General features: G+C 71.6%; 51 protein-coding genes, 1 other RNA gene and 1 pseudogene. 29 read left to right on the top strand and 24 right to left on the bottom strand.

The window, feature by feature from the left end; translation table 11 throughout:
• Both ABZT12_RS03820 and ABZT12_RS03825 read left to right on the top strand, forming a co-directional pair.
• On the top strand, positions 1 to 941 hold a 941-nt coding region (locus ABZT12_RS03820), incomplete at its 5' end, for a TolB-like translocation protein (protein ID WP_356376762.1).
• A gap of 118 nt (positions 942 to 1,059) precedes the next feature.
• Entirely contained in the window at positions 1,060 to 1,653 is a 594-nt protein-coding gene (locus ABZT12_RS03825) for a DUF4760 domain-containing protein (RefSeq protein ID WP_356376765.1), read from the top strand.
• A gap of 27 nt (positions 1,654 to 1,680) precedes the next feature.
• On the opposite strand, the gene ABZT12_RS03830 is transcribed toward ABZT12_RS03825, so the two are convergent.
• Both ABZT12_RS03830 and glnA read right to left on the bottom strand, forming a co-directional pair.
• A complete protein-coding gene (locus tag ABZT12_RS03830; RefSeq protein ID WP_356376768.1) occupies positions 1,681 to 2,247 on the bottom strand; it encodes a GNAT family N-acetyltransferase in 567 nt (188 codons plus the stop codon).
• Between the two features lie 44 nt (positions 2,248 to 2,291).
• Positions 2,292 to 3,653 (bottom strand): type I glutamate--ammonia ligase, encoded by a 1,362-nt coding sequence (glnA, locus tag ABZT12_RS03835; protein ID WP_356376771.1) that lies wholly within the window; start codon positions 3,651 to 3,653, stop codon positions 2,292 to 2,294.
• A 318-nt stretch (positions 3,654 to 3,971) separates the two neighbouring features.
• On the opposite strand from glnA, the gene ABZT12_RS03840 reads away from it, so the two are divergent.
• The gene (locus ABZT12_RS03840) at positions 3,972 to 5,165 is read left to right on the top strand and encodes a globin domain-containing protein (protein ID WP_356376774.1); all 1,194 of its coding nucleotides are present in this window, start codon (positions 3,972 to 3,974) and stop codon (positions 5,163 to 5,165) included.
• Here ABZT12_RS03840 and ABZT12_RS03845 read toward each other — a convergent pair.
• Positions 5,162 to 5,596: an Rrf2 family transcriptional regulator gene (locus tag ABZT12_RS03845; protein WP_356376777.1), complete on the bottom strand. Its 435-nt coding sequence runs from the start codon at positions 5,594 to 5,596 to the stop codon at positions 5,162 to 5,164. The genes ABZT12_RS03840 and ABZT12_RS03845 overlap by 4 nt on opposite strands.
• A gap of 223 nt (positions 5,597 to 5,819) precedes the next feature.
• Here ABZT12_RS03845 and ABZT12_RS03850 point away from each other — a divergent pair, with 223 nt between their 5' ends.
• From ABZT12_RS03850 to ABZT12_RS03865, 4 genes are all read left to right on the top strand, one after another.
• Positions 5,820 to 6,485: a DUF3105 domain-containing protein gene (locus ABZT12_RS03850; protein ID WP_356376780.1), complete on the top strand. Its 666-nt coding sequence runs from the start codon at positions 5,820 to 5,822 to the stop codon at positions 6,483 to 6,485.
• Between the two features lies 1 nt (position 6,486).
• Positions 6,487 to 7,116, top strand: coding sequence for a DUF305 domain-containing protein (locus tag ABZT12_RS03855; protein ID WP_356376783.1), 630 nt, complete (start codon positions 6,487 to 6,489; stop codon positions 7,114 to 7,116).
• A 205-nt stretch (positions 7,117 to 7,321) separates the two neighbouring features.
• The gene (locus tag ABZT12_RS03860; RefSeq protein ID WP_356376787.1) at positions 7,322 to 9,262 is read left to right on the top strand and encodes a S53 family peptidase; all 1,941 of its coding nucleotides are present in this window, start codon (positions 7,322 to 7,324) and stop codon (positions 9,260 to 9,262) included.
• A 97-nt stretch (positions 9,263 to 9,359) separates the two neighbouring features.
• On the top strand, positions 9,360 to 11,420 hold the full coding sequence (locus tag ABZT12_RS03865; RefSeq protein WP_356376789.1) for an NAD(+) synthase: 2,061 nt from the start codon (positions 9,360 to 9,362) through the stop codon (positions 11,418 to 11,420).
• A gap of 127 nt (positions 11,421 to 11,547) precedes the next feature.
• Here ABZT12_RS03865 and ABZT12_RS03870 read toward each other — a convergent pair whose 3' ends face one another.
• The 4 genes from ABZT12_RS03870 to ABZT12_RS03885 all read right to left on the bottom strand — a co-directional run bounded on the left by ABZT12_RS03870 (position 11,548) and on the right by ABZT12_RS03885 (position 16,341).
• Entirely contained in the window at positions 11,548 to 12,774 is a 1,227-nt protein-coding gene (locus ABZT12_RS03870; protein WP_356376791.1) for an MFS transporter, read from the bottom strand.
• 89 nt (positions 12,775 to 12,863) lie between these two features.
• On the bottom strand, positions 12,864 to 13,913 hold the full coding sequence (locus tag ABZT12_RS03875; protein WP_356376793.1) for an endonuclease/exonuclease/phosphatase family protein: 1,050 nt from the start codon (positions 13,911 to 13,913) through the stop codon (positions 12,864 to 12,866).
• A gap of 178 nt (positions 13,914 to 14,091) precedes the next feature.
• A complete protein-coding gene (locus tag ABZT12_RS03880) occupies positions 14,092 to 14,715 on the bottom strand; it encodes a TetR/AcrR family transcriptional regulator (RefSeq protein ID WP_356376795.1) in 624 nt (207 codons plus the stop codon).
• 36 nt (positions 14,716 to 14,751) lie between these two features.
• Positions 14,752 to 16,341 (bottom strand): MFS transporter, encoded by a 1,590-nt coding sequence (locus ABZT12_RS03885; protein WP_356376798.1) that lies wholly within the window; start codon positions 16,339 to 16,341, stop codon positions 14,752 to 14,754.
• A 181-nt stretch (positions 16,342 to 16,522) separates the two neighbouring features.
• Here ABZT12_RS03885 and panB point away from each other — a divergent pair, with 181 nt between their 5' ends.
• The 3 genes from panB to ABZT12_RS03900 all read left to right on the top strand — a co-directional run bounded on the left by panB (position 16,523) and on the right by ABZT12_RS03900 (position 19,446).
• Entirely contained in the window at positions 16,523 to 17,398 is an 876-nt protein-coding gene (panB, locus tag ABZT12_RS03890; RefSeq protein ID WP_356376800.1) for a 3-methyl-2-oxobutanoate hydroxymethyltransferase, read from the top strand.
• A 210-nt stretch (positions 17,399 to 17,608) separates the two neighbouring features.
• Positions 17,609 to 18,628 carry an ATP-binding cassette domain-containing protein gene (locus ABZT12_RS03895; protein ID WP_356376803.1) on the top strand — a complete coding sequence of 340 codons (1,020 nt, stop codon included), beginning with the start codon at positions 17,609 to 17,611 and terminating at the stop codon, positions 18,626 to 18,628.
• Positions 18,625 to 19,446 (top strand): ABC transporter permease, encoded by an 822-nt coding sequence (locus tag ABZT12_RS03900; protein ID WP_356376806.1) that lies wholly within the window; start codon positions 18,625 to 18,627, stop codon positions 19,444 to 19,446. The genes ABZT12_RS03895 and ABZT12_RS03900 overlap by 4 nt, the downstream gene beginning before the upstream one ends.
• 85 nt (positions 19,447 to 19,531) lie before the next feature.
• Here ABZT12_RS03900 and ABZT12_RS03905 read toward each other — a convergent pair whose 3' ends face one another.
• Positions 19,532 to 23,656, bottom strand: a complete 4,125-nt coding sequence (locus ABZT12_RS03905; protein WP_356376809.1) for a BTAD domain-containing putative transcriptional regulator — start codon at positions 23,654 to 23,656, stop codon at positions 19,532 to 19,534.
• A 185-nt stretch (positions 23,657 to 23,841) separates the two neighbouring features.
• On the opposite strand from ABZT12_RS03905, the gene ABZT12_RS03910 reads away from it, so the two are divergent.
• Positions 23,842 to 24,642: a site-2 protease family protein gene (locus tag ABZT12_RS03910; RefSeq protein ID WP_356376812.1), complete on the top strand. Its 801-nt coding sequence runs from the start codon at positions 23,842 to 23,844 to the stop codon at positions 24,640 to 24,642.
• On the opposite strand, the gene ABZT12_RS03915 is transcribed toward ABZT12_RS03910, so the two are convergent.
• From ABZT12_RS03915 to ABZT12_RS03930, 4 genes are all read right to left on the bottom strand, one after another.
• Positions 24,632 to 24,829, bottom strand: coding sequence for a hypothetical protein (locus ABZT12_RS03915; protein WP_356376815.1), 198 nt, complete (start codon positions 24,827 to 24,829; stop codon positions 24,632 to 24,634). The genes ABZT12_RS03910 and ABZT12_RS03915 overlap by 11 nt on opposite strands.
• A gap of 80 nt (positions 24,830 to 24,909) precedes the next feature.
• Positions 24,910 to 25,623, bottom strand: coding sequence for an NADPH-dependent F420 reductase (npdG, locus tag ABZT12_RS03920; RefSeq protein ID WP_356376818.1), 714 nt, complete (start codon positions 25,621 to 25,623; stop codon positions 24,910 to 24,912).
• A gap of 36 nt (positions 25,624 to 25,659) precedes the next feature.
• On the bottom strand, positions 25,660 to 26,736 hold the full coding sequence (locus ABZT12_RS03925) for a sialidase family protein (protein WP_356376821.1): 1,077 nt from the start codon (positions 26,734 to 26,736) through the stop codon (positions 25,660 to 25,662).
• A gap of 306 nt (positions 26,737 to 27,042) precedes the next feature.
• Positions 27,043 to 27,273, bottom strand: coding sequence for a hypothetical protein (locus ABZT12_RS03930; RefSeq protein ID WP_356376823.1), 231 nt, complete (start codon positions 27,271 to 27,273; stop codon positions 27,043 to 27,045).
• 58 nt (positions 27,274 to 27,331) lie between these two features.
• On the opposite strand from ABZT12_RS03930, the gene map reads away from it, so the two are divergent.
• Positions 27,332 to 28,189, top strand: a complete 858-nt coding sequence (gene map, locus ABZT12_RS03935; RefSeq protein WP_356376826.1) for a type I methionyl aminopeptidase — start codon at positions 27,332 to 27,334, stop codon at positions 28,187 to 28,189.
• Between the two features lie 134 nt (positions 28,190 to 28,323).
• The gene (locus ABZT12_RS03940) at positions 28,324 to 28,971 is read left to right on the top strand and encodes a biliverdin-producing heme oxygenase (RefSeq protein WP_356376829.1); all 648 of its coding nucleotides are present in this window, start codon (positions 28,324 to 28,326) and stop codon (positions 28,969 to 28,971) included.
• A 19-nt stretch (positions 28,972 to 28,990) separates the two neighbouring features.
• On the opposite strand, the gene ABZT12_RS03945 is transcribed toward ABZT12_RS03940, so the two are convergent.
• A complete protein-coding gene (locus ABZT12_RS03945; RefSeq protein ID WP_356376832.1) occupies positions 28,991 to 29,635 on the bottom strand; it encodes a PhzF family phenazine biosynthesis protein in 645 nt (214 codons plus the stop codon).
• 251 nt (positions 29,636 to 29,886) lie between these two features.
• Here ABZT12_RS03945 and efeO point away from each other — a divergent pair, with 251 nt between their 5' ends.
• From efeO to ABZT12_RS03965, 4 genes are read left to right on the top strand one after another with little or no spacing between them, the layout of a single operon-like run.
• Positions 29,887 to 31,023, top strand: coding sequence for an iron uptake system protein EfeO (gene efeO, locus ABZT12_RS03950; protein ID WP_356376835.1), 1,137 nt, complete (start codon positions 29,887 to 29,889; stop codon positions 31,021 to 31,023).
• 11 nt (positions 31,024 to 31,034) lie between these two features.
• On the top strand, positions 31,035 to 32,297 hold the full coding sequence (gene efeB, locus ABZT12_RS03955) for an iron uptake transporter deferrochelatase/peroxidase subunit (protein ID WP_356376838.1): 1,263 nt from the start codon (positions 31,035 to 31,037) through the stop codon (positions 32,295 to 32,297).
• A gap of 3 nt (positions 32,298 to 32,300) precedes the next feature.
• Positions 32,301 to 33,173, top strand: a complete 873-nt coding sequence (gene efeU / locus ABZT12_RS03960; protein ID WP_356376841.1) for an iron uptake transporter permease EfeU — start codon at positions 32,301 to 32,303, stop codon at positions 33,171 to 33,173.
• Complete coding sequence (locus tag ABZT12_RS03965) at positions 33,133 to 34,131, top strand: hypothetical protein (protein WP_356376844.1); 999 nt, start codon at positions 33,133 to 33,135, stop codon at positions 34,129 to 34,131. Before efeU ends, ABZT12_RS03965 begins: the two co-directional genes overlap by 41 nt.
• Before the next feature lie 6 nt (positions 34,132 to 34,137).
• Here the strand turns inward: ABZT12_RS03965 and ABZT12_RS03970 are convergent, their stop codons facing one another.
• The 4 genes from ABZT12_RS03970 to ABZT12_RS03985 form a co-directional block, all read right to left on the bottom strand.
• On the bottom strand, positions 34,138 to 34,872 hold the full coding sequence (locus ABZT12_RS03970) for a bifunctional DNA primase/polymerase (protein ID WP_356376847.1): 735 nt from the start codon (positions 34,870 to 34,872) through the stop codon (positions 34,138 to 34,140).
• A gap of 102 nt (positions 34,873 to 34,974) precedes the next feature.
• Positions 34,975 to 35,955, bottom strand: coding sequence for a small ribosomal subunit Rsm22 family protein (locus ABZT12_RS03975; RefSeq protein ID WP_356376850.1), 981 nt, complete (start codon positions 35,953 to 35,955; stop codon positions 34,975 to 34,977).
• Positions 35,956 to 36,013: 58 nt separating this feature from the next.
• Entirely contained in the window at positions 36,014 to 37,186 is a 1,173-nt protein-coding gene (locus tag ABZT12_RS03980) for a serine hydrolase domain-containing protein (protein WP_356376853.1), read from the bottom strand.
• A complete protein-coding gene (locus ABZT12_RS03985) occupies positions 37,138 to 38,430 on the bottom strand; it encodes a multidrug effflux MFS transporter (RefSeq protein WP_356376856.1) in 1,293 nt (430 codons plus the stop codon). The genes ABZT12_RS03980 and ABZT12_RS03985 overlap by 49 nt, the downstream gene beginning before the upstream one ends.
• Before the next feature lie 87 nt (positions 38,431 to 38,517).
• Between ABZT12_RS03985 and ABZT12_RS03990 the strand changes: the two genes are divergently transcribed.
• Positions 38,518 to 39,516 carry a Gfo/Idh/MocA family oxidoreductase gene (locus ABZT12_RS03990; protein ID WP_356376859.1) on the top strand — a complete coding sequence of 333 codons (999 nt, stop codon included), beginning with the start codon at positions 38,518 to 38,520 and terminating at the stop codon, positions 39,514 to 39,516.
• A 489-nt stretch (positions 39,517 to 40,005) separates the two neighbouring features.
• Here ABZT12_RS03990 and ABZT12_RS03995 read toward each other — a convergent pair whose 3' ends face one another.
• Positions 40,006 to 41,202 (bottom strand): D-alanyl-D-alanine carboxypeptidase, encoded by a 1,197-nt coding sequence (locus tag ABZT12_RS03995; protein ID WP_356376862.1) that lies wholly within the window; start codon positions 41,200 to 41,202, stop codon positions 40,006 to 40,008.
• A gap of 274 nt (positions 41,203 to 41,476) precedes the next feature.
• Between ABZT12_RS03995 and ABZT12_RS04000 the strand changes: the two genes are divergently transcribed.
• From ABZT12_RS04000 to ABZT12_RS04020, 5 genes are all read left to right on the top strand, one after another.
• Positions 41,477 to 42,943, top strand: a complete 1,467-nt coding sequence (locus ABZT12_RS04000) for an FtsX-like permease family protein (protein WP_356376864.1) — start codon at positions 41,477 to 41,479, stop codon at positions 42,941 to 42,943.
• Between the two features lie 117 nt (positions 42,944 to 43,060).
• Positions 43,061 to 43,762 (top strand): ABC transporter ATP-binding protein, encoded by a 702-nt coding sequence (locus ABZT12_RS04005; protein WP_356376867.1) that lies wholly within the window; start codon positions 43,061 to 43,063, stop codon positions 43,760 to 43,762.
• Positions 43,763 to 44,134: 372 nt separating this feature from the next.
• Positions 44,135 to 44,680, top strand: coding sequence for a DoxX family membrane protein (locus tag ABZT12_RS04010; RefSeq protein ID WP_356376870.1), 546 nt, complete (start codon positions 44,135 to 44,137; stop codon positions 44,678 to 44,680).
• Between the two features lie 35 nt (positions 44,681 to 44,715).
• Positions 44,716 to 45,135 (top strand): MazG-like family protein, encoded by a 420-nt coding sequence (locus tag ABZT12_RS04015; RefSeq protein WP_356376873.1) that lies wholly within the window; start codon positions 44,716 to 44,718, stop codon positions 45,133 to 45,135.
• Positions 45,136 to 45,244: 109 nt separating this feature from the next.
• Complete coding sequence (locus tag ABZT12_RS04020) at positions 45,245 to 46,567, top strand: hypothetical protein (RefSeq protein ID WP_356378062.1); 1,323 nt, start codon at positions 45,245 to 45,247, stop codon at positions 46,565 to 46,567.
• On the opposite strand, the gene ABZT12_RS04025 is transcribed toward ABZT12_RS04020, so the two are convergent.
• Positions 46,557 to 47,324 carry a TetR/AcrR family transcriptional regulator C-terminal domain-containing protein gene (locus ABZT12_RS04025; protein WP_356376876.1) on the bottom strand — a complete coding sequence of 256 codons (768 nt, stop codon included), beginning with the start codon at positions 47,322 to 47,324 and terminating at the stop codon, positions 46,557 to 46,559. The two genes, ABZT12_RS04020 and ABZT12_RS04025, sit on opposite strands and share 11 nt — an antisense overlap.
• Before the next feature lie 83 nt (positions 47,325 to 47,407).
• Here ABZT12_RS04025 and ABZT12_RS04030 point away from each other — a divergent pair, with 83 nt between their 5' ends.
• From ABZT12_RS04030 to ABZT12_RS04050, 5 genes are all read left to right on the top strand, one after another.
• On the top strand, positions 47,408 to 48,556 hold the full coding sequence (locus ABZT12_RS04030) for a hypothetical protein (protein WP_356376879.1): 1,149 nt from the start codon (positions 47,408 to 47,410) through the stop codon (positions 48,554 to 48,556).
• Positions 48,553 to 49,143 carry an ester cyclase gene (locus ABZT12_RS04035; RefSeq protein WP_356376882.1) on the top strand — a complete coding sequence of 197 codons (591 nt, stop codon included), beginning with the start codon at positions 48,553 to 48,555 and terminating at the stop codon, positions 49,141 to 49,143. Before ABZT12_RS04030 ends, ABZT12_RS04035 begins: the two co-directional genes overlap by 4 nt.
• Before the next feature lies 1 nt (position 49,144).
• Positions 49,145 to 49,933, top strand: a complete 789-nt coding sequence (locus ABZT12_RS04040) for an MBL fold metallo-hydrolase (protein ID WP_356376885.1) — start codon at positions 49,145 to 49,147, stop codon at positions 49,931 to 49,933.
• Positions 49,934 to 49,965: 32 nt separating this feature from the next.
• Positions 49,966 to 50,949 carry an NAD(P)-dependent oxidoreductase gene (locus tag ABZT12_RS04045; RefSeq protein WP_356378064.1) on the top strand — a complete coding sequence of 328 codons (984 nt, stop codon included), beginning with the start codon at positions 49,966 to 49,968 and terminating at the stop codon, positions 50,947 to 50,949.
• A gap of 168 nt (positions 50,950 to 51,117) precedes the next feature.
• Entirely contained in the window at positions 51,118 to 51,753 is a 636-nt protein-coding gene (locus tag ABZT12_RS04050) for a DUF4232 domain-containing protein (protein WP_356376888.1), read from the top strand.
• A 41-nt stretch (positions 51,754 to 51,794) separates the two neighbouring features.
• Here ABZT12_RS04050 and ABZT12_RS04055 read toward each other — a convergent pair whose 3' ends face one another.
• Entirely contained in the window at positions 51,795 to 51,920 is a 126-nt protein-coding gene (locus tag ABZT12_RS04055) for a hypothetical protein (RefSeq protein WP_356378135.1), read from the bottom strand.
• A gap of 378 nt (positions 51,921 to 52,298) precedes the next feature.
• Positions 52,299 to 52,838 (bottom strand): hypothetical protein, encoded by a 540-nt coding sequence (locus ABZT12_RS04060; RefSeq protein ID WP_356376891.1) that lies wholly within the window; start codon positions 52,836 to 52,838, stop codon positions 52,299 to 52,301.
• A 653-nt stretch (positions 52,839 to 53,491) separates the two neighbouring features.
• Between ABZT12_RS04060 and ABZT12_RS04065 the strand changes: the two genes are divergently transcribed.
• Positions 53,492 to 53,842 carry a type II toxin-antitoxin system Phd/YefM family antitoxin gene (locus ABZT12_RS04065; protein WP_356376894.1) on the top strand — a complete coding sequence of 117 codons (351 nt, stop codon included), beginning with the start codon at positions 53,492 to 53,494 and terminating at the stop codon, positions 53,840 to 53,842.
• Between the two features lie 571 nt (positions 53,843 to 54,413).
• Here ABZT12_RS04065 and rnpB read toward each other — a convergent pair.
• The 3 genes and pseudogenes from rnpB to ABZT12_RS04080 all read right to left on the bottom strand — a co-directional run bounded on the left by rnpB (position 54,414) and on the right by ABZT12_RS04080 (position 56,565).
• An RNA gene (gene rnpB / locus ABZT12_RS04070) (RNase P RNA component class A) lies at positions 54,414 to 54,817 on the bottom strand.
• 70 nt (positions 54,818 to 54,887) lie between these two features.
• Positions 54,888 to 55,715, bottom strand: a pseudogene (locus ABZT12_RS04075) (DMT family transporter); the annotation flags it as partial.
• A 19-nt stretch (positions 55,716 to 55,734) separates the two neighbouring features.
• Positions 55,735 to 56,565 (bottom strand): AraC family transcriptional regulator, encoded by an 831-nt coding sequence (locus ABZT12_RS04080; protein ID WP_356376898.1) that lies wholly within the window; start codon positions 56,563 to 56,565, stop codon positions 55,735 to 55,737.
• Positions 56,566 to 56,635: the final 70 nt, after the last annotated feature.

The following is a 56,635-nucleotide window of genomic DNA, read 5'->3' on the forward strand; positions in this document are numbered from 1 at the left end:
CAGGGTTCGGAGGCCAGGGCGCCGGCCGCCTCGTGGGCGCCGACCGCGGTGATGATGTCGCGGGCCGCCTCACCCTCACCGCCCCCGGCACCCTGGTCTTCCGCAACCTGGCCTGGGGCCCGCACCGCGACGAGCTGACGACGGTCCCGGCCGCCGACCCGGCCGGCCCACGCACCGCCTCGGGCCTCAAATGCCTTCGCTTCTACGCCAGTTCGGGCACCGGTGTATGTCTCCAGGCGATCCACGGCCCGGTCACGGACACCTACCGCGCCGTGATCCTCGACGCCCGCCTCGGGCAGCGGTCCCACTACGCCGTCCCCGGCATCCCCTCCCGCGCCCGGGTCTCCCCGAGCGGGCGCTTCGCCGCGTGGACGGCGTTCGTGGGCGGCGACTCCTACGCCGGCACGGACTTCTCCACCCGGACGGCGATCGTCGACACGAGGACCGGGAAGCTGATCCCGACCCTGGAGTCGTTCCGCGTCCTCAAGGACGGCCACGTCTACCACGCGGCGGACGTCAACTTCTGGGGGGTGACGTTCGCGGCGGACGACCGCACGTTCTACGCGACGCTGGCGACGAAGGGCGGCACCTACCTGGTCCGGGGCGACCTGCGCGCCCGCACCGTGACGACGGTGCACCCGAACGTGGAGTGCCCGTCCCTCTCCCCGGACGGCACCCGCGTCGCCTTCAAGAAACGGGTGCGGGGCCTGCCCAAGGACGCCCCGTGGCACCTCTACGTCCTGGACCTGCGCACCGGGCGCGAAACCCCGCTCGCCGAACCCCGCAGCGTGGACGACCAGGCGGTCTGGAAGGACGACCGCAGCATCGTCTACGCCCTGCCCGGGGACTACGGGGCGGACCTGTACGAGGTCCCCTCGGACGGCACGGGAAGGGCCCGGAGGATCAGTGGGGCGGCGGTCTCCCCGGCGTACGTACGGTAGGCGGCCCGCCTACCGAGGAGCGGCCTGCCGGGGACCCGGCCGCGTGTCCGTGGACGTCGTGGACGTCGATGCCGGAAAAAGCCCCGCCGGCTGTGCATCGTCCGTAGAGTGTCCGGCCGTGACGTCGTATGAGCGGTGGTCCCTGATTGCTTCGTTCGGCTCCCTGCTCGTGAGTGTCGTCGCCTTCGGCGCACTGGCGTGGCAGCTCCTCATGCTGTCGCGCAGTACGGGCCAGGATCACGACAGGCGTCGCAAGCAGGCGACCATGGAGTACCTCACGGCCAACATGGAGCGGCGGAAGGCCCTGTTCGACGAGGGGATACCGCACGAGCGGGATCACCAGGCCATCTCGGCCCTGGTCGCTCTGTCCCTGTCGGGCGACGAACCGGCGACGAAACTGGTCGCGGCCTACCTCACGACGTTCAACTTCCTGGCCGTCGGCGCGCAGACGGACGCCTTCGACCGCGAGGTCGTCGACGAGGCGTGGGGCGGCCTCATCATCTCCGTCTGGAACAACTACCGGCCCTGGATCGAGGAGCAGCGGCGCCGGTACGGCGAGCCCCGCGTGTGGGAGAACCTGGAGTGGCTGGCCGGCCGGATGACGCCCCGCCGGACCGCCGTCCCCGCCGGGAACACGGGAACCCCGGGGTACTCAGGGGGAACGCCGGGAACGCCGGGAACGCTGCCCCCGCAGGGACACCCCGTCCCGTAGGAGGTCCGGGCCGGGGCGGCGCTCGTCCTAGACGGCATCGGGACGTCGCGGCTCCGAGGTCTCGTCCGTGAAGCCGTGGCCGGCCGGGTGTGCCGGTCGTTGTGCCAGCCAACCCGACACCCGGGGGCCCCTGTTGACCGCTTTCCCGTCCAGGACCGTACGGACGTGGTGGAAGCCCTGGCGCAGGTAGTACGCCTGCAAGCCCTCGTTGGTCGTCCACGCGTCGAGCCGGAGCCACTCGGCCCCGGCTCGACGCGCGCGGTCACCGGCCCAGTCGAGCAGCCGGCCACCTACGTTCCGCCCGGCATGCGTCCGCGCCACGGAGAGCTTGTTGACGTACAGGGAGGGCTCGGAGAGCTCCTGCGCCGTCCAGAGGCCCGCTTCTCCGTCGGGCGTCACCGTGATGGTCGCCGCCGTCACCGAACCGTCCAGGACCAGGAAGACAACGCCGTCCTCGATGGTCCTCAGCAGCCTGTGCGCCGGATACGGGAGCTGCCACTGGTCGGTTCCCCGGCGGGAGAGCCAGCCCGCGGCCTCCGCCCGGAACGCCAGCAGCTCGGGCAGGTCGCCCGGCCGGGCGGGGACGATCCTCACCGGGGCCCGTTCTCGCTTCGCGTGGCCACGTCCCTGACCCGGCCCTACAGCACCGGCAGGTTCTTCCGCAGCTCGAAGGCGGTGACCTCGCTGCGGTACTCCTCCCACTCCGACTTCTTGTTGCGGAGGAAGAAGTCGAAGACGTGCTCGCCCAGCGTCTCGGCGACCAGGTCGCTGCGCTGCATCAGGGTCAGCGCCTCGCCGAGGTTCTGCGGCAGGGGCTCGATACCCATCGCGCGGCGCTCGGCGTCGGAGAGGGCCCAGACGTCGTCCTCGGCGCCCGGGGGGAGTTCGTAGCCCTCTTCGATGCCCTTGAGGCCGGCGGCGAGGAGAAGGGCGTAGGCCAGGTACGGGTTGGTGCCGGAGTCGAGGGAGCGGACCTCGACCCGCGCGGAGCCGGTCTTGCCGGGCTTGTACATCGGAACCCGGACCAGGGCGCTGCGGTTGTTGTGGCCCCAGCAGATGTACGAGGGGGCCTCGCCGCCGGCGCCCGCGGTGCGCTCGGAGCCGCCCCAGATGCGCTTGTAGGAGTTGACCCACTGGTTGGTGACGGCCGAGATCTCCGCCGCGTGCTTGAGCAGGCCCGCGATGAAGGAGCGGCCGACCTTGGAGAGCTGGTACTCCGAGCCGGACTCGTAGAAGGCGTTGCGGTCGCCCTCGAAGAGGGAGAGGTGCGTGTGCATGCCGGAGCCGGGGTGCTCGGAGAACGGCTTCGGCATGAACGTCGCCTGCACGCCCTGCTCCAGCGCCACCTGCTTCATGACCAGCCGGAACGTCATGATGTTGTCGGCCGTGGAGAGCGCGTCGGCGTAGCGCAGGTCGATCTCCTGCTGGCCGGGGGCGCCCTCGTGGTGGGAGAACTCGACCGAGATGCCCATCGACTCCAGCATGGTGATCGCCTGGCGGCGGAAGTCCATGCCCACGTTCTGCGGGGTGTGGTCGAAGTAGCCGGAGTTGTCGGCGGGCGTCGGGCGGCTGCCGTCGAGAGGCTTGTTCTTCAGCAGGAAGAACTCGATCTCCGGGTGGGTGTAGAACGTGAAGCCCAGGTCCGAGGTCTTGGCGAGGGCCCGCTTGAGGACGTAGCGCGGGTCGGCGAAGGACGGGGAGCCGTCCGGCATCAGGATGTCGCAGAACATGCGGGCCGTGCCGGGGGCCTCGGCGCGCCAGGGCAGGACCTGGAAGGTCGAGGGGTCGGGCTTGGCGATCATGTCGGACTCGTAGACCCGGGCGAAGCCCTCGATCGCGGAGCCGTCGAAGCCGATGCCCTCGTCGAAGGCCTGTTCCAGCTCGGCCGGCGCCACGGCGACGGACTTGAGGAAGCCCAGCACGTCCGTGAACCACAGCCGGACGAACCGGATGTCGCGCTCCTCCAGTGTCCGGAGCACGAACTCCTGCTGCTTGTCCATCTTCCGCTTCCCCATCCTTGCCGGTCAGGCCGCCTGCCCCTCGTACCGCAGGAGGCGGCCGGGCACCTGAGCATCCCACCACAACACCGTTTCGTGCGCGTTGCGCACCTTGATCGCGCAGTCGACCCCGGCCTGAACGCCGCGTGTACGGCAGCCGAACCGTGCGGTGGACGGCGGGGTGTACCGCTCCCTGCCATCTTGCCTGTTCGGACGGGCATTCGTCATGGCCGGGCCGGGTCTCCCGTTCTCACGCATTGAATTTGCATCTCAGATGCAACTTTAACTACCGTGCGCTCCAGCCGAACACGAGGAGTCCCGATGCTCTCCGAGCAGTCCGCCGCCACCGTCCGCGCCACCCTCCCCGCCGTCGCCGCGTCCCTCGACGAGATCACCGAGCGCTTCTACGCCGGGCTGTTCACCGCCCGCCCGGAGCTGCTGCGCGATCTGTTCAACCGCGGGAACCAGGCCGCCGGAACCCAGCGCCGGGCCCTCGCGGGCGCGTTCGCCGCCTTCGCCGTCCAGCTCGTCGACAGCCCGGAGACGCGGCCCGACGCGATGCTGGCCCGCATCGCGCACAAACACGCCTCCCTGGGGATCGCGCCGGAGCAGTACGGGCTCGTCCACGAGCACCTCTTCGCGGCCATCGCCGACGTACTCGGCGAGGCGGTCACGCCCGAGGTCGCGGCCGCCTGGGACGAGGTCTACTGGCTGATGGCGAACGCGCTCGTGGCGGTCGAGAAGCGGCTGTACGAGGAGCGCGGCGGCCCCGCCTGGCGCCGCTGGGAGGTCGTCGGACGGGACACCGAGACCGCCGACGTGGTCAGCCTGCGGCTGCGCCCGGCCGACGACGGGAACGTGGCCGGCTTCCGGGCCGGCCAGTACGTCTCGGTGCGCGTCCACCTCCCGGACGGGGCACGCCAGATACGCCAGTACAGCCTCTCCGGCGCGCCCGGCGGACGGATCCGGCGGATCAGCGTCAAGTCGGTGCGCCGCGACGGCGCGGCGCCGGAGGGCGAGGTCTCGAACCACCTGCACGCGCGCGTGCGGGTGGGCGACGTCCTGGAACTCTCCGAGCCGTACGGCGATCTCGCGCTCGACGACACCGACCGCGCCCCGCTGCTGCTGGCCTCCGCCGGGATCGGGGTGACCCCGATGATCGCGATGCTGGCGCGGCTCGCGGAGCGCGGGCACACCGGCCCGGTCACCGTCGTGCACGGCGACCGCTCCCCCGCCGACCACGCCCTGCGCGCCGACCACGAGGGGTACGCGGCCCAACTCCCGGACGCGGACGTGCACTTCTGGTACGAGCAGGACGCCCCCGCCGCCGGCCGGAGCGGACTGGTCGACCTCTCCGGGGTCCCGGTGGCGGAGGGCACGCGCGCGTACCTGTGCGGCCCGCTGCCCTTCATGCGGTCGGTGCGCGCCCAGCTGATCGCCAAGGGGGTGGCACCGGCCGCCGTCCACTACGAGGTGTTCGGACCGGACCTCTGGCTCTCCCGGACCGGGGTCTAGCGCACCCCGGGCAGCCCGAGCAGCAGCGGTCCGGTGGGGGCGGCGGCGAGGTCCGCCACGGTCAGCGGGTCCAGGGAGCCGAAGAACGCCTCCTGGGCCCGGCGCAGGGCACCGCGCAGTCGGCACGCGGAGTGCAGGGGGCAGGGGACGACGCCCTCGCAGTCGACGACGTCGCCGCCGCCCTCGAAGGCCCGCACGAGGGCGCCCACCGACGCCGTACGCCCCTTCTCGGTGAGAGCGAGACCGCCGCCCCGGCCGCGCCGGGCGTCGAGCAGGCCCTGGTGCCTCAGTTCGGCGACCACCTTGGCGGCGTGGGTGTAGGGCACCTGCATGGCGGCGGCGACGTCACGGGTGGTGGGTGTGGCCTCGCCCGCCACCGCGAGCCGCATCAGCACGCGCAGCGCGAGGTCGGTGGAGCGCAGCAGTCGCATACCGGCAGCCTAGATAATGCGCATTCCGGATTCAATTTATCCGGTACGGCACTCCCGGAGGGGCCGGTACCTGCCGGTTTCGGCCTTTCCTGTGACTCGGCTGGGAGCGGGCCCCGGACCCTATTACGATCAGCTGACCCGATCACCCCCGGCCCGCCCGGCCCTTCTCGCCGGCCTCCTCCCCCCGAAGCGCCCCCTCCTCCCCCAGAAGGACACACATCCCATGGGCTCCGCCAAGAACAGCAGCAACGCGGCGCGCAAGGCGCGCATAGAGGAGATGCGGCGCGCCGAGCAGGCCCGTGAGCGCCGGAACCGGGTGCTCATGGTCACGGCCGCCGTGGTGGTCGTGGCCGGTCTCGTCGTCGGCGGGTTCGTGCTCGTCGACTCCCGGTCGGACGGCAAACACAGTACGGCGAGCGACTCCAAGAGCGGTTCCGGCCACTTCGTCACCGGCGCGGACGGGGTGCGGACCTGGAAGGGCACGCTGGCGCGCAACCATGTCACCGGCACCCTGAGCTACCCGATGCACCCGCCGGTGGGCGGCGACCACAACCCGGTGTGGCTGAACTGCAACGGCGACGTCTACACCAAGGCAGTGAAGGACGAGAACGCCGTGCACGCGCTGGAGCACGGCGCGGTCTGGGTGACGTACAACGCGAAGGCGCCGGCCGACGACGTCAAGGCGCTCGCGGCGAAGGTGAAGCAGACCCCGTACTCCCTGATGAGCCCCTACCCGAACCAGAAGGACCCGATCATGCTCTCGGCGTGGGGTCACCAGCGCACCGTGCGGAGCGCCGCCGACCCGGCCGTGAACACGTTCTTCGCGAAGTTCGTGCAGGGCAGCCAGACGCCGGAGCCGGGTGCCTCGTGCACCGGCGGGGCGATGTGACGTGAGGGCGTACGCCGGCTGGGTCGCGGGCGCCGCGACCGTGGCCGTGGTGGCCGCCGGGGCGATCACCTACGCGGTCGCGCAGGACGACGGGTCGGCCAACTCCGGTGTCCCGGCGGCGAGTTCGGCGGACGCCGGGTTCGCGCGGGACATGTCGGTCCATCACCAGCAGGCGGTCGAGATGTCGTACCTGGTGCGTGATCGCACGAAGGATCCCGAAGTGCGCCGACTCGCCTACGACATCGCGCAGACGCAGGCCAACCAGCGCGGGATGATGCTCGGTTGGCTGGATCTGTGGGGGCTGCCGAAGGTGTCGGCGGACCCGCCGATGACCTGGATGGGCATGGGGGACATGGCCTCGGGCAAGGACGGGGCCCTGATGCCCGGCATGGCGACCGACGCGGAAATGAGGAAGCTGGGCGCCCTGAACGGCCAGGCCGCCGAGGTGTTCTACCTCCAGCTCATGACGGACCACCACAGAGGCGGCATCCACATGGCCGAGGACTGTGTCGCCAAGTGCCGGGTGGGGGTGGAGAAACGGCTCGCGCGGGGCATGGTCGACGCGCAGCGTTCGGAGCTGAAGGTCATGGCGGATCTGCTCAAGGAGCGTGGCGCGAAAGCGCGTTCGTAACACGGCGCAATAACGAAAGCCGCAATTCGCCCTTCCTGAACGTTCCTTGGGTTTCTCTTGACTTTCGCGTGCCCCTGGCATGAACGGTTCATCGAAAGAGTGGCCACCATCGTGTGATCCATTCACGGCCCTTCCCGCCGCAGGTTCCGTGCGGATCGCCGACCACCGACCACTCAGTGCGTCGAACCGCATAGCAGGGGGTTTCATGAGATCCAATCGCGCCACCATGCGCGCCGGCGTGAGCATGGCAGCGACACTGCCCATGATCGCCGGCGCCCTGGCGCTCGGCATACCCGCGGCGCACGCCGCGGACAACCCGGGCCGGGACACGCTCGCGGGCACCAAGCCCGCGTGGGCCACGGCCAAGGCGGACAAGGGAGCGACCGCCGACAGCTCCCAGGTCACCGCCCGGGTCTACTACGCCGGCCGGGACGCCAGCGGCCTCGCGGCGTACGCCAAGGCCGTCTCCGACCCGAACTCGGCCCTGTACGGCAAGTACCTGAGCGCCAAGCAGGTGCAGCAGCGCTTCGGCGCCACGGCCGCCCAGGTGGCCGCCGTCACGTCCTGGCTGAAGTCCGCCGGGCTGAGGATCACCGGCAGCACGCAGCACTACGTCACCGTCACCGGTGACGTGGCCGCGGCCGAGAAGGCGTTCGCCACCTCGCTGCACAACTACGCCAAGGGCACCAAGACCTATCGCGCCCCGGCGAAGACGGCCTCCGCGCCGGACAGCCTGAACGGTGCCGTCCTGACCGTGACCGGTCTGGACAACGCGCCGCACACGGCGAGCCACGACGACACGCTGCCGCCGCCGGACGCCGTGTTCAACAACTCCGGGCCGTTCTCCTCGTACTTCGGCTCCAACACCGCGACCACGCTGCCGTCCGCCTACGGCAAGAAGATCCCGTACGCGATCAAGGGCTACACCGGCAAGCAGCTGCGTGCCGCCTACGGCGCGGGCAGCTACACCGGCAAGGGGGTGCGGGTCGCGATCACCGACGCGTACGCCTCGCCGACCATCGCCTACGACGCCGCCACGTACGCCAAGAACCACGGCGACGCCAAGTACAGCACCAGCCAGCTCAAGCAGGCGCTGCCCGCGCAGTACACCAAGACCGAGGAGTGCGGCGCGGCCGGCTGGTACGGCGAGGAGACCCTCGACGTCGAGGCCGTGCACGCGGTCGCGCCGGACGCGAACATCACCTACGTCGGCGCGGCCTCCTGCTACGACGACGACCTGCTGGACTCGCTCAGCAAGGTGGTCGACAGCCACCTCGCCGACATCGTCTCCAACTCGTGGGGCGACATCGAGGCCAACCAGACCCCCGACCTCGCGGCCGCCTACGACCAGGTCTTCCAGTTCGGCGCGGTCGAGGGCATCGGCTTCTACTTCTCCTCCGGCGACAACGGCGACGAGGTCGCCAACACGAAGACGAAGCAGGTCGACACCCCGGCCAACTCGGCGTGGGTGACGGCGGTCGGCGGTACCTCGCTGGCGGTCGGCAAGGGCGACAAGTACCTGTGGGAGACCGGCTGGGGCACCCAGAAGGCGTCGCTGTCGACCGACGGCAAGAGCTGGACGAGCTTCCCCGGCGCCTTCACCTCGGGCGCGGGCGGCGGCACCAGCAAGACCGTGGCGGAGCCCTTCTACCAGAAGGGTGTCGTCCCGAACTCGCTCGCCAAGCTCAACAGCGCGGCCGGCAACCGGGTCGTCCCGGACATCTCGGCGATCGCCGACCCCAACACCGGTTTCAAGGTCGGCCAGACGCAGACCTTCCCGGACGGATCGCAGCAGTACAGCGAGTACCGGATCGGCGGCACCTCGCTCGCCTCCCCGGTGATCGCGGCCGTCCAGGCGCTGGCCCAGGAGGCGCGCGGCGGCAAGGCGATCGGTTTCGCCAACCCGTCGATCTACGCCAAGTACGGGTCGAAGGCCTACCACGACGTGACCGACAACCCGACGGGCTCCGGCCTGGCGGTGGCCCGCGTGGACTTCGCCAACGGCACCGACGCCACCGACGGCCTGCTGACCTCGGTCCGCAGCCTCGGCAAGGACAGCTCGCTGTCCGCGGTGAAGGGCTACGACGACGTCACCGGCGTGGGTACGCCCGCGAACGGCTACGTGCAGTCGTACCGCCGCCACTGAGCCGGTAGCGGTACAGGTCACCTGTCGATGGGGTGGCGTGGGGTGCACCACACCTCGCGTCACCCCATCGCGTCGCTCTGACGATTAGACTGGCGGCGTGCCTGAACTGAACTTCCGCTCGCTGTACCAGCACGGCTTCGCGCGCGTCGCCGCCTGCACGGGCCACACCGTCATCGCGGACCCGCCCGCCAACGCGGAGGCGGTACTGCGCCAGGCGCGCGCCTGCTCCGAACAGGGCGTCGCCGTCGCGGTCTTCCCGGAGCTGACGCTCTGCGGCTACTCGATCGAGGACCTGCTGCTCCAGGACGCCCTCCTCGACCAGGTCGAGGTGGCGCTGCGGACGGTGGTGACCGGGTCGGCCGACCTGCTGCCGGTCCTCGTCGTGGGCGCCCCGCTGCGCCACCGCGACCGGATCCACAACTGCGCGGTGATCGTGCACCGCGGCCGGGTCCTCGGCGTCGTACCCAAGTCGTACCCCCCGAACTACCGGGAGTTCTACGAGCGCCGGCAGATCGCGCCGGGCGACGACGAGCGCACCGGCACCATCAGGCTCGCCGGTGAGCCCGAGCCGGTCCCCTTCGGCGTCAACCTGCTCTTCGCGGCGGACGACGTGCCCGGTCTGGTGCTGCACACGGAGATCTGCGAGGACATGTGGGTGCCGGTGCCGCCGAGCGCCGAGGCCGCCCTGGCGGGCGCGACCGTCCTGGCCAACCTCTCCGGCAGCCCGATCACCGTCGGCCGGGCCGAGGACCGCGCGCTCCTGTGCCGCTCGGCCTCCTCGCGCTGCCTCGCCGCCTACGTCTACGCGGCGGCCGGCCCGGGCGAGTCGACCACCGACCTGTCCTGGGACGGCCAGACCATGATCTACGAGAACGGGATGCTGCTCGCCGAGTCCGAGCGCTTCCCGCTCCAGGACCGGTTCGCCGTCGCCGACGTCGACCTCGACCTGCTCCGGCAGGAGCGGCAGCGGATGGGCACCTTCGGCGACAACCGCCGCACCCACGCCGCCCGTACCGCCGACTTCCGGACGGTGCCGTTCCGGCTCGACCCGCCGACCGGCGACCTGGGTCTGCGGCGCCGTGTGGAGCGCTTCCCGTTCGTGCCCGCGGACCCCGAGCGGCTCGCCCTGGACTGCTACGAGGCCTACAACATCCAGGTCGCGGGGTTGCAGCAGCGGCTCGCCTCGATCGGCGACCCGAAGGTGGTCATCGGGGTGTCGGGCGGTCTCGACTCCACGCACGCGCTGATCGTCGCCGCCAACGCGATGGACCGCGCGGGACGCCCGCGCAGCGACATCCTCGCCTTCACGCTGCCCGGGTTCGCGACCAGCGACCACACCAAGGACAACGCGCACCGGCTGATGCGGGCCCTCGGCGTGACCGCGTCCGAGCTGGACATCACGCCGACCGCCCGGCTGATGCTGGCGGAACTGGGCCATCCGTTCGCCGCCGGCGAGCCAGTGTACGACGTCACGTTCGAGAACGTGCAGGCCGGGCTGCGCACCGACTACCTGTTCCGGCTCGCCAACCAGCGCGGCGGCATCGTGCTGGGGACCGGTGACCTGTCGGAGCTGGCGCTCGGCTGGTCCACGTACGGCGTGGGCGACCAGATGAGCCACTACAACGTCAACTCCGGGGTGCCGAAGACCCTGATGCAGCACCTGATCCGCTGGGTGATCGGCAGCGGCCGGTTCGACGAGGAGACCGACCGGACCCTCGCGGCGATCCTCGACACCGAGATCAGCCCCGAGCTGGTCCCGGGCGAGGAGATGCAGTCCACCGAGTCGAAGATCGGCCCGTACGCGCTGCACGACTTCACGCTCTTCCAGGTGCTGCGGTACGGGTTCCGGCCCTCGAAGATCGCCTTCCTGGCCTGGCACGCCTGGCACGACCAGGAGGCCGGTGCCTGGCCGCCCAACTTCCCCGAGGCCAAACGCACGGCCTACGACCTGCCGGAGATCCGGCGGTGGCTGGAGGTCTTCTGCCGGCGCTTCTTCGCGTTCGCGCAGTTCAAGCGCTCGGCCATGCCGAACGGCCCGAAGGTGTCGGCCGGCGGTTCGCTCTCGCCGCGCGGCGACTGGCGGGCCCCGTCCGACAGCTCGGCACGCGCCTGGCTGACGGAGCTCGCCCGCTTCGACCCCCCGGAGCCGCGCCCCTGACCCGCCCACCCCGGCGGTCCGGCCCCCCGGCCGAGAACAGCCACCCGGCCCGCATGCCGAAGGGGCGCCCGGTGCCCCGGGCGCCCCTTCGTCGTCGTACGGGCTCAGTGGCCTTCCGTCGTGCGGCTCAGTGGCGCAACGCCTCCGGGCGCTCGGGAACGTGGGAGGCGACCAGCCGCTCCCGGGCGCCCCGCGCGGCGGGCACGGCCCGGCGGCGGTCCACGGCGTACGCGGTGGCGGCGACCCCGAGACCCAGCACGGCCAGCGCCGCTCCGGTGAGCGCCGGCGAGGTCACGCCGAAGCCCGCCGCCAACGCCAGCCCGCCGATCCACGCGCCCCCAGCGTTGGCCAGGTTGAACGCGGCCTGGTTGGCGGAGGAGGCCAGCGACGGGGCCGCCGCCGCCTTCTCCATCACCATCAGCTGAAGCGGCGAGCCGGTGGCGAACGCGGCCATGCCGAGCAGGAACACCGCGAGCGCCGCGCTCCACTCGGCGCGCAGCAGGAGCGGGAAGAGGGCGAGGACGGCCACCAGGGCGGCCAGGCCGCCGAAGAGCGTGCCCCGCATCGAGTGGTCGGCGAGCCGGCCGCCGAGCAGGTTGCCGGCCGTCGCGCCCACGCCGAAGAGCGCGAGCAGCAGAGTCACGCTGCCGGCGGCGTACCCGGCGGTGTCGGTGAGCATCGGTGTGATGTAGCTGTACGCGGCGAACAGCGCACCGAAGCCGGCGACGGTGGTGCCCAGCGCCAGCCACACCGGCAGGGACCGCAGTGCGGCCAGTTCGCCGCGGAGTCCGACGGCCGGGGCGTGCTGCCGGTCGCGCGGGACGAGCAGGGCGAGCGAGGCGATCGCCACCAGGCCGATCACGCTGACGCCGAGGAACGCGGCCCGCCAGCCGAGGTGCTGGCCGATCAGCGTGGCGGCGGGCACGCCCGCGATGTTGGCCACGGTGAGGCCGAGGAACATCAGCGACACCGAGCGGGCCTTGCGCCCGGGGGCGGCCGTCGTGGTCGCGACGACCGCGCCGACGCCGAAGAAGGCGCCGTGCGGGAGGCCGCTGAGGAAGCGGGCGGCGAGGAGGTAGTCGTAGTCGGGGGCGAACGCGGAGAGCGTGTTGCCGGCGACGAAGAGGCCCATCAGGCCGATGAGCACCGAGCGGCGGGACAACCGGGCGGTGACGGCGGCGAGCAGCGGGGCGCCGATGACGACGCCGAGCGCGTAGGCCGAGACCAGGTGTCCGGCGCTGGGGATCGAGACGCCGAGGTCGTCCGCGACGTCGGGCAGCAGCCCCATCATCACGAATTCGGTGGTTCCGATGCCGAAGGCGCCCACGGCGAGGGCGAGCAGGGCCAGGGGCATGAGGGTGCCTGTGCCTTTCGAGAGCAGAGTTCCGCGGTCATTATGTTCATCTACGGAACAAAGTCTGCCGGGCGAAGTATTCCGGCGCGTCAGGATCCGGTGGTGATCCGCACCCGCGCGGCCACCGGCAGATGGTCGCTGCCCGTCCTCGGCAAGGTCCACGACGTCACCGGCTTGACCCCCTGCACCATGATCTGGTCGATCCGGGCCATCGGGAACGCCGCGGGCCAGCTGAACCCGAAGCCGTCGCCGGCCGCGCCCTGGGTGGAGCGCAGCTGGGAGGTGACGGCGTTGAGGGAGCGGTCGTTCATCGTGCCGTTGAGGTCGCCGAGGAGGATCTTCCGGCTGATCTTCTCTGCGGCGATCGCCTCGCCGAGCGCGTCGGCGCTCTTGTCGCGCTGCCGGGCGGTGAACCCGGCCTCGATCTTCACCCGGACCGACGGCAGGTGGGCGACGTACACCGCGACCTGTCCGTGCGGCGTGGCCACGGCGGCGCGCATGGCGCGCGTCCAGCCGAGTTTGATGTCGACGGCCCGGACACCGCTCAGCGGGTACTTGCTCCACAGCCCGACCGTGCCCTGCACCGAGTGGTACCGGTACGTCGACACCAGCGTCTTCTCGTACGTCGGGACCGCCGCCGCCGTCAGCTCCTCCAGGGCGACCACGTCCGCGCCGGACGCGGCCACGTCACGGGCCGTACCGACCGGGTCGGGGTTGTCGGCGTTGACGTTGTGCGTGACCACCGTGAAGTCGCCGCCGGCGGCGGTCTTGTCGGAGAGCAGCCCGCCGAAGAGGTTCAGCCAGACGACGGCCGGCAGCAGGACCGCGATGAGGGCGGACGCCGACTTCCGTACGAAGCCGAGGACCAGCAGCACCGGCACCAGGATGCCCAGCCACGGCAGGAAGGTCTCGGTGAGGCTGCCGAGGTTTCCGATGGCGTTCGGGATGCGCGAGTGCAACAGCATGACCAGCGCGAGCAGCAGGGCGACGGCGGCGAGGACCAGGCCCCGGCGCCAGATGCGCGGGTCGCCGCGCCAGCCCTTCGACAGCCGGTCCCACAGGCGCCGGAGCCGGGACCCCCGCTGCTCGTCCCCCGAGCCGCCGTCGTCCGTCTCCGTCACATACGCCTGCTGCGCCATACGTTGCCTCACTACCTGCCGTGCACACCATCGTCCCCGCGCCTACGACCCTAGGGGATGATCCGTTCCGTTCCCGCCGTGCCATGACGGCCGTACGGGCACGAGGACGAAGAACCCGGCGTCCGGAGTTCCGGAGTACCGGTCCGGGGCCGCCCTCTGTGACGAAACACGCACATCACTACCGCGAACTGACGGGCCGTAGACCGGCCAGCACCGCGTCGACGAGTCGCTCCGCGAGACCCTCGGGGAGGTCGGCCTGGGAGCGCAGGAGGGAGCGCACCAGCATCGGCCCGACGACCATGTCGTTCATCAGCTCCACGTCGAGGTCGGTGCGGAGTTCGCCGTTGGCCTGGCCCCTGCGCAGGACGGCCATCATCACCCGGCGCCGGGGTTCGATGACGGCCGCGTGGTAGGCGGCCCAGACCTTCGGGCTGCTCTTCATCTGCACGTAGACGTTGTGCAGGAGCACCGACGAGCGGGTGGCGAGGCCGCGTTGGCGCTGCTGTTCCACCAGGGCGACGAGGTCGTCGCGCATCGAGGTGCCGGGGAGTTCGGGGTCCGGCGGCTCGGCGGCGCGGACGACGTCGACGAAGAGTTCCTCCTTGCCGTTCCAGCGGCGGTAGATGGTGGCCTTGCCGACCCCGGCGGTGCGGGCGATGCGCTCGATGGAGAGTTCGGCGAGCGGTACGCCCTCGTCCAGGAGTCTCATCACGCCCTCGGTGATGGCGCGTTCGACGGCCTCACTGCGCGGGCGTCCCCTGGCGGGGCCGTCCGGCTGCGTCCGGTTGCCGGCAAGGCTCACTTCACTCCGTCCCTTCACTGTCCCGGATCATTGTCGCTACTCCCCCGCGACGACCAACTCCTGCTCCTTGTCGTCCACTTGGGCGGCCGGCGGCCTGCCGGGCAGGAACAGGGCCACGACCACCGCGCCGACCAGCGCGACACCGGCCCCGCAGAGGGCGGTGACGTGCATCGCGTGCAGGAACGAGTCGTTGGCCGAGCCGACCAGCACCTGTCCCTTCCCGCCGAGCTTCGCGGCGACACCCAGCGTGGCCTCGATGGACTCGCCCGCCGTGGAGCGCAGGGCGGGCGGCAGCATGCCGAGCTTGCCCTCGATGCCGTTGCGGTACGCCGTCGAGAGGACCGAGCCGAGGACGGCGATGCCGAGCGCGCCGCCGACCTGGCGGAAGGTGTTGCTGAGCGCGGAGGCGGAGCCGGCCTTCTCACGCGGCAGGGCCTGCATGATGACGACGCTGGTCGGCGTCATGATGTGCGCCATGCCGGTGCCCATGAGGAAGAAGATGACCTCGAGGAGCCAGATCGGGGTGTCCGCCTCCAGCGTGGCGAACGCGGCGAGCATCGCGGCGATCAGCAGCATGCCGGCGGTGGTCGTCGCCTTGTTGCCGAACCGCTGGACGACGAGCCGGGCGCGCGGCGAGAAGATCATCTGGGCGGCGGCCAGCGGCAGCATCAGCAGACCGGTCTGGAGCGGCGAGTAGCCGCGCACGCTCTGGGTGTAGAAGACGGAGAAGAAGGTGACGCCCATCAGCGCGAAGAAGACCAGCGCGATGGCGCAGATCGCGGCCGAGAACACCTTGTTCTCGAAGTAGGTGACGTCGATGGAGGGGTGGTCGCTGCGCTTCTCGAACACCACGAAGCCGACGAGTACGGCGAGGCCGGCACCGATGGTGGCGAGCACCTGCGGGTCGGTGAAGTCGGCGAGCTGGCCGCCCTTGATGATGCCGTAGACGAGCAGGACGAGGCCGACGACGGAGAGCACCACGCCGACCGGGTCGAGCCGGCCCGGGCTGGGGTCGCGCGAGTCGGGCACGAGCCAGAGCATCAGGCCGAGCGCGAGGATGACGATCGGCACGTTGATGAGGAAGACCGAACCCCACCAGAAGTGGGCGAGCAGCACACCGCCGGTGATCGGTCCGATGGCGATGGCGAGGCCGACGCCGCCGGCCCAGATGCCGATGGCCTTCGGCTGCTCGTCGCGCTCGAAGACGTTCATGAGGACGGCGAGGGTGGCCGGCATGACGAAGGCGGCACCGAGACCCATCAGGGCGCGGAACGTGATCAGCTGGCCGGGCGAACCGGAGGAGGCGGCGAGGGCCGAGCCGAGGCCGAACACCACCAGACCGCCGAGCAGCACCTTCTTGCGGCCGAGCCGGTCACCGAGGAGGCCGGCCGTGAAGAGCAGTCCGGCGAAGACGAGGGTGTAGGCGTTGATCGCCCACTCCAACTCGCTCTGGGTGGCGCCGAGTCCGGTCGGCGCCGGGGTGGAGATCGTCTTGATGGCGACGTTCAGGATCGAGTTGTCGAGCACCACGATCAGCAGGCTGAGCATCAGGACCGCGAGGATCCCCCAGCGGCGCCGATGCACCGCTTCCGGTATCCGGGAGGCAGGAACGGCAGGAGTAGTCATGGCTCCAAGCCTAGGCGACTTCCGATACGAGACCGTCTCGTATCGGAAATCCTTTACCGAGACCTTACACAGGGTGGATCTCACAGGGGGCCCTCTGGCCCTCCCCGAGCCGAGGTGCCACCATGGAAGCGATCCGGAGACACCGTGAGGGTGCTTCGAGATGACTGAAGGAGCCGTTGCAATGACGCAGCTTTCGGCTGCCCAGACTGTGCGGAACAGTTCCTCCGACGGCAGCAAGGCGCTGTACGGGGGCAAGGGCACTCGCCGCATCACCGTTCGCGACATCGGCCTCGCCAAGGAACGCGGCGAGAAGTGGCCCATGCTCACCGCCTACGACGCGATGACCGCCTCCGTCTTCGACGAGGCCGGCATCCCGGTCATGCTCGTCGGCGACTCGGCGGGCAACTGCCACCTCGGGTACGAGACGACCGTGCCCGTCACGCTGGACCAGATGACCATGCTCTCCGCCGCCGTCGTACGCGGCACCAGCCGTGCCCTGATCGTCGGCGACCTGCCCTTCGGCTCCTACCAGGAAGGCCCGGTGCAGGCGCTGCGCTCGGCGACCCGACTGGTGAAGGAGGCCGGTGTCGGGGCGGTGAAGCTGGAGGGCGGCGAGCGTTCGCACCGCCAGATCGAGCTGCTGGTGGAGTCCGGCATCCCGGTCATGGCGCACATCGGCCTGACCCCCCAGTCCGTCCACGCGATGGGCTACCGGGTGCAGGGGCGCGGCGAGGAGGCGGCCCAGCAGCTGCTGCGCGACGCGAAGGCGGTCCAGGACGCGGGCGCGTTCGCGGTCGTCCTCGAACTGGTCCCGGCGGAGCTGGCGGCCGAGGTGACGAGCGTGCTGCACATCCCCACGGTCGGGATCGGCGCGGGCGCGGAGACCGACGCGCAGGTGCTGGTGTGGACCGACATGCTCGGGCTGACCGGCGGCCGGGTGCCGAAGTTCGTCAAGCAGTACGCCGATCTGCGCCAGGTCATGGGCGACGCGGCGAAGGCGTTCGCCGAGGACGTGGTCGGCGGAACGTTCCCCCTTGAGGAGCACGCGGTCCACTGACCGGCCCGCCCATCCGAGCCACCGCGGTACGAAGGCAGCCCGCCGATCTTCCCCCGTCGGCGGGCTGCCCCCTTTCCGGCTCCCCACCCCCTCCATCTCAGCGATATGTCGGTGAGTTGTCGGGAGCTGTCGCCGTATATCGACGGCCTATCGGTGGCCTGTCGGTAATCTGTCGGTGCTTTGTCGGTCGGCTCTGGCACCGTCATCGGCATGACGCGAATCGACAAGAATCCCGGCGGCACGGCCGTGACCGTGCGGGGGCTGGTCAAGCACTACGGCGAGACCAAGGCGCTGGACGGCGTCGACCTGGACGTGCGCGAGGGCACCGTCATGGGTGTGCTCGGGCCGAACGGAGCCGGTAAGACCACCCTCGTCCGCATCCTCTCCACCCTCATCGTCCCCGACTCCGGCCACGCCACCGTCGCCGGCTACGACGTCGTACGACAGCCCCGCCAGCTGCGCCGGGTGATAGGCCTCACCGGCCAGTACGCCTCCGTCGACGAGAAGCTCCCCGGCTGGGAGAACCTCTACATGATCGGGCGGCTGCTCGACCTGTCCCGCAAGGACGCCCGCGCCCGCGCCGACGAACTGCTGGAACGGTTCTCGCTGACGGAGGCGGCCAAGCGGCCCGCGAGCACCTACTCCGGCGGTATGCGGCGCCGGCTCGACCTCGCCGCCTCGATGATCGGGCACCCCCAGGTGCTGTTCCTCGACGAGCCGACCACCGGTCTCGACCCGCGCACCCGCAACGAGGTGTGGACCGAGGTGAAGTCCATGGTCGGCGGCGGCGTGACCGTACTGCTCACCACCCAGTACATGGAGGAGGCCGAGGCGCTCGCCTCCGAGCTGACCGTGGTGGACAGCGGCAAGGTCATCGCGAGCGGCGCCATCGACGACCTGAAGGCCAAGGTCGGCGGTCGCGCGCTCCGCGTCCGTCCGGCCGATCCGCTCCAACTGCGCCCACTGGCGAACGCGTTGGACGAGCTGGGCATCACCGGACTGGCCACCACCACCGTCGACCCGGAGAGCGGCACGGTCCTGGTGCCCATCCTCAGCGACGAGCAACTGACCGCCGTGGTGGGCGCGGTGAGCGCCCGCGGTCTCACGATCGGCTCGATCACCACCGAACTGCCCAGTCTCGACGAGGTGTTCCTCTCCCTCACCGGCCACCGCGCCAGTGCCCCGCAGGACCCCACGCCCGCCCCCGACCGCGAGGAGGTCGCCGTATGAGCGCCGTCACCGTGAACTCCGCCGGCCCCACGGCGGACGCCCGTATCCCGCTGCGCAACCATCTGCGCCACACCGGCGCGCTGATCCGCCGCAACCTGCTGTGGATCCGCCAGGACCCGGAGTCGATGTTCGACGCCATCCTCTTCCCGGTGATCTTCACCCTGCTGTTCGTGTACGTCTTCGGCGGCTCGATCGGGCAGTCGCTCGGCGGCGGCCAGCACGCGTACGTGCAGTACGTGGTGCCCGGTCTGCTCGCCATGATGGGCATGAACATGGCCCAGGGAGTGGGCACCGGCTTCAACACGGACTTCAACACCGGTGTCATGGACCGGTTCCGCTCGCTGCCGATCGGACGCGGCTCGGTACTGATCGCCAAGATCGCGGTCGAGATCATGCGCATGCTGGTGGCGGCGGCCGTCCTGATGGTCGTCGGCGTCCTCGTCGGCTTCGACATCCACCGCTGGGGCGGCATGTTCGCCGCGATCGGGCTCTCCGCGGTGTTCGGCTCGGCCCTGATGTGGGTTTTCATCACCCTCGGCGTGACCATGAAGAGCGCGCAGTCCGTGCAGGCCATGGGCTTCCTGGTGCTGATGCCGCTGCAGTTCGGCTCGTCGATCTTCGCGCCCACCCAGTCGATGCCGGGCTGGCTGCAGAACTTCACCGACTACAACCCGCTCTCCGCACTGGCCGACGCGGCCCGCGGACTGATGGTGGGCGGCCCGGTCGCCCACGGGGTGTGGCTGACCCTCGCCTGGTCGGTGGGGCTCACCGCGGTGATGGCCCCGATCGCGATCCACAAGTTCCGCACCAAGACCTGACATGACCTGACCAGCGGGACGTTCAAAAATTGGGATTACATCGTCTCACGCCGTCTCACGCCGTCTCCTGTCGTCTCATGTCGTCTCACACGAGGGCGGCGGCCTCCTCCACGGAGAGGCCGCCGCCCTCGGCGTAGTCGCTCGCGTACGCCTCGTCGGACAGCACGCTCCGCACCAACGCCTCGGCCCGCGTCCGTACCTCGCGCTCCAGCCGCGGCGCGACATGACCGGGGGGCAGCATGGCGTCGGCGGTACCGAGACAGCGCGCCCCGTCGGCCGCCCGGGCGCCGCCGTCGGCACCGGCCAGGGCCAGCGCGGCGATCGTCAGGTACGTGGAACGCAGCTGGGGGGCGATCGCCTGCGCCAGCGGGTCGGCGGCCCGCAGCAGCGCCTGTCTGATCTTGGCCAGGGCCTCGTCAGGGCGACCGTCGGCCGCCTCCAGCCAGGCCTCGGCGCCCAGGATGAAGGCGTCGAAGATGACGAAGTTCGAGGCCCCGAACTCCTTGCGCAGCAGGACGAGTTGCTCGCGCGCCTCGGAGATCCGGCCGGTGCTGCCGAGCCAGCCCGAGAGGAAGATCCTGGCGATGGGCATCGCGTCGTTGTGCTGGCCGTGCTTCCAGGCGACCACGGAGCGCAGCAGCTCCTCACCGTGCTCCACGTCGCCCGCCTCCAGCAGCGCGGCGCCGAGCCGGGCGGTCAGCACGGCGCTCTGCGCCCGCGCCCCGAGCCACTCGGCGTGTTCCATGGCCGCCTCGTAATCGGCGGCGGCGGCACGGAAGTTGCCCCTGCGCTCGTTGGCCTCGCCGCGCGCGGAGAGCGCCTCGGCGGTGCCCCAGGCGTCGCCGATCCGGCGGAAGATCTCCAGTGCCTCGTCGGCGTCACGGGCCGCGTCGCCGGCCCAGTCGCTGCGGTTGGCGAGGATGTTGGCCCGCATCTGCAACCCGGTGGCGAGTTCCCACTCGTAGCCAGGAGTGTCCCGGGAGGTCTGGACCGTGGCGTCGATGACGGTGCGCAGCCGGGACGTGCCCCCGGAGAGTATGACGGCGAAGAACCACAGGGAACCGGGGCTACGGCAGGTCTGGGGCATCCCGGGCTCGTAGGTGCCGGCGATGGCGCGCAGCTTCCGCTGCGCCTGCGGGGTCTGCCAGTCGTCCAACTCGGTTTCCATGCTGGCGAGTTGGACGAGATGCAGCCCGCGCCGGGCCTCCTGGAGCACCTCGCCCTCCCAGGGCGGCGGCCGGTCCGTGCAGCGCTCCCACAACGGCTCGGCGGGACGCACCGGCACGGCGAACGGGTCCGGTCCCAGCTTCTGCACCTCCCGGGACCAGTTACGGGCCTCGATACGCAGATCGCGCATCTGCCAGTACCAGGCCAGCGACAGGATGAGGCACAGCCCCTCCTGTTCCTCGCCCGCGGCGACGGCGTGCCGCAGAGCGGTGCGGAGGTTCTCGTACTCGCGCTGGAGGAGTTCGATGGCGGCGAGCTGACCGGAGCCACGCAGCAACGGGTCGGTGACGCGGGCCAGTTCGCGGTAGTACGTGAGATGGGCGCGCTCGGTCGCGGGGCGCAGGCCGGCCTCGTCGAGACGCTCGCCGGCGTACTCGCCGACGGTCTCCAGGAGCCGGTAGCGCATGCCGCCGCGGTTCGAAGGGGCCGCCACCACAAGGGACTTGTCGACCAGTGAGCCGAGCGCGTCGAGGGCGCCGGGGCCGCAGACCGCCTCGGCGGCGGCGAGGTCGCAGCCGCCGGCGAAGACCGACAGCCGTCGCAGTACGTCCCGTTCGTCCTCGTCGAGCAGGTCCCACGACCAGTCGACCACGGCGCGCAGGGTCTGCTGACGGGGCAACAGGGTACGGCTGCCGGAGGTGAGCAGCCGGAAGCGGTCGTCGAGCCGGTCGGCGATCTGACGGGGTGTCAGCATACGGAGCCGGGCCGCCGAGAGTTCGATGGCGAGTGGCAGTCCGTCGAGCCGCCGGCAGATCTCCGCGCAGGCCGCGGCGGTCTCCTCGTCGGCGTCGATCCGGAAACCGGGCCGGGCGGCGCTCCCGCGGTCGGCGAGCAGCCGTAGCGCGAAGGGTTCCGGCAACGGTTCCACCGGGCGCAGCAACTCGCCCGGCACGCCCAGGGGTTCACGGCTGGTGGCCAGCACGGTGAGCCCCGGGCAACGTTCCAGCAGGGTCTCGGCCAGGCGGGCGGCGGCATCCACGACGTGCTCGCAGTTGTCGAGGATGAGCAGCATCCGGCGTTTGGCGCAGTGCTCGGTGAGCCGCTCGACCGGATCGTCGTGCCGTTCGCCCCCGGCGGCCCTGATGGCCTCGGCACCGGCGCCGTAGAGCACGGTCTCGCGGGCGCCGACAGCGGTGAGTACGGCCTCCGGTACGGCGGCGGGGTCGTCGACGGGCGCCAGCTCGGCCAGCCACACCCCGTCCCGCGCCGCCGCCCCCACCCGCTCGGCGGCCTCCTGCGACAACCGCGTCTTCCCGGCCCCGCCGGGCCCGAGCAGGGTCACCAGCCGGGCGGTGGCGAGGTCGCCGCGGATGGCGTCGATGTCCGCCTCCCGCCCGACGAAGGAGGTGAGCCGGGCACGGAGGTTACCGACCGGGAGGGGCGCGAAGGCGGTGGCGGAGGAAGAGGCTGAGGCGGAGGCGGAGGCGGAGGCGGAGGCGGAAGCGGAGGCGGAGGCGGAGGCTGGGGCGGAAGCACCGGGTACACCGGGGCCGGGGCCGGGCGGCACACCGGGGCCGGGCGGCACGCCGACCGCGCCTGTCTGGCTCGGGGGTGTGAACTCGCCTGTCCCGTCCGGGGCTGTGAACTCGCCGGGTCCGCGCGGGGTTGTGAAGTCGCCGGATCCATCCGGGGCTGTGAACTCGCCGCTCCCGCCCGGCACCGTGAACTCGCCGGTCACGCTCGGAGTTGTGAACCCATCGGTTCCGCTCGGAGCTGTGAACTCACCGCTCCCGTCCAGCTCCGTGAACCTGCCGGTCCCATCCGGGGCTGTGAACTCGCCGGCCCCGTCCAGCGCGCCATCGACGCCCGCTCCAGCCGGCGTGCCAACCGCGCCCGTCTCGCTCGGGGTCGTGTACTCGCCGGACTCGCTTTGAGGTGTGAACTCGTCGATCCCGCCCGGGGCTGTGAACCCGCCGTCCCCGCCCGGCCCCGTGTACTCGCCCATCCCGCCGGGCCCTGTGAACCCGCCGGTCTCGTCCGCGACCGTGAACGCACCAGCCCCGTCCAGCCCGCCAACCGCGCCGGTCCCGCCCGGCACTGTGAACCCGCCCGTCCCCTCCGGCCCTGTGAACCCGCCGCTTCCGTCCCGAACTGTGAACCCCCCGGTCCCGCTCGCTTCGGCGTTCGGACCGCCCGCCGCCCGCGCCACGCCGCCCTCACCGCCCGCGTCCCGACCACCGGCACCGGCCCCGGCCCCGCCCCTGGCTCCGCGCCCGTAGCCGGTGTCGGTCGTGTCGGTCGTGTTGGTCGTGTTGGTCGAGCGGAGCAACTCGCCGTACAGGGAGCGGAGTTCGGGTCCCGGGTCGGCGCCCAGGCGGTCGGCCAGCAGGCGTCGTATCTCCTCGTAGGCCGCCAGGGCCTCCGCCGTGCGGCCCGCGTCGCGGAGGGCGCGGAGGCGGAGGGACTGGAGAAGCTCGTCGAGGGGGTGGGTGTCGCAGAGGGCGGTCAGCTCGGGGAGGGCCGCTTCCGGGCGGCCGAGGGCGAGGGTCGCCGTGAGGCGGGCGCGGTGGGCGTCGAGGTGGCGGGCCTCCCAGCGGGCCGCGTCCGCCGTGTGGTCGGGCAGGTCGGACAGGGCCGGCCCGTCCCACAGGGCCAGCGCGTCGTCCAGGGCGACGGCCGCCTTCGCCGCGTCGCCGTCGGCGAGCGCGCGCAGCCCCTCCCCGGTCAGCCGCTCGAACCGGTGCAGGTCGATGTCGTCGGGCGCGGCGGCGAGCCGGTAGCCGCCCTCCGCCGAGGTGATCGCGTCGGCGCCGAGTGCCCGGCGCAGCCGTCCCACCAGGGCCTGTAGCGCTCCCGTCGCGTCGGCGGGCGGGTCGCCGGCCCACACCTCGTCCACCAGCAGGCTCGCGGGCACGGTCCGACCGGGTCGCAGGGCGAGGACGGTGAGCAGTGCGCGCAGCCGCGCCCCGCCGACCGGGAGGGGCGTGCCGTCGGGGCGGAGTGCCCGGGTGGTGCCGAGGATGCGGTAGCGCACGGGGTCCATTGTCTCCGTTGGCGTCGGGACCGGTCACGGGGTTCCGGCGGTGCGGCGGCGGATACGGTCACGAGGCGGTGCCCCACGGTCCCACCTTCTCCGGAACGACATCCGATCGCGAGACGTTTTCGCGGTAGGCCCGGTACCGTCGGGCGTCGCGCCCAGCCTTACGACCCGACAGGGAGCCCGTTCCCATGACCACCGCCACCACCCGCCCCCACGACCGGCGGATCAGTCCCGTCTTCGTCGGGATCATGGCCGTCACGGCGGTGACCGGCTGGGCCACCTGGACCGGGTTCGCCGAGCAACCGGGCCTCGCCGTGTTCCTGTTCGTCACGGCCGCCTGGATCGTATCGCTCTGTCTGCACGAGTACGCCCACGCCCGCACCGCCCTGCACAGCGGCGACATCTCGGTGGGCGCGAAGGGCTACCTGACGCTGAACCCGCTGAAGTACACGCACGCCCTGCTCTCGATCGTGCTCCCCGTCATCTTCGTGGTCATGGGCGGGATCGGGCTGCCCGGCGGCGCGGTGTTCATCGAGCGCGACCGGATCAGGGGCCGCTGGCGGCACAGTCTGGTCTCGGCGGCCGGCCCGTTGACGAACGTGCTGTTCGCGGCCGTCTGCACCGCCCCGTTCTGGCTGCACGGCCTGGACGGGGTGCCGCGGGACTTCCGGTTCGCCCTCGCGTTCCTCGCGCTGCTCCAGGTCACCGCGGCGCTCCTGAACTTCCTGCCGGTGCCGGGCCTGGACGGCTACGGGGTGATCGAGCCGTGGCTGTCGCCCGGTGTCAAGCGCCAGGTGGAGCCGTTCGCGCCGTTCGGGCTGCTCTTCGTGTTCGCGCTGCTGTGGGTGCCGACGGTCAACAGCGCGTTCTTCGACGTGATCGACGCGATCCTGCGCGGCCTGGGGATCGACGACTTCTCGACCTACTGCGGCCAGACGCTGTACCGGTTCTGGCAGGGCACGAACGAGTTCTGCTCGGTCAGCCAGTGACGGAAGTGACGGAGCGGGTCCCGGAGGCCGCCCGGCCGCGCTTGAGGTAGTACCAGCACATGTTGGACGAGACGCCCGCGATCAGCACCCACACGATGCCGATCCAGCTGCCCCGGGCGAAGGAGACGACGGCCGCGGCGACGGCGAGTACGCAGACGGCGAGGGCGTAGCGGGCGAGGCGGGGCATGGGGCGGGCTCCTGTCGGGGGACACTGCGGGCTCTGCGGAGTGCTCGCACAGCCCAGTGTCCCCCATCGCCCCGGGCGGCTCACACGTCGGTGAGGCGCAGCCCGGCGTGTGCCTTGTAGCGGCGGTTGACGGAGATCAGGTTGGCGACCAGTGACTCCACCTGGTGGGCGTTGCGCAGCCGGCCGGCGAAGACGCCGCGCATGCCGGGGATACGGCCGGCCAGTGCCTGGACGATCTCGACGTCGGCGCGTTCCTCGCCGAGGACCATGACGTCGGTGTCGATCTCGTCGATCTCCGGGTCCTGGAGCAGGACCGCCGACAGGTGGTGGAAGGCGGCGGCGACGCGGGACTCCGGCAGCAGGGCGGCGGCCTGTTCGGCGGCGCTGCCCTCCTCGGGCTTCAGGGCGTAGGCGCCCTTCTTGTCGAAGCCGAGCGGGTTGACGCAGTCGACGACGAGCTTTCCGGCGAGTTCCGCGCGCAGTGACTCAAGGGTCTTGCCGTGGCCGTCCCAGGGCACGGCGACGATCACGATGTCGCTGCGGCGCGCGGTCTCGGCGTTGTCGGCGCCCTCGACGCCGTGGCCGAGTTCGCCGGCGGCGGCCTGGGCGCGGTCGGCGGCACGGGAGCCGATGATCACCTGCTGGCCGGCCTTGGCGAGCCGGTAGGCGAGGCCCTTGCCCTGCGGCCCGGTGCCGCCGAGCACGCCGACGACGAGCCCGGAGACGTCGGGCAGGTCCCAGGGGTCCTTGGCGGGGGCCTTCGCGGGGGTCTGTGCGCTGTCGGTAGAGGTCATGGGCCGACTGTACGTGCGGCGGGGCGCCGGCACCGGTCAGGTGAGGGCGGTCACGGGCACCCGCCGGAACGTGATCGTCTCGTAGGCGCCGAAGTCACCGGTCTCGTAGAGGAGTCCGACCGTGTCGGTGTCGATCCGTACCAGGTCGGAGTAGGCGGCGGGCAGTCCGTCGACCGGGTACACGGGGTGCCAGGTGGTGCCGTCGTCGGCCGACGCGCGGAGGGTCATCAGGGCTCGGGAGCCGGGGTCGGCGGGGCCGGAGTAGAGGAGCAGGTCCGGGTCGCGGAGCTGGAGGACGCTGCCCTCGCAGACGGGTGTGACGAGGCCGGCCTGCGGGCGGAAGGGTTTCACCAGTGTCCTCCCGCCGTCCGTGGAGTGGGCGTCGGCCCGGTTGCCCGGGGAGGTGGAGTCGTTGCGGGTGTTGAAGTAGACGCGTCCGTCGGGGAGTTCGGCGGCGGTGGTCTCGTTGGCGTTGATGTAGCCGTCGGGGTTGTCGTCGACGTAGCCGAGGTACCAGGTCTCGCCGCGGTCGTCGCTGAGCAGGCAGTGGCCGCTGTTGTACTTGGCCTCGTTGCCGACGTCGGTGCCGGTGGGCGGGAGGGTGTGGTTGCCGGGGACGACCACGCGGCCCGTGCTCAGCTGGATCGCGTGGCCGGGGGTGGTGGCGTACCAGCGCCAGCCGGTCCTCCTCACCGACTTGGTGATCTCCACCGGTTCCGACCAGGTCACTCCGTCGTCGTCGCTGTGCCGCACCCAGACGCGCCGTCCGTCGGCGTCCGCCACCCTGCCGCGCAGGATCGCGTCCTCGGTGGCGGTGGCGGCCGAGCGGACGTGGACGAGGAGGACGCGGCCGGTGTCGAGGACGACGGGGGCGGGGTTGCCCGCGAGGTCGTCGCCGTTGCGGGCCGCGACCGTCAACGGGCCCCAGGTGAGGCCGCCGTCCGTGGAGCGCTTGAGGACGATGTCGATGTGGCCGGCGTCACCGGCGGAGGCGACGCGGCCCTCGCAGAAGGCGAGGAGGGTGTCGGCGGCGGTGACGACGACCGCCGGAATGCGGTAACTGGCGTACCCCTCCTGGCCCGCGCGGAAGGGGACGGTGACGTCGTCGGACATGAGTTGACTCCTCGGGTGGCCGGTGGTGCCCCTGCGCATGCCCGGGCCGGGCGAATTCGCGGTGAACTCCGCGTCACGAGTGGGCTGTTGACGCGTCGCGTGCCGATCCGGAGGGGGTACGCGCGCGTCGGCCAGCACGCGGCGTCACGGCTGCGGGAGGGGGAGGGGGAGCGAGAGGGGGCGGCGGTCGGGAGTGACGGGCGGGGCGGACCACCGTGTCCGTCGCCGTCCCACCCGCACCCGCCGTCCCACCCGCTCCCGTCGCCGCTCCCGCCTCCGCCGCGCCCGGACCGAACCCGGAGCCGATCAGCTCTCGTCGGTGCCGCCCCTGGCGGGGTCGTGCCACTTGGGGTCGTTCTCCCACTCCAGGTTGCGCTCCCAGGCGCTCTCCATGGCGTGCTCGGCCTCACCCCGTGTGGGGTACGGGCCGAACCGGTCCTTGGCGGGGCACTCGGGCCCCTCCTCGACCTTCTTGTGCTCCAGGCAGTAGTACCACTCGCCCGGTTTGCCGGTCGTGCGCTTCTTGAACAGGGCCATCGTCGCCTCCTTGCACCACGGACATGTTCCCCCATGCCCGCTGGTTAGACTCGCTGGCATGTCTGGCCAGTCGCTGCTCGTACCAGGGGAGCTCTCTCCCACCCGTTCGGTACCCGGAAACATCCGCCGCCCCGAGTACGTCGGCAAGCCCGGGCCGGCCCCGTACACCGGTCCGGAGGTGCAGACCCCCGAGACGATCGAGGCGATGCGGACCGCCGGGCGGATCGCCGCGCGGGCGATGGCCGAGGCGGCGAAGCTCATCGCGCCGGGGGTCACCACGGACGAACTGGACCGGGTCGCCCACGAGTTCATGTGCGACCACGGCGCCTACCCGTCCACGCTCGGCTACCGCGGCTTCCCCAAGTCCCTGTGCACCTCCGTCAACGAGGTGATCTGCCACGGCATCCCGGACTCGACGGTGCTGCGCGACGGCGACATCGTCAACCTCGACGTGACGGCGTACATCGGCGGTGTGCACGGCGACAACAACGCCACGTACCTCGTCGGTGAGGTGGACGAGGAGAGCCGGCTGCTCGTCGAGCGGACCCGGGAGGCGCTGGACCGCGCGATCAGAGCGGTCCGGCCGGGGCGCCAGATCAACATCATCGGCCGGGTCATCGAGTCGTACGCCAAGCGCTTCGGGTACGGCGTGGTCCGGGACTTCACCGGGCACGGCATCAACACGTCGTTCCACTCCGGGCTGATCGTCCCGCACTACGACAGTCCGCACGCGACGACGGTCATCCGGCCCGGGATGACGTTCACCATCGAGCCGATGCTGACGCTCGGGACGCACGAGTACGACATGTGGGACGACGGGTGGACGGTCGTCACGAAGGATCGCGGGCGGACCGCGCAGTTCGAGCACACGCTGGTGGTGACGGAGAGCGGCGCGGAGATCCTCACGCTGCCGTAGCGGACGCGAGGCCGGCGGCCGTGGGCCCGTCCCCGGGGGTGTACCCGGGGGCGGGCCTTTTCTTGTACGCTTTTGCCGACAGGGTGTCGGCAAAGCTCTTGACTTAGGTAACCCTTACCTCGGAGGATGGGCGCATGGACTCCTTCTCGACCGTCATCCGCACCGCCTCCCACGAACAGCACGTGGAGGCGGAGACCTCGACCTTCATGAGTGATCTGCTCGGCGGCCGGCTCGGCGTGGACGCGTACGCCCGTTACACCGAGCAACTGTGGTTCGTCTACGAGGCGTTGGAGAACGGTGCGGAGCGGCTGGCGGCCGACCCGGTGGCGGGGCCCTTCATCCGGCCGGAGTTGCTGCGGCTCGCCTCGCTGGAGCGGGACCTGGCGCATCTGCGCGGGGCGGACTGGCGCTCCGGGGTGACCGCGCTGCCGGCCACCCGGGCCTACGCGGACCGGGTGCGGGAGTGCGCCGAGGAGTGGCCCGCCGGATACGTCGCGCACCACTACACGCGCTACCTCGGCGACCTCTCCGGCGGCCAGATCATCCGCGACAAGGCCGAGCGGACCTGGGGGTTCGAGCGCAAGGGCGACGGGGTGCGGTTCTACGTCTTCGAGGGGATCGCCAACCCGGCCGCCTTCAAGCGGAGTTACCGGGAGCTGCTGGACGAGGTGCCGGTCGACGACCTGGAGAAGCAGCGGATCGTGGCGGAGTGCAAGCGCGCCTTCGCCCTGAACACCGGGGTGTTCCAGGCCCTGGGCGACGAATTCCCGCTCTCCGCCTGAGCGTTGACGGTTCCGGGTCTCAGCGTTCGAGGACGACGCGCCCGCCGACCTCCACCCAGCCCCCCGGCTGCGGCGCGGTGAGGAGCTGGGAACCCGCCCCCTGGGTGATGTTGAGAGCGCGGTCCAGCCGGGCGGTCAGCAGCAGGGCCGCCGCGCCCGTCGCCTCGTCCTCCTCGATGCCGTCGCCGCGGCCGGGGAAGGCGCGGGCGCGCACCCGGCCGGCGGCCTCGTCCTCCCAGGCCCAGGCGTAGATCCACTCGCCGGGCGGCGGCACCGGCAGCGCGTCGACCTCGGCGGCGGTGGCGTACTGGCGCAGGGTGCGCGGCGGGGCCCACTCGGGGAGCGCCTCGATCCAGCTGAACTCGCCGTCCAGCCGGGTGCCCACGACGCCCGCGGGCGTGACCAGTTCGGGTACGTCGAGGAGCCAGGCCGTGCCCACGCAGGGGTGGCCCGCGAAGGGCAGGCGCAGGGTCGGGGTGTAGATGTCGATGACACCGCGCTCGGGGTCGTCGACGAACACGGTCTCGCTGAAGCCGAGTTTGGCCGCGAAGGCCTGCCGCTCGTCCCGGCCGGACAGGGCGGAGCCCTCGCGGACGACACCCAGCTCGTTGCCGTATCCGCCGGCCGGGCCGCAGAAGACGCGCAGCACGTCGTAGTCAGTCACGGGGGCATTCAACCGTACCGTGACGGCCGTTGTGACGGCCGGCGGCGGCGGTGCGGGGCGGCGGACCGGCGACCGCACCCCTCCCGCTTGACCATCTCTTGACCGTCCCTTGGGGTCAGTTTTCCGCCGTCGAGATCAAGCCGTGTCTGTGATCTTTCCGGGCGGCCGATACCGGACCTGGTGGGCATGGCCGGGGTAAGGGTCGGGTAAGTTAGGGCAGCCTCACCACATTCGATCCGCTGGGAGCCCGCATGCGAGCCGTCCGACTCTCCGTCGTCACCGCCGCCGCCACCGCGGCCGCACTGACCGCCGTCACGGCCTGCACCGCGAAGAGCGACGCCAAGGACGGCGACGCGATCCAGGTGACGGCGGCCGACTCGAAGTGCACGGCCTCGGCCTCCTCGACGCCGGCCGGGCGGATCACGCTGAAGATCGAGAACACCGGCTCCAAGGCGACCGAGGTCGAGATCCTCTTCCCCGACGACCGGATCGTCTCCGAGAAGGAGAACATCGGCCCCGGCACCAAGTACACGCTGACCGCCGAGATCAAGGCGGGCGCGTACGAGATCGCCTGCCGGCCCGGCATGAAGGGCCACGGCATCCGGCAGAAACTCACCGTCACCGGCGGCTCGGCCGCCAAGCGCGACCCGAAGCTCGACAAGGCCGTCGCCGCCTACCGCGCCTACGCGCAGGAGCAGGCCGACGCGACGCTCCCGAAGGTGCGGACGTTCGCCGCCGCCATCAAGGCCGGCGACCTCCAGGCCGCCAAGAACGCCTACGCCCCCTCCCGCGTCGGCTGGGAGCGCACCGAGCCGATCGCCGAGTCCTTCGGTGACATCGACCCGAAGACCGACACCCGCGCCGACGGCCTGGAGAAGGGCCAGAAGTGGACGGGCTGGCACGCGCTGGAGAAGGCGCTGTGGCAGGACAAGAAGATCGGCGCCGAACAGAAGACGCTCGCCGCCGAACTGGTCACCGACCTCACGGACTGGCAGCAGCGGGTCGGCAAGGCCGAGATCACCCCCACCTCCATGGCCAACGGCGCCAAGGAACTCCTCGACGAGGTCGCCACCGGCAAGGTCACCGGCGAGGAGGACCGCTACTCGCACACCGACCTCAGCGACTTCAAGGCCAACGTCGAGGGCGCGCAGCAGGCGTACGAGCTGCTCAAGCCGGTGGCCCGGACGAACGACGCGGAGCTCACCACCGAACTGGACAAGCAGTTCGGCGCGTTGGACACGCTGCTCGCCAAGTACCGCTCGGACCAGACCTCCGACGGCTACGAGCCGTACGACAAGGTCACCAAGGGCCAGCGCAAGGAGCTGTCGGACGCGGTCAACGCGCTGGCGGAGCCGCTCTCCAAGCTCGCCGCGGCCGTGGTGAAGTAGGGCAGGACACGATGACAGAGCCGATGGAGCGGAACCAGAACGGCGGCCCCCCCTCGCGCCGCGCCCTGATCGGCTGGGGCGGTGCGGGCCTCGCGCTCGGCGCCGCCGCGGCCGGCGGTGCGGTCGCGGTGGCCCGCGACGGTGGCGACGCGGACCCGGCGGGCGGCGCGGTCGCCTTCCACGGCGCGCACCAGGCGGGCATCGCCACCCCGGTGCAGGACCGGCTGCACTTCGCGGCGTTCGACGTGAAGACCGACGACCGCGCCGAGTTCGTGCGGATGCTGAAGGAGTGGACGGCCGCCGCCCGGCTGCTGACCGGCGGGCACGCGGTCGGCGACGGCGCCTACGGCGGCCTGCCCGAGGCGCCGCCGGACGACACCGGTGAGGCGCTGGGGCTGAAGCCGGCGCGGCTGACGCTGACGATCGGCTTCGGCCCGTCGTTCTTCGACCACTTCGGCCTCCAGGACAGCCGCCCCGAGGCCCTGGTCGACCTGCCCCAATTCCCTGGTGACAACTTCGACAAGTCCCGTACCGGCGGCGACCTCTGCGTCCAGGCGTGCGCCGACGATCCTCAGGTCGCGGTGCACGCGATCCGCAACCTGGCCCGCATCGGCTTCGGCAAGGTCGCCGTCCGCTGGTCCCAACTCGGCTTCGGGAAGACCTCGTCGACGACCCCGGGCGCCCAGACCCCGCGCAATCTCATGGGGTTCAAGGACGGCACCCGCAACATCGCGGGCACCGAGACGGACCGGCTGAAGAAGTACGTGTGGGTGGGCACCGGCGACGGAACGGAGAAGTCGGCCTGGATGACCGGGGGTTCGTACCTCGTCGCCCGGCGCATCCGCATGAACATCGAGACCTGGGACCGGACTTCGCTCCAAGAGCAGGAGGACGTCTTCGGCCGGGACAAGGGCGAGGGCGCACCGGCCGGCAAGGCGAAGGAGCACGACCCGCCGTTCCTGAAGGCGATGAAGCCCGACGCGCACGTCCGGCTCGCGCATCCCGACTCCAACCACGGGATCACGATCCTGCGCCGGGGCTACTCCTTCACCGACGGCACCGACGGTCTCGGCCGGCTCGACGCCGGTCTGTTCTTCCTGGCCTACCAGCGCGACGTACGCGAGGGATTCATCCCGCTCCAGCGCAAGCTGTCGGCGTCCGACGCGCTCAACGAGTACATCCAGCACGTGGGTTCGGCGGTCTTCGCCGTCCCGCCCGGCGTCCGGGACAAGGACGACTGGTGGGGCAGCACGCTGTTCTCGAAGGAGGCGTAGCCCGTGTTCTCCAACTACCTGATCGGTCTGCGCGAGGGACTGGAAGCCAGTCTCGTCGTCTGCATCCTGATCGCCTACCTGGTCAAGACCGAGCGGCGCGACGCGCTGAGGCCGATCTGGACCGGCATCGCCGTAGCCGTCCTCATCGCGATGGGCTTCGGCTGTGCGCTCGAATTCGGCTCCCAGGAGCTGACGTTCCAGGCGCAGGAGGCGCTCGGCGGCTCCCTGTCGATCGTCGCGGTCGGCCTGGTGACGTGGATGGTGTTCTGGATGCGGCGCACCGCCCGGCAGCTCAGGACCGAGCTGCACGGCAAGCTGGACGCGGCCCTCGCGATGGGCACCGGCGCCCTGGTCGCGACCGCGTTCCTCGCCGTCGGCCGGGAGGGCCTGGAGACCGCCCTGTTCGTCTGGGCGTCGGTGCACGCGGCGAGCGACGGCACCCCGCGCCCGCTGGTCGGCGTGGGCCTGGGACTCGCCACGGCGGTCCTGCTCGGCTGGCTGTTCTACCGCGGCGCGCTGAAGATCAACCTCGCCAAGTTCTTCACCTGGACCGGCGCCATGCTGGTCGTCGTCGCGGCCGGCGTGCTGGCGTACGGCTTCCACGACCTCCAGGAGGCGGGCTGGATCCCCGGCCTGACCGACCTGGCCTTCGACATCAGCGGCACGATCCCGCCGGACAGCTGGTACGGCACCCTCCTCAAGGGCGTCCTCAACTTCCAGCCCGACCCCACCGTCCTCCAGGTCACGGTGTGGCTGCTCTACCTGATCCCGACGTTCACGCTCTTCTTCGCCCCGGTAGGGTTCGCCTCCGGGAAGGGGAAGGTGAAGGCAGCTGATGATCAGGGACCGCGGCCCCCGGAGGCCTCGAAGGCTTGACCGGATCGTCCTCCTGGCGGCCTCGTTGACCGCATTGTCCTTGACGGCCAGCGGCTGCGTCGTGGTCCACGGGGAACGCGAGATCCTCCCGGCGGCCACCCGTGCCCAAGCCGCCAGGGCGCTGAAGCAGTTCACCACCGCGTACAACAACGCCGACAAGGCGTACGACAGTTCACTGGACGCGGCGCATGTGACCGGCGCCCTCCAGGACATCGACGCGGCGCGGCTGAAGGCGGGCCATGCCAACCACCCCGGCGGCAACCCGAACTACTCGCCGCTGGCGCTGACGGACGCGCGGTTCGCCATCCCGAAGAAGGCCGGCTGGCCGCGCTGGTTCGTCGCCGACACCGCCGCCAACAAGGGCGGCACCGCCCGCTGGCTCCTCGTCTTCACCCGGAACGGGCTGGGCGACCCGTGGCAGGTGGCGTATCTGACGCTGGTGGCGCCCGGTGACGTACCCAAGTTCAAGAAGGACAAGGACGGCTGGGCCGAGGCCCTCTCCCCGAGCTCGGCCCAACTCAGCGTGCCGCCGCGGGACTTGAGCCGGGACTACGCGAAGTACCTGAAGAAGGGCGGGACGGGTTTCGCGAGCGGCCCGCACACCACCGGGTGGCGCGCGGAGCGTGCGAAGGCCACCCGGCCGGGCCTCGCCACCCAGTTCCTCGACGAACCGCTGACGAGCGGCGACTACGCCCCGTTGGCGCTGCGCACGGCGGACGGCGGGGCGCTCGTCTTCTTCACCACGCGCTACTTCCAGAAGGAGACGGCGGCGACGGGCACCTCGGTGCCCGCGCAGAACGACGACGTGAAGGCGCTCACGACCGGCGAGGTCAAGCAGTCGATCACCCTCCAGCTGATCTCCAACGCGGTGGCCCTGGACCCGGTGAAGGGCACGGGGACCGGCCGGGTGTCGGTGCTGGGGCGGATCGAGGGGCTGACCTCCGCGCAGGGCAGCTGAGCGGATTCAGCCGCGCAGTGGCCAGGCCGCGCTCGCGTGCTCCGGTTCCCCGTCGGCGTGCCGGGCGCAGGCGTCGGTGAGGGTTTCGAGCAGCGTCAGCGGGTCGGGCAGCGGGTGTTCCGGACCGCGCACCCAGTGCACGCCCTGTCCGTCGGCGGAGAGCCGGGCCGGCGGTACGAGGACGTAGGAACCCCGGCAGTGCCAGCGCAGCCCCGGGTGCTCGTCCATCGTCTCCGGGTGGCAGTCCAGTTCGCACGGCCACCACTCGTCCTCGTCCTCGGGGGTGCCCCGGGTGAGCGTGAAGAAGAGCAGCCGGCCGTCGTCGCTCGCGGCCACGGGTCCGACCTCGACACCGGCGGCGAGCAGCCCCTCCAGCGCCTCGCGGCCGACGTCGAGAGGGACGTCGAGGACGTCGTGGACGGCGCCGGTCGCGGTGATGAAGTTGGCCTGCGGCTGGTGCCGGGCCCAGCGCTCGATCTGCGCGCGGTCGGTGGTGGACTGGGCGTGCCAGGCGAAGGACAGGGGGTGCCGGGCCGGGGTGGGACAGCCCACCCGGTCGCAGGAACACCGGTAGCCGGGCGCGGGGTGCGCGGCGGGCGCGAGCGGCAGTCCCGCTCCGGCGGCGGCCAGCAGCAGGTCCTCACGCCCGCCGTCGCCGGCGGCCTCCTTCGGGCCGCGTCCGCGCAGCCAACGGGAGATTCTGCCCTGCCGGCCGGACCGGTCGCCGAACGTCGCGCTCATCCATCCCCTCACCTCGCTGTTGTGCGGACAGCATGCTCCATAGTCCCACCATCCTGCGCCCTGGATGTCCGGACTCCACAACCGGGGTGCGGGACGGACCGCTCACGGCGGCCAGGGGTCTCCCCAGTCCGCGTCCCGCGCGGCCTTGTACAGGTCACCGTGGCGTTTGGTGACCGTCGTACGGCGCAGTCGCTCGTCGCTCTCGCACAGGTCGAGGAGGACCTGTCCCTTGCGGATCTGCGGACGCCGGACCACCCGGGCGGGGGCCGGTCCGACGGGGAGGCGGGCGGCGGCGACGTAGCAGAACTTCTCGTCCTCGTACGGCAGGGAGCCGCCCTTGACCTGCCGGTGGAGGGAGGAGCGGCTGACCCGGGCGGAGAAGTGGCACCAGTCCTCGCCCGGCACGATCGGGCAGGCGGCGCTGTGCGGGCACGGGGCGGCGATCCGGAGGCCGGCCCCGACGAGCCGGTCCCGGGCCTCGATGAGGCGGGCGTACCCGGCCGGGGTGCCGGGTTCGACGATCACGACGGCCCGGGCGGCGGCCGCGGCGGCGTCCACGAGGGCGGCGCGGTCGGGGGCGGTGAGTTCGTTGAGGACGTAGGAGACGGTGACGAGGTCCGTGGCGTCGAGTTCGAGCGCCGAGCCGATCCGGGTGCGGCGCCAACTGGCGTCCCGCAGCGCGGGGTTGGCGGCGGCGATCTCCCGGCCGAGGGCGAGCGCGGGCTCGGCCCAGTCAAGCACGGTCACTGGCCGGCTGCCGCCCCACACGGCGTTGACGGCCCAGGTCGCCGCGCCGGTACCGCCGCCGACGTCGACCTGCCCCTCCGGCGCCCAGCCGGGTACGGCGTCCGCGAACGCCTCCAGCGCCGAGCGCACCGCCTCGAAGGTCGCGGGCATGCGGTACGCGGCGTACGCGACGACGTCCGCCCGGTCCCGCAGGATCGGCGCACCGGTCGGGGTGGCCCCCCGGTAGGCGGCGATCAGCCGCTCCACCGCCCCGGCGGCCTGCCGGGGCGGCAGCCCGTCGAGCAGACCCGCCAGTGCGTCGCGCAGGGTCTCGTCCGGGGATACGGGCTCGTTCACCCCACGATTCTCGCAGAGCGGGCACACCGGTCGGGTCGGCCCGGCCTCGACCGGGTTCTCACGCTCGTACCGCCCTGGCCAGGCGGGTCGCCGCGGCGGCTCTGGGGCCGCTGTCCGCGCCCCGGCGGCGGGGATGGACGGTGTTGGCGAGCAGCACCAGGAAGGTGTCGGTCGCCGGGTCGAGGACGAGGGAGGTGCCGGTGAAACCCGTGTGGCCCGCCGCTCCCCGGCCCGACAGCTCGCCCATGAACCAGGGCTGGTCGATGGCGAAGCCGAGGCCCGGCGGGGTCAGCAGGAGCTCGACGAAGTCGGCGCCGAGGATGCGGGCGGGGCCGTAGGAACCGCCCGCCAGCAGGGTGCGGCAGAAGACCGCCAGGTCGCGGGCGGTCGAGAAGAGGCCCGCGTGGCCGGCCACCCCGCCGAGGGCCCAGGCGTTCTCGTCGTGGACGACACCGCGCAGCATCCCCCGGTCGGCCTTGGCCCAGGGCCGGCGCTGGTCCTCGGTCGCCGCCGCCCCGGGGCACGGCCCGAAGTCCGTCGAGGTCATGCCGAGCGGCCGGGTGATGCCGTCGTGGACGAGGACGTCGAGGGTGCGTCCGCTGACGCGCTCCAGGACGTACTGGAGCAGCAGCAGGTTCAGGTCCGAGTACAGGTAGGTGCCCGGCTCCCCCACCGGTGCCTCGGCGCGCAGCATCGCGAGGCGCTCCGCGTCGTTCGCGCAGTCGTGGAGCGGGAGTTCGGGACGGAGTCCGGAGGTGTGGGTGAGGAGTTGGCGCACGGTGACGCCGTGCTGGGCGGCGGCGCGGAAGTCGGGCAGATAGGCGCCGACGCGGGCGTCGATGCCGAGGGTGCCGCGTTCGATCTGCTGGAGGGCGGCGACCGCCGTGCAGAGCTTGGTGAGGGAGGCCAGGTCGAAGGGGGTGTCGACGGTCATCGGGACCCGGGCGCGGAGCGGCAGTTCGACGCCCTCGTCGCGTTCGGGGTCGTGGGAGGCGTAGCGCACGGCCCAGCCCGCCGCCGCCTCGACGGCGATCACCGGGCCGCGGCCCGCGACCACGACGGTGCCCGCGGCCCAGGGGCGGTCGCCGGTGGTGAGGTCGTGGACCTCGCTCACCAGGAGGCGGAGTTCCCCGGGGTCGAGCCCGGCGCGCTCGGGTGTGTCGATGCGCAGTCTCGGCGCGCTCAGTTCCCTGCTCCCTCCGCGGACATACGGTTTTTCCAGGGACGGCACATTCCCATGAAGCAGCCCAACGCCACCAGTGCGGCCGCCAGTTGGACAACCGCCATGGGGACGGCGGTGTGTTCACCGGCGATACCGACGAGCGGGGTGGCCGTCGCGCCGATGAGGAACGAGGTGGTGCCGAGCAGCGCGGAGGCGGACCCGGCGGCCTGCCGGGTGCGGGTCAGGGCGAGCGTCTGGGCGTTGGGCAGCGTCACGCCCATCGCGGACATCAGCACGAAGAGCGCGATGGCGACGGGCCCGAGCCCGGCCTCGCCGAAGACGCCGGCCGCCATCAGCAGCAGGGCGGTCGCGGCGGCGATCACGACGGCGAGGCCGGCGCCCAGGACCCGGTCCAGGCTGACCCGGCCGACCAGCACCTTGCCGTTGATCTGGCCCATCACGACCAGGCCCACGGAGTTGACGCCGAAGAGCAGGCTGAAGGTCTGCGGGGAGGCGCCGTAGATCTCCTGGATGACGAAGGGGGACGCGCTGATGTACGCGAAGAGCGCGGCGAAGGCGAAGCCGCCCGTGAGCATGTAGCCGGTGAAGGGCGGGTCGGCGAGGAGCCGGCGCATCGCGTGCAGGGCCTCGGCGACTCCCCCGGTGTGGCGTTCGGCGGGCGGGAGGGTCTCGGGGAGGCGGGCCCGGACGACGGCCGCCAGCAGGACCCCGACGACGGTCAGGACGACGAAGACGCCCCGCCAGTCCGTCACCCGCAGGATCTGGCCGCCGATGAGCGGCGCGACGACCGGGGCGGCCCCGGAGACCAGCATGAGGGTGGAGAAGAAGCGGGCCATGGCGACCCCGTCGTAGAGGTCGCGGACGACGGCCCGCGCGATCACTATCCCGGCGGCGCCCGCGAGGCCCTGCGCCAGCCGGAGGGCGACGAGGGCCTCCACGGAGGGGGCGACGGCGCACAGGGCGGTCGCCACGACGTAGACGGCGAGGCCGGTCAGGAGCGGGCGGCGGCGGCCCCAGCGGTCGCTCATCGGGCCGACCACCAGCTGTCCCAGGGCCATGCCGACCAGGCAGGCGGTGAGCGTGAGCTGGACGGTCGCGGCGGGCGCGTGCAGGGAGCGGGTGACCTGCGGGAGCGAGGGGAGGTACATGTCCATCGCCAGCGGGGGTGTGGCGGTGAGGCCGCCCAGGACGAGGACGGTGAGCAGCCCGGTGGAGCGTGCCGTGCGCGCCCGCGGCTCGGCGCCGGCGGTGGGCCGCTCGACGTGCGGTGCCGGTGTCTCCCGTTCGGTCATGCGCCCCTCCCTGGGCCGGTGATGCGGCACCTATGCTCTCAGCTCGTACGGAGTGCTGAGGGTCGGGCGAGCTGGGGCGGTGCCGAAGTGACGGAGCAGGGCGTGCGGTGGGGAATTCTGGCGACGGGCGGGATCGCCGCCGCGTTCACGGCGGATCTGGTGGCCGCGCCGGACGCCGAGGTGGTGGCGGTGGCGTCGCGGAGCGAGGCGTCGGCGAAGGCGTTCGCCGAACGGTTCGGCATCGAGCGGGCCTACGGCGGCTGGGAGGCGCTGGCGCGGGACGAGGACATCGATGTCGTGTACGTCGCCACTCCGCACTCGGCGCACCGGGCCGCCGCCGGTCTCTGTCTGGAGGCCGGCCGCAACGTGCTGTGCGAGAAGGCCTTCACCCTGAACGCCCGCGAGGCCGGCGAACTGGTCGCGCTGGCCCGGGAGCGCGGCAGCTTCCTGATGGAGGCGATGTGGATGTACTGCAACCCGCTGACCCGACGGCTGAAGGCCCTCGTCGACGACGGCGCGATCGGTGAAGTCCGCACCGTCCAGGCCGACTTCGGGCTGTCCGGCGACTTCCCGCCGGAGCACCGGCTGCGCGACCCGGCGCAGGGCGGCGGCGCGCTGCTGGACCTCGGTGTCTACCCCGTGTCGTTCGCGCACCTGCTGCTGGGCGAGCCCGCCGGGGTGGAGGCGGCGGCCGTGCTCTCCCCCGAGGGCGTCGACCTCCAGACCGGCGCGCTGCTCTCCTGGGACAGCGGCGCGCTCGCCTCGCTGCACTGTTCGCTCGTGGGCGGTACGGGGACCTCGGCGTCGGTGACCGGTTCGCGGGGCCGGATCGACGTCCCGGACGGCTTCTTCCACCCGGAGCGGTTCGTGCTGCACCGGGAGGGCCGTGACCCGCAGGAGTTCGTCCTGGACCCGGCGGACGGTCCCCGCGCCACCCTGCGGCACGAGGCGGCCGAGGTGATGCGGGCGCTGCGTGCCGGTGAGACCGAGTCCCCGCTCGTGCCGCTGGACGGGACGCTCGCGGTGATGCGCACGCTGGACGCGGTCCGGGACCGGATCGGGGTGCGGTACCCCGGCGAGGAGTGACCCCCTGGCGGGCGGCCGTTCGGCAGCCGGGCCGGGTGGAACGCGGCGCGCACCGTGACCCGATGCGCACAAACGGAATTTCTCCGTCCGCACCATTGCGGACGTCTGCTGACTTATGCTCAACTCCCTCCATCAAAGCTTCACACTTGGAGCACAGGGCCTCCGTGGCCCTGGCTTCGGCCGGCCATCCCGAGGGGGGAGGCGGCAGCCGTTCCACGGCACGGGTGGGGGTGGGCCTCGCGCGGGACAGCGAGGTGCGCACCGTGCCGTGGAGCGGCTGCCGAATACGTCAACCGGCCTGCGGGGCACGGGAGTCGAGGTCCGTAGCGTCAACTGGACCCGGAATCACCGAAGTCGGTGCTCGTGACAACAACTGAGCCCGTACGCGCGGGAATCGGCTCCCGTTACGTCAACTGACCTCCAGCGCACGAGAGTCGGCTTCCCTTAGGTCAACTGCGTTCAAGCGCGCGGGAGTCGGCCTTCGTAAGGTCAACTGGGCTCGGACACACCGGAGTCGGGCTTCTGGTCCCTCTCGGCCGCTGCCGCCCGCACCGCCGCCCGGCGCCTGCGCAGCGCGTACGCCCCGGCCGCAAGCAGCGCGACCGTCCCTGCCGCCCCTTCCAGCAGCCGCCCGGTCGACGGTTGTTGCCCCGCCGCCGCACCAGGCGCCCCGGCCGCCTGGACCGCCCCCTTGCGGGTCGGCGTCCCACTCGGTGTCGCCCCGCCCTCACTGAGCGGCTCGACCAGCACCCCCACCGGCTTCGCCGAACTCCCGTGCGCGAAACCCCAGTCGAGCAGCGCGGCGGTCTCCTTGTAGACCTCGTTGCCGCCGCTTCCGGGGTGCATCACGGTGACGAGCAGGGTCCGGCCGCCCCGGGTGGCAGCACCGGTGAAGGTGTTGCCGGCGTGGCTGGTGTAGCCGTTCTTCACCCCGAGGATGCCCTGGTACGTGCCCAGGCCCCACGCCCCGGTCAGCAGGCGGTCGGTGTTCTGGATCTGGAAGGTCTTCTTGCCGCCGGCCGGGAACTGGGCCGTCTTCGTCGCGCAGTAGGAGCTGAAGTCGTCGTCGTGCAGCCCGTGCCGGGCGAAGAGCGTCAGGTCGTACGCCGAGGACAGCTGTCCCGGGTGGTCGAAGCCGTCCGGGCTCACCACATGGGTGTCCAGGGCCTGTAGGTCCGCCGCCCTGGCCTGCATCTCGGCGACCGTCGCGGCGACCCCGCCGTTCATGTGGGCGAGCACGTGCACGGCGTCGTTGCCCGAGCGCAGGAAGACGCCCTGCCACAACTGCTCGACCGTGTACGTGATTCCGGGCTTCACGCCGACCAGACTGGAGCCCGCCGGGATGTCCGCGAGCTCCGCGTCGGTGACCGTGTGCCGCTCGGTGCGCGCGAACTTGCCGAGCACCGTGTCGGCGAAGAGCATCTTCAGCGTGGACGCGGGCGCCAGCCGCCGGTGCGCGCGGTAGGAGGCGAGCACCTCCCCGCTCTCCTGGTCGGCGACGAGCCAGGAGCGGGCGGTGAGCTTCTTGGGCAGTCCGGTGGCGCCGAGCGCCTGTACCCCGTCGTGGGCCAGCCGCGCACCGCCGATCACGGTGGCCGCGGAGGCGGGGGCGGCGGCCGTCACGGGGAGCGCGGCCACGGTCAGGCCGAGAGCGGCCCGCCGGGTGAGCCGAGAGGAATCGTGCATCCCGGGACCGTACAAAGCCGGGCCCCGGCGGCGCACACCGGGGCACCGCGCAACTGCCGGTGACAGGACCCTCCCGATGCCGAGCACACCCCCACTGAACAGGCAGTTCCTGGCAGTACGCCCTCATACACCTGGGAATCAGCTGTCTTACGGAATATTGAATCCGGACGCCGGATTCTCAGCCCTGACACATCCTTTACTCAGGTCGACTCAAAGGTTTCTCCATAGCTTGTGGCCGCGCCCACAGCGGGCGCCAAGAACCTTTGGGGACGGGATGTTTGGCATCTATCTCAAGCGCGAGTTGAGCCGGCGCAAGAAGGCGGCCCTGGTCATCGCCATGGGTCTGGCGCTCGGTATCGCGCTGGTCATCACCGTCAACTCGGTGTCGGCCGGCATGAACCAGGCTCAGGACAAGGTCCTCAAGTCGCTCTACGGCCTCGGCACCGACATGACCGTGACCAAGGCCCAGTCGGCACCGAAGGCCGGCAGCTCCCAGGGCCCCAACTTCGACTTCGACGCCAAGTCGAGCAGCAGCACCAAGCAGAGCTCGGACCGGGTGAACACCCAGGGCGGCCAGACCCTCGCCTCCTCGCTCGTGGCGAAGGTGTCTTCCCAGAAGGGCGTGGCGAGCGCGGTCGGCGCGCTCACCCTGAACGTCACCAAGGTCGACGGCTCCTTCACCCAGGGCAAGGCGAAGTCCTCCACGTCCGGTTCGTCCTCCGGCTCCTCCCAGCAGGGCGGCCCCGGTGGCGGCACGAGCAGCGGCAGCGGCCAGCCCCAGGTCCAGGGCGGCGGCGCCTCCTTCAACGTCAACTCCTACTCGGTGGCCGGCATCGACGTCACCGACCAGGCGCTCGGCCCGCTCTCCACGTCGAAGATCACCTCCGGCAAGACGTTCACCTCCGCGCAGACGGACGCCAAGGTGGCGGTCGTCAGCAAGTCGTACGCCAAGTCGAAGAAGTACAAGGTCGGTTCGACCTTCACGGTCTCCGGTACGAAGTTCACGGTCATCGGCATCGCGACGCCCAGCAGCAGCGAGTCCACCACCGACGTGTACCTGCCGCTGAAGCAGGCGCAGACGCTCGGCGACTCGAAGAACAAGGTCACCACGATCTACGTCAAGGCGACCGACTCCAAGCAGATCTCGGCCGTCAAGTCGACCATCCAGAAGAACATCTCGGGTACGACGGTCACCACCTCCGCCGATCTGGCCTCCACCGTCTCCGGTTCCCTCTCCACCGCCTCCAACCTCGCCACCAGCGTGGGCAAGTGGCTCTCCATCGCGGTCCTGATCGCCGCGTTCCTGGTCGCCGCGCTGCTCACCTCCTCGGCGGTCTCCCGCCGGGTGCGGGAGTTCGGCACCCTCAAGGCGCTGGGCTGGCCGAGCCGCAAGGTGACCCGCCAGGTCGTCGGCGAGTCCATGGTCAACGGTCTGATCGGCGGCGCGCTCGGTATCGCGCTCGGTCTCGCGGCCGCCTACACCGTCACCGCGATCAGCCCCAAGCTGACCGCGCAGCTCGGCTCCACCGGCGGCGCGGGCGGCGGCCCCGGCGGCCAGGGCGGTCCCGGCCGGCAGGCCACCGCCAGCACCGTGCAGATCGCGCTGAACGCGCCGGTGTCGCTCACCACCATCGCCCTCGCGGTGGGCCTCGCCGTCACCGGCGGACTGATCGCCGGCGCGATGGGCGGCTGGCGCGCCTCCCGGATGCGCCCGGCGGACGCCCTGCGCAGCGTCTCGTAGTCCCACCGTCCCGCTGTACCGCTGTCCCGCTCCCCCGAACCGGGGCGCCACCTCCACTCCCCCCGGGAGGCGGCGCCCCGCCCCTCTTCCGCACCGACGTTCACTGACGGAGATCCCATGTACAAGCTCACCGGCGTCACCAAGCGCTACACGCGGGGCAAGGAGACGGTGGAGGCGCTGGACGGCGTCGACCTCACGATCGAGGACGGCGACCAGCTCGTCATCCAGGGTCCCACCGGCGGCGGCAAGTCGACGCTGCTCCAGATGATCGGCGGCCTGGACCGCCCCTCCGAGGGCAGCGTCGAACTGGACGGCGTCGACCTCGCCACCATCAGCGAGGCCAAGCTGACCCGGCTGCGCGCCGAGAAGATCGGCATCATCTTCCAGTCGTTCAACCTCATCCCGACGCTGACCGCGCAGGAGAACGTGGAGACCGCGCTGGTCCCGCTCGGCGTCAAGCCCGCCGAGCGGCGCGAGCGCGCCGCCGAGGCGCTGCACTCCGTCGGTCTCGGCGAGCGCCGCACGCACGCGCCGTCCGAACTCTCCGGCGGCCAGCAGCAGCGCGTCGCGATCGCCCGCGCGCTGGTCAAGAAGCCCAAGGTGCTGCTCGCCGACGAGCCCACCGGCAACCTCGACGAGGGCACCCGCGACGACATCATGGGCCTGCTCGAAGGGCTCTGGCACGAGTACGGGCTGACCTTCGTGATGGTCACCCACGACTCCTCGATCGCCCGCCGCGCCCCGCGCCTGGCCACCATCAAGGCCGGCCGGATCACACTCACCGAGCAGGGCAGCGGCCGGTTCGCCCAGCGGGCGTAGGACGACGCACTCGCGGCCGTACGCCGACGCACATCGGCAGTACGGCGACGCACATCGGCACCACGCCGACGCACCGCGGCCGTACGGCGCTCAGGGCCACTGACCGCCATACGGCTCCCCGGGGCCGCGCACCGTCCGGGCAACCGGCCCCCCAGGCCAACTCCCCTACGGTGCGCGGCCTTTGGCGTGGTCTCCCGCGTCCGGGCGGGAGCCGGCCCCCGGGTCCGGAAGGCGTCGCGGAACGGGGACGGCGCCCACCGCCGCCGGGGCGCCGCCACCCGAACGGCGGCGCGAACAGGTCCCGGGAGGCCGGGGATGCGACGGTGGAACGGTGGAGGGGACCCGTTGCCGCTGTCTTCCCGAGGAGTCACCGTGACCTGTTACGACCGACGTGATCTGGGCCTGCTGCTGCTCCGGCTGGGCACCGGCGGAGTGCTGGTCGCACACGGCGCGCAGAAGCTGTTCGGCTGGTTCGGCGGCGGCGGGATCGAGGGCACCGGCCTCGCCATGGAGGCGATGGGATACACGCCCGGCAAGGCGAGCGCGACCGCGGCCGGGCTGGCGGAGGCGGGCGGCGGCACGCTCCTCGCCCTGGGCCTGGCGACCCCGGCCGCGGGCGCGGCGGCGGCCGGCGCGATGGTCGGCGCCTCCGCCGTACACGCGCCCAGCGGCTTCTTCGCGCAGAGCGGCGGCTACGAGTACGCCGCCTCCCTGGCCCTGACCGCCGCCGGCCTCGCCGTCACGGGCCCGGGCCGTATCTCCCTGGACCACGCGCTGGGCCACGCGGTGAACCGGAGCTGGATGGTCCCGGCCGCGCTCGCGGTGACCGGCGCGGTGACGGCCGTCGTCGTCGGGGCGCGCAACCGGCGGGTGCGGCAGGCGGCACAGGACGACCAGGAATCGCTGTTCGAGGAGTAGGCGGGAGGTCACGGAGGCCGTGACAGGCTGGGCCCATGAACGAGCACGACGGCGGGTCCGCCGGTCTCTGGGACGGTATCGACAGTCTGTGGCAGTGGCTGGAAACCAGCCGGCCGCCGGAGCACGGGGACGGGGACGGGGACGGGAACCGCCGGGACGTTCTGCTGCTGCGGCTGCTCAAACTCTCCGAGGAGGTCGGCGAGGTCGCCCAGGCGGTGCTCGGGGTGACCGGCCAGAACCCGCGCAAGGGCACCACCCACACCTGGGACGACGTCCAGGCGGAACTGTGCGACGTCGCCATCACCGCGCTGGTGGTACTGCGCACGCTCACCCCCGACACCCGCGAGGTCTTCACCCGTCATCTGGCCCGGGTCACCGAGCGCTCCCTCGGCCCGTCCGCCGCTGTTCATCCCGCCGACGTGCCCACGCCCCGCGCCGTTGGTGACACCCGCTGAACCTTCTCGTCGACAGCGAGCCGACGAAAGGGTCCCCGTGCAGGACTACGTTTTCTCCAGCGGACGCAGGACCGTCGCCGCGACGGGCGGATTCCTCGCCCTCGCCGTGATGGGTATGGGAAGCCAGGCGCACGCGGCGAGTTACGGCACACCGACCATCTCCCTGTCGGCCGCCTACCTTTCGGGCGCCGTGGGCGCGACCGGGGACCCGGCGGTTCAGGTGACGATCGCTCAGAGCGGCGCCGACGCCGGCGCGTTGACGGTCTCGGCGAGCAAGAGCAGCAAGACGTCGGTGGCCGCCACGGGCGATGTGGCCGTCAGCGGCACCGGACCCACCCGCCAGGTCACGGTCACCGCCCGTGCGCAGGGCTACACCGACCTGACCCTGAAGGTCACCGGGCTGGGCGGCAAGACCGCCACGAAGACGCTGCACTACGCGGCCTCCGCCGCCGCCCAACTGCCCTCCGACACACGCTACTTCACCGGCTCCAGCGACGCCTCGGCCGCCGTGGACGCGGGCGGCGGCTATGCGCTCGTCGCCGACGACGAGTCCAACGTGCTGCGCCTGTACGACCGTTCGGCCTCCGGCGCACCCGTCAAGACCTGGGACTTCAGCTCGCGGATCGGCGCCGACAAGGAGATCGACATCGAGGGCGCAGCCCGCGTCGGCTCCACGATCTACTGGACCGGCTCGCTCGGCAACAACAAGGACGGCGAGTACAAGGCCGCCCGCAACACGGTCTTCACCACCACGGTGACCGGCAGCGGCGCCGCCACCGACCTGTCGTTCGGCGGCGCGTACGGCAAGCTCCGCGACGACCTCGTGGCCTGGGACAAGGCCAACGGCAACCGGTACGGCTTCGCGGCGGGCACGGCGGACGGCGAGATCCCCAAAGAGATCGACGGATTCAACGTGGAGGGCCTGGAGTTCGCGCCCGGCTCGACGACCACGGCGTACCTCGGCTTCCGCGCGCCCCTCACCCCCGCGGTCACCGGCGGCAAGGCCCTCCTCGTACCGGTCACCAACATCGACCAGGTGGTGGCCGGCAAGGCGTCGGCGTCCTTCGGCACCCCGGTCGAACTCGACCTCGGCGGCCTCTCGGTCCGTGACCTCCGCAAGAACGCGGCGAACCAGTACCTGATCGTCGCCGGTTCGTGGGCCGCCGACGACAACTCCGACCCGTACGCCCTCTACTCCTGGACCGGCAACGCCGCCGACCGGCCGGTCCAGCTGCGCTCGCTGCCGACCAGCGACCCCGGCGCGTGGGAGGCCGTGGTCGACGTACCCGACCTGACCGTCCCGGGCGCCCGCGCCCAGCTGATCACCGACGACGGCGCGGCCGACCTCTACGGCGACGGCACCGACGCCAAGGACCTCACCCACCCGGAGTGGCAGAAGTCCCGCGCGACCTGGTTCACCGTCACCGGCTGACCCGGTCCCCGGCACCGGCCTCCCCGGCCGGTCCCCCGTCGTAGGGCACCCCGGCCCGGACGGCGAGTCCCGCGATGAGCAACTCCAGGCCGTCGTGGAACTCGTCGTCCGGGTCGTTTCCGGCCAGATGGGCGGCGACCGGAGTGAGCAGCGGGTCGCCGAGCGCCGTGATCTCCTCGATCAGCTGCCGCGTCTGGCCGGGTCCCCGCGCGCCCAGCGTGAGGGAGTAGCCGAGCTCCCGCAGGATCGTGCCGGTGATGAACGCCGTGTACGCGCGCAGGACGTGCACCGCCTCCCGCGGCGGCAGGCCGAGTTCGGCGATGGCGGCGAGGGCGGAGCGGACCGCCGCCAGCACCGCCGGTGACTGCGTGGGCCGGGTGCACACCAGCGGGAACGCCTTGGGGTGGAGCCGGGCGGTGGCCCGGAACGCGGCGGCGTGCGCCCGGACCCGGTCCTGCCACCCGCCGCTGTCCGCGCCGGAGAAGTCGATCCGTCCGAGCAGTACGCCGGCGACGTCGTCCAACAGGGCGTCCCTGTTGGGCACGTGGTTGTAGAGCGACATGGTCTCCACACCCAGTTCACCGGCGAGCTTGCGCAACGAGAAGGCGCCGGGCCCCTCCTGCTCGATCAGCACCACCGCCGCGTCGACGACCTTCCGCCGGGTGAGCCCGAGCCGCCGGCCCCGCCCGGTGCCTGAACCGCTGGCCCGCGTCCGGCCGTTCATCCGGTGCCCCTGCCCTCCCTTGACATCACTCACGGCGCAAGTCTAGCTTCGGCCGGGCAGCACACATACGCCGTAAGTCTTGGGCGCTACACGGAAGTTGGGACGACGGAACCACGATGCGACTCGCCTGGCAGGACACCGACGTCCTCGACATGCCGGCCCCCGGCACCCCGGTCCCCACCTTCGACGGCCTGGACGAGGTCCCGGGTGGCTACGGGGCGAAACTGGAGTGGGCCAGGAGCCGGGCGGAGGCGTTCCGCATGGAGTTCGTCTCCACCGGCACCCCGGACACCGTCACGACCCACGACCTGGTGACGCTGCCGTACCCCACCAAGTTCGGTCTGTTCAGGGCGAGTCGGGCGGTGGCGCCGTTCCTGTCGATCACCAACCGGATGCTGGTGATCCGGTGGACGGAGAGCGACGGCCGGCGCCGGGTGCTGCTGTTCGAGCCGAGCGATGTCCCCCTCGGCCGCAACACCCCGTACTTCGCGGCCCTCGCCCGCCGCACCCCGGCCCCGCTGCGCTCCCTCATGGTGACCGAACACGGCACGGTGCAGGGCCACTTGGCCCGGCTCGGCATCGCGCCCGAGGACGTCGACTACCTCATGTTCGACCACCTGCACACCCAGGACCTGCGGCGCTGGATCGGCACGACGGCCGCGCAGCCCGACCTGGCCGGCACCGGCCCGGACGGCGACGGGAAAAGCGGCGGAGACGGCGGCGACGGTCCGCTCGACCCGGTGTTCCCGAACGCCCGAGTCGTCGTACAGCGCCGCGAACTGCTCGCCATGTCCCGGCTGCACCCGCTCCAACGGCCCTGGTACCAGCCGGAGTCGTACCGGGACGTGCGGCCGGAGGCGTTCCTCGCGGTCGACGGCGCGCGGCTGCTCGGACCGGGCGTGGCCGTCGTGGCGACCCCCGGCCACGTGTACGGCAACCAGACCCTCGTCCTCAACACCTCCACCGGCGTGTGGACCAGCAGCGAGAACGCGATCGCCGCCGAGTGCCTGACCCCCGAGCACTCGCGGCTGCCCGGCCTCGCCCGCTGGTCGCGCGCCTGGGGACAGGAGGTGGTCCTGAACGCCAACACCATCGAGACGACGGCCGAGCAGTACAACTCCCTCGTCCTGGAGAAGACGCTGGCCGACCGCTCCCAGGCCGACCCACGGTTCCTCCAGTTCTTCCCCTCCAGCGAGTTGACGGCGTCCTGGGCCAACCCCGGTACCGCACCCACCTTCACACACAAGGCGATCACCCACCGATGAGCACCGAAGAGACCACCGGACCCGCCCCCGACGCGCCCGCCGGCCGGACCCTCGCGGAGCTCCGCGCGGCCCGGCAGAAGCTGGTCCTCGACCACTTCCACGACGAGGTCCGCCAGGAGTGGGACGACGTCCTGGCCACCTTCCCCCACCCGCACTACGAGCTGATCCCGACCATGACGGTCCACGACGGCGACAGCGCGGTGCGCGGCTACTACCACTCCACCCGGCGGGCCTTCCCCGACCAGGACCACGAGATCATCGCGCTGCGCCACAGCGACGACGCGGTGATCGCCGAATTCTGGCTGCTGGGCACCCACTTGGGGCCGCTGGGCGCGATACCGCCGACCGGCAGCCGGTTCCGCGTCCGGATGACCGCCTACTTCATCTTCGACGCGGACGAGCAACTGGTCTGCGAACGCGTCTACTTCGACAGCCTGACCCTCCTCAAGCAACTGATCGGCGGCCTCGACCTCAAGAGCCCGAAGAACTGGCTGCTGGCCGCCCGCTGCCTGCGTGGCCTGCTCAAGGAGGCGGGCAGCACCCCCGACCCCGGCCTCCTCGACCCCCCGCGGGCGGTGCTCGACTGACATGAAGGTCCACCACCTCAACTGCGGCACCATGCGGCCTCCCGGCACCCACCTGGTCTGCCACGTCCTGCTGATCGAGACCCCGGCGGCCGGCCTGGTCCTGGTGGACTCCGGCTACGGCCTCGACGACGTGGCGGAACCCCGCCGCAGACTGGGGCCGACCCGCCACCTCGTACGCCCGGTCCTCAGGCCCGAGGAGACGGCGGCCGAACAGGTCGAACGGCTCGGCTTCCACCGTACGGACGTACGCCACATCGTCATCACCCACTTCGACGTCGACCACATAGGCGGCCTCTCCGACTTCCCCGAAGCGACCGTGCACGCGACGGCGGCCGAGGTACTGGGCGCGGTGACCTCCCCTTCCCGCCGGGAGAGAACGCGATTCCGGCCCGCCCAGTGGGCCCACGGCCCGAAGCTCGTCGAGCACTCCGCGACCGGTGAGCGCTGGCGCGACTTCGCCGCGGCGAAGGAACTGACCGACATCTCCCCGGGCATCGTCCTGGTCCCGCTCCCCGGCCACACCCGGGGCCACACTTGCGTGGCGGTCGACACCGGCCCCCGCTGGATCCTGCACACCGGCGACGCGTTCTACCACCACGGCACACTCGACGGCCGCTCCCCGGTCCCGCGCTCCCTGACCACGATGGAGAACCTCGTCGCCCACGACCGCGCCCAGGTCCACGCCAACCACGCCCGTCTGGCCGAACTCCACCACCGGGCCGACGCGGACCTGCTGATCGTCAACGCGCACGACCCGGCACTGCTGGAGCGGGCCCGCGCGGGTACCTGACGGGTGGCAGAGACCGCCGGGAACTGGGCAGGCTGAACCCGACGAGCCGCAGCCGCGGTCACGTCGACGCCCACGCCCGTTCAGAAAGCCGAGTCATGACGACCGAGAAACTCACCGTAGCCGTCCTGGGCACCGGAATCATGGGGGCCGCGATGGCCCGCAACCTCGCCCGCGCCGGCCACTCCGTCCACGCCTGGAACCGCAGCCGGACCAAGGCCGAACCCCTCTCCGCCGACGGCGCCCGCATCGCCGACACCCCGGCCGAGGCCGTACGGGACGCGGACGTCGTCCTCACCATGCTCTACGACGGCGCCACCGTCCTGGAGGTCATGACCCAGGCCGCCCCGGCCCTGCGCCCCGGCACCGCCTGGGTCCAGTCGACGACATCGAGCCTGGAATCCGTCGCCGCCCTGGCGGACCTCGCCGCCACCCAGGGCCTGCACTTCTACGACGCCCCGGTCCTCGGCACCCGCCAGCCCGCGGAGGCCGGACAGCTGACGGTCCTGGCGGCGGGCCCGGAGACAGGCCGGGAACGCGTGACGCCGGTCTTCGACGCGGTGGGCGCCCGTACGACCTGGGTGGGCGAGGACGGCGCGCAGGCCACCGCCACCCGCCTGAAACTGGTCGCCAACAGCTGGGTCCTGGCGGTCACCAACGCGGCCGGCGAGGCCCTGGCCCTCTCCAAGGGCCTCGGCGTCGACCCCGCGAACTTCCTCGACCTCATCGCGGGCGGCCCCCTCGACATGCCCTACCTGCACGCCAAGTCGGCGGCCATCCTCAACGACGCCCTGACTCCGGCGAGTTTCGCGGTCACGACGGCGGAGAAGGACGCCCGCCTCATCGTCGAGGCGGGCGCCAACCACGGCGTCCGCCTCGACGGGGCGGCAGCGGGCGCGGCACGGTTCGCCCGAGCCGCCGCCTCGGGCCACGGGGAGGAGGACATGGCGGCGGCCTATTTCGCGAGCTTCGAGGCCGACCCGCCCGAGGCAGACGGCGACACCCACGGCACGGAGTGAGGGCGCCCGCCACCGCCGCACACGTCACCGCCGAGTCACAGGAAGCCCACAGCACGACCACAGCGAGCCCCCGGCGGAACCCCACCGCCGGACAGACCCGTCTCCCCCGGCAAGAACCGGCACGAACCGGCGAACACCGGTCCGTGTGAACCGAATTCGGGGGACACCATGCAGAAAAGCAGCATCCGCAAGGTCGCGACGGTGATGACGACACTGTCGGCCGCCCTGGCGCTGGCCGCGTGCCGGCCGACCGCGACCGCCGCGGGTCCGGAGCCCGGGACACCGTCGACCACACCGACGGTACGCACGTCCTCCCTCTCCGCGGCCACCGCGGCCACCGCGGCCACCGCGCACACCCGGCTCCGTACCTGCCCGCCGACCGCCCTCAAAGTGACCGCCCGCCAGGCGGCCAACCGCCCCCAGGGCACCGGAACCGGCGCGGCGATCATCACGTTCACCAACACCTCCCGCACCCCGTGCACCCTCCAGGGCCACCCCACCGTGGCCGGCGCCGGCAACGGCTCCCCCCACCGCAACCACCCGTTGAGGGTCACCCGCAAGGGCCCCGCCACCCCCGTCACCCTCGCCCCGCACGCCCACGCCTGGCTGAAACTGACCTTCGTCCAGGTCCAGGGCGAGGCCGACGGCTACTGCGACTCCGGCGCCACACCGTCCACTTACCCCACCCTGGTCATCGGCCTGCCGAACGCGGGCTCCCACCAAGTAGCCCTGAACGACGGCGTCTTCGCAGAATGCGACAACAAGGTGACAGCCACGGGGGTATCGGGAGTGCGACCGGCCTGACGGGTGGGCTCCCGCCACCGGCCGCACGGGTCACGCTGTCGTCACTGTCCGCGTCGCGGGCTCGGCGTCTGCGGGGAGGGGGCGAGGGCGCCCAGCATCAACTCGGGGTCGCGTACGCCCGCGAGACGGGCGAAGCTCAGGACGTACTCCCTCGTGCGGTCCTGCAACCAAGTGACCTCACCCAGTCACTCGGCGCGAACCTGCCGGCCGGCGTCTCGATCGGAGCGGACGAACGACTCGTGGTCATCCCGAGAAACATGCTCGTCGCGGCGAAGCCGGATATCCCAAGCGTTTGACTCTTTCCCCAGCGGGGTTTCCGAGCGTATGGATCGCCCTGCGCATCACGCGGACTTCGCCCGTATCCACGACAGCGGCATCGGCTTCCTGAACAAGCTCTGACGCAGGCAGAATTTCGCGCAGACCGGACAACGAGAAGGACCACCCGGTCCCCGAAGTACTGATTTTCGGGGACCGTTCCGTCCTGCCGCATGCGGTGGAACGGGGTGGGGGCACGTTGCGAGAAGCGCACCCCCGACCGTACGCGGTCACCAGGTGTGAGCCACGTCCACCACAAGGTGGTTGGCCGTCTGGAAGACCCTGAACGGCAGCCGGGCGCGGACGCCGAGTCCGGCCTGGGTGTAACCCTCGGAGCCACCGGTGAATTTGAACTCCCGGAAGGTGCGGTACCCGGCGACGACGACGGCCGGAAGCGACGGGTAGGGCTCGCCGGTCTCAGGGTCGTAGCGCGAGGAGAACAGCGAGATCTCCAGAATGGCTCCGCCCTTGATCGGAACCACGACGTCGGACGGGTCCTGGTGCAGCACGTCGACGTAGCGGACGTTGTAGCCGATCGGGTCGGCCGCCGTGCCCTCGGTGTCGAGGACCAGCCGGTCGAAGCACTCGTGCTGCCCGGCCCTCACGTCGGTCAGCCGCCTGGAAGCAACGGAGTCCCCGCTCTTGTCCAGGCTTCCCCACGTCACGGCACAGTCCACGGCCGTCGGCGCGGCCACCGCCGGCACCGCGCCGGACAACAGGCCGCCGCCCGCCACCATTATCGCGGCCAGTGCAATACCTATTCGCCTCATGACTACCCCCCAGTAGTTCGCGTAGGTGTGTGCCTGTACAGACCGGCGGCCCGCCGGAAGGTTGTGCGTAGTGAAGTAGTCCATCGCTGCACAGGGGTCCGTTCCAGCCCCAGTCGCCTCGCCAGACCAACGCCTTCCGTGCGCCACCGCGTGACCCTGACGCCGATCACGTCGTCGGCGACCTCCTCGAACTCCGCGGGCAGGACGGCCGGATCACCACGCTCATCGTCAGCCTTTTGGCCATAGTGGAGGTGGGTCACAGCAGTGAGCCCGCCGGAAAAAACGACCGCCCCGACAAGAGGGATGGCCTTTGAGACGGCCTTCAAGAAGGAGGCCGACCCCCGCGCCTCAGACGCCCACCCAGGCAGCCGCAGAGTCGGCAGCCCCGTCACCGCCACCACCTCAGCCGCTCCAGCAGCTCAGCGCGCTTCCCGGTCCAGCCCGGGCGACACCGCAGGCAAGGCGAGGAGCCGGGGACCGACGGCTCGGAGTGGCCACTGACCGAAACCCAGCGCTGCCCGAGCGGTCTCGGCTGGTGGCCACCTCCCGGACGAAGTTGAGGACACCTCCGGGGCCGCCCCAGGCGGGACACTCAACAAAATTCGTACTAGAATCTGTACAGAATCAAGCCTCTATATGGGTACGGTGACAGCATGGAGATTCCAGAAGTCGTGACCGTCAGTGACGCTCGCGCGAGACTGTCGCGGATCCTGACCGACCTGTCGGAGTCCGGCGCGGATGCCGATCCGGTCCTGATCGGCGCCCACCGCAAGCCCCAGGGCGTCCTCCTGTCCGTCGAGGCATTCGAGGCGTTGAGCGGCCGAGTGGCACGACGTGCGTCCGTCGCCTCGGCCACCGGCTCCATCGAGGCCGAGGGGCTCCAGGCCTCCAATGCCTCGGACCGCGACACGGAGGCATACGTGAAGGGCGACCTCGACGTGGACACCCTTGTCGCCCGCGCGATCGCCCGCCACCGACAGACTTCGGAGCGGCGGGCAGGGTGAACGACCCGTGCCATGCCCAACGGCGTGCTGCGCAACAACCTCGGCATCACCGACCATCAACTGCTGGCGGCAGCGGAGGCGGACATCACCCGGGCGCGCCTGGTCATGCTCGCCGAACGCCCCCTGCCCGGCGCGTACGACCTCCGCCATCTCCGAGCGTTCCACGCCGCGATCTTCGGTGACATCTACCCGTGGGCAGGCGAGTTACGCACCGTGAACATCGCCAAGCGCACACCGTTCTGCCCGGCGAGAAATCTGGTGCCCTACGCCGGAGAGGTCTTCGGTCACCTCGCCTCCTCCGGTCATCTGCGGAAATCTCCACCGGCAGGCATTCGTCATGCAGCTGGCCACGTCGTACGGCGACTTGAACGTTCTCCACCCGTTCCGCGAGGGCAACGGCCGTGCCCAGCGGGCGTTCCTCGCCCAACTCGGCGCCGACGCGGGATACGCCCTGAACTGGTCGGGCATGGACCCTCAACGCAACGAGGACGCCTCGGTGACAACACTCTGTTGGAGCAGCTACTCGACGAGCTGGTCACCACGGAATTTCACTGGTCAGGGCCCTGAGCGGCAGACGAGTCGGGCTGTACGCCGGGTTCTGTGCCGGGGTTTCTCGCGAAGGCCCCGGTGGCGGCCATCCATCTAGGGCCGGTGTTGCCACCGGCCTCGTGCGGTCTACCCGTGGACTCGGGCGGGCAGCCCTCGGGCGTCCACGCAGAGACACCTAGGTGTCTCCTTTTGACCTTGCTCCGGGTGGGGTTTACCTAGCTGCCCAGGTCGCCCTGGGCACTGGTGGTCTCTTACACCACCGTTTCACCCTTACCCGGTGCCGAAGCGCCGGGCGGTTTGTTTTCTGTGGCACTGTCCCGCGGGTCACCCCGGGTGGCCGTTAGCCATCACCCTGCCCTGTGGAGCCCGGACGTTCCTCGGGGAGGGCCCGCTAGGGGCACTCCACGCGGCCGTCCGCCCGGCTCGTCTGCCGTGTGGACCATGGTACCGGGCGGCGGGAGGGCTTACGCGCCGGTCCCGCCGTCGCCAGGACCGAGCCCGCCAGGATCAGGGTGAAGGCCACCAGGATTCCGGGGGTGAGGCTCTCGTTCAGGAAGAGGGCTCCGGCCGCGACCGCCACCGCCGGGTTGACGTAGGTGATCACCGTCGCCCGGGTCGGGCCCGCCTCCTTGATCAGTTCCAGGAAGGCGACGAAGGCGACCGCCGTGCAGATCACGCCGAGGCCGGCCAGGGAGGCCAGGACGTGCGGCGGGGGGAGCCGTGACGGCCAGCTGGTCGCCGCCGCCGGGGCGTACACCAGGGCCGCCAGCGCCAGGCACGGGGCGGTCAGTTGGAGGGTCGGGACGTCCTTCAGGCGGCGCGAGGCGATCAGCGGGGCCGTCGCGTAGCCGAGGACCGTCAGCAGGACCTCCAGCAGGGAGCGGGCGTCGCCGCCCGTCAGGTGCGGGACGGTGAGGACCGTGACGCCGGTCAGACCGAGCAGGAGTCCCGTCACGCGGCGGGCGCCCAGCCGTTCCGTGGGGCCGAGGAGCCGGGCCGCGACCACCCCCACGATCGGTACGCCCGCTATCAGCAGACCCGCCGTGGAGCTGGAGAGATGGCGTTCGGCGTCCGTGAGCGTGAACCACGGGACGATGATCTCGATGCCCGCGAAGGCGAGCATCGGTCGCCAGTGCGTACGGACCGTCCGGGCCAGGCCGCCCTGCCGGAGGGCGAAGGGGAGCAGGAGGAGGGCGCCCAGGGCGCAGCGAGTGAAGACGACCATGGACGGGGAGAGCGTGTCCACCGCCACTTTGATCATCAGGTAGGGGATGCCCCAGACCACGCCCATGAGGGAGAACAGGAACCAGCCGCGTGCAGTCATACGGGGAGTCTCGGTCCGGTCAACGCCCGTGGTCTTGAACGCTGTTGCGGTACGCCGCCGGTGTCACCCCCAGCACCCGCCGGAACCAGCGCGTCAGATGCGCCTGGTCCGCGAAGCCCACCTGGGCCGCCACCTCGGCGGGACGGCCGCCCGCCTCCAGCAGGCCGCGGGCCCGGGTCACCCGGTGCTGCGCGAGCCAGGCGTAGGGCGGTATCCCCATCGTCGTACGGAAGGCGCGCAGGAGTTGGTAACGGGAGAGGGCGAAGTCCTCGGCGAGGCAGGCCAGTGAGGGCGGGGCGGTGAGTTCGTCGGCGAGGCGGTCGCGTACCGCGTGGGCGATCGCGGCGGCCCCCGGGACCGTGTCGGGTGCGGGGCGGGCGGTGGAGTGGCGGCGGGCGAGAGCGGTCAGCAGCCAGGGCAGGCGGGACTCCGTCTCCAACGGGTCCGGGCAGGCGCTGAGTTGGGTGTGCGCGGCGCGCAGGGCCGCGGCCAGTCGGGGGTCGTCGAGGAGGGGATCCCTGAAGTGCGGGAGGCCGCCCAGGGTGCCGTCGGTGAGGAGGGCGGGGTCGGCGTACAGGGCTCGGTAGGCGTAGCCGCCGGTGGTGCTTCCGGGGCCGCCGGTGTGCATCTCTCCCGGCGCGAGTACGACGATGGAGCCGGGGCCGGTGCGGACGTGGCCGCCGCGGTAGTCGATGAGTTCCGAGCCGCCGACGCAGACGCCGATCGTGAACTCGGCGTGGGCGTGCGGGGCGTAGACGTGGCGGTCGAAGCGGGCCGTCAGGAGGTCCAGCGGCGGCCCGGAGCGGCCCAGTCTCGCCCTGGTCCACAGGGCTTGTTCGCGTGTGTTCACCGGTCTCGGCTCCCGTTCGTTCGGTGTTCCCGAGGGTGCAACGCGCGGGGGCCGTTCCGCCATCCGGGGC

Origin of the sequence: Streptomyces sp. NPDC005423 (assembly GCF_040606415.1) — a bacterium.
Lineage (GTDB): Bacteria > Actinomycetota > Actinomycetes > Streptomycetales > Streptomycetaceae > Streptomyces.

Coding starts and splice junctions, on each gene's coding strand:
- ABZT12_RS03965 (WP_356376844.1), top strand. CDS start 33,133: ATGATCAGGGACCGCGGCCCCCGGAGGCCTCGAAGGCTTGACCGGATC.
- ABZT12_RS04005 (WP_356376867.1), top strand. CDS start 43,061: ATGTACAAGCTCACCGGCGTCACCAAGCGCTACACGCGGGGCAAGGAG.
- ABZT12_RS03885 (WP_356376798.1), bottom strand. CDS start 16,341: ATGACTACTCCTGCCGTTCCTGCCTCCCGGATACCGGAAGCGGTGCAT.
- ABZT12_RS04030 (WP_356376879.1), top strand. CDS start 47,408: ATGCGACTCGCCTGGCAGGACACCGACGTCCTCGACATGCCGGCCCCC.
- ABZT12_RS03850 (WP_356376780.1), top strand. CDS start 5,820: ATGGGCTCCGCCAAGAACAGCAGCAACGCGGCGCGCAAGGCGCGCATA.
- ABZT12_RS03875 (WP_356376793.1), bottom strand. CDS start 13,913: ATGGCGCAGCAGGCGTATGTGACGGAGACGGACGACGGCGGCTCGGGG.
- ABZT12_RS03940 (WP_356376829.1), top strand. CDS start 28,324: ATGGACTCCTTCTCGACCGTCATCCGCACCGCCTCCCACGAACAGCAC.
- glnA (WP_356376771.1), bottom strand. CDS start 3,653: ATGGACAAGCAGCAGGAGTTCGTGCTCCGGACACTGGAGGAGCGCGAC.
- ABZT12_RS03845 (WP_356376777.1), bottom strand. CDS start 5,596: ATGCGACTGCTGCGCTCCACCGACCTCGCGCTGCGCGTGCTGATGCGG.
- ABZT12_RS03910 (WP_356376812.1), top strand. CDS start 23,842: ATGACCACCGCCACCACCCGCCCCCACGACCGGCGGATCAGTCCCGTC.
- panB (WP_356376800.1), top strand. CDS start 16,523: ATGACGCAGCTTTCGGCTGCCCAGACTGTGCGGAACAGTTCCTCCGAC.
- ABZT12_RS03860 (WP_356376787.1), top strand. CDS start 7,322: ATGAGATCCAATCGCGCCACCATGCGCGCCGGCGTGAGCATGGCAGCG.
- ABZT12_RS04015 (WP_356376873.1), top strand. CDS start 44,716: ATGAACGAGCACGACGGCGGGTCCGCCGGTCTCTGGGACGGTATCGAC.
- ABZT12_RS04020 (WP_356378062.1), top strand. CDS start 45,245: ATGGGTATGGGAAGCCAGGCGCACGCGGCGAGTTACGGCACACCGACC.
- efeO (WP_356376835.1), top strand. CDS start 29,887: ATGCGAGCCGTCCGACTCTCCGTCGTCACCGCCGCCGCCACCGCGGCC.
- ABZT12_RS03970 (WP_356376847.1), bottom strand. CDS start 34,872: ATGAGCGCGACGTTCGGCGACCGGTCCGGCCGGCAGGGCAGAATCTCC.
- ABZT12_RS04065 (WP_356376894.1), top strand. CDS start 53,492: ATGGAGATTCCAGAAGTCGTGACCGTCAGTGACGCTCGCGCGAGACTG.
- ABZT12_RS04035 (WP_356376882.1), top strand. CDS start 48,553: ATGAGCACCGAAGAGACCACCGGACCCGCCCCCGACGCGCCCGCCGGC.
- map (WP_356376826.1), top strand. CDS start 27,332: ATGTCTGGCCAGTCGCTGCTCGTACCAGGGGAGCTCTCTCCCACCCGT.
- ABZT12_RS03870 (WP_356376791.1), bottom strand. CDS start 12,774: ATGCCCCTGGCCCTGCTCGCCCTCGCCGTGGGCGCCTTCGGCATCGGA.
- ABZT12_RS03985 (WP_356376856.1), bottom strand. CDS start 38,430: ATGACCGAACGGGAGACACCGGCACCGCACGTCGAGCGGCCCACCGCC.
- ABZT12_RS04060 (WP_356376891.1), bottom strand. CDS start 52,838: ATGAGGCGAATAGGTATTGCACTGGCCGCGATAATGGTGGCGGGCGGC.
- efeB (WP_356376838.1), top strand. CDS start 31,035: ATGACAGAGCCGATGGAGCGGAACCAGAACGGCGGCCCCCCCTCGCGC.
- ABZT12_RS03915 (WP_356376815.1), bottom strand. CDS start 24,829: ATGCCCCGCCTCGCCCGCTACGCCCTCGCCGTCTGCGTACTCGCCGTC.
- npdG (WP_356376818.1), bottom strand. CDS start 25,623: ATGACCTCTACCGACAGCGCACAGACCCCCGCGAAGGCCCCCGCCAAG.
- ABZT12_RS04050 (WP_356376888.1), top strand. CDS start 51,118: ATGCAGAAAAGCAGCATCCGCAAGGTCGCGACGGTGATGACGACACTG.
- ABZT12_RS03905 (WP_356376809.1), bottom strand. CDS start 23,656: ATGGACCCCGTGCGCTACCGCATCCTCGGCACCACCCGGGCACTCCGC.
- ABZT12_RS03900 (WP_356376806.1), top strand. CDS start 18,625: ATGAGCGCCGTCACCGTGAACTCCGCCGGCCCCACGGCGGACGCCCGT.
- ABZT12_RS03930 (WP_356376823.1), bottom strand. CDS start 27,273: ATGGCCCTGTTCAAGAAGCGCACGACCGGCAAACCGGGCGAGTGGTAC.
- ABZT12_RS04000 (WP_356376864.1), top strand. CDS start 41,477: ATGTTTGGCATCTATCTCAAGCGCGAGTTGAGCCGGCGCAAGAAGGCG.
- ABZT12_RS04040 (WP_356376885.1), top strand. CDS start 49,145: ATGAAGGTCCACCACCTCAACTGCGGCACCATGCGGCCTCCCGGCACC.
- ABZT12_RS03895 (WP_356376803.1), top strand. CDS start 17,609: ATGACGCGAATCGACAAGAATCCCGGCGGCACGGCCGTGACCGTGCGG.
- ABZT12_RS03925 (WP_356376821.1), bottom strand. CDS start 26,736: ATGTCCGACGACGTCACCGTCCCCTTCCGCGCGGGCCAGGAGGGGTAC.
- ABZT12_RS03840 (WP_356376774.1), top strand. CDS start 3,972: ATGCTCTCCGAGCAGTCCGCCGCCACCGTCCGCGCCACCCTCCCCGCC.
- ABZT12_RS03995 (WP_356376862.1), bottom strand. CDS start 41,202: ATGCACGATTCCTCTCGGCTCACCCGGCGGGCCGCTCTCGGCCTGACC.